Origin of the sequence: Alteriqipengyuania halimionae, assembly GCF_009827575.1 — a bacterium.
GTDB lineage: Bacteria > Pseudomonadota > Alphaproteobacteria > Sphingomonadales > Sphingomonadaceae > Alteriqipengyuania_A > Alteriqipengyuania_A halimionae.
The window spans coordinates 905628-962520 of sequence record NZ_WTYR01000001.1 but is presented as its reverse complement, the minus strand read 5'-3'; the positions used below and the strand labels follow the sequence as shown (position 1 = coordinate 962520).

Here is a 56893-nt window from a genome sequence, read left to right as displayed (position 1 = left end):
GTTGCGCGGCGAAGGACTGACCGAATTCGATCCGGTAAAAGTCGACCGGATCAGCCCTGACGACGCCCTGTCCATCCGCGACGGCGGTACCTCGGAGACGCTACGCGGAACCGAATTCTACAATTTCGGGGCCTTTTTCAGCCGGACCTATCGCGAGAACGATTATCTGTGGGGGCGGCTCCACGGCGCCGAGCGGATGATCGACATCATCAACTCAACGCTCGACGAGCGGCTCGACACCGAAACGATCCGGGATTTCAAACGCGCACTGTTCAATGCCGTGCTCGACGAGGAACAGCCGCGTCTGAAAGCCGATCGTGACTTGGTCGACAGGATACGCGCAGAAGTCGAAGCGCGTATGGGCTAGCCTGCGAACGCATCCTTGAGCCGGTCGAAGAAGCCCTTCGAGTTCGGGCATTCGTCACCGGTCTCGGTTTCGCGGAACTGCTCGAGGATCGCCTTCTGCTCCTTGGAGAGCTTGGTCGGCGTCTCGACCACGATTTCGGCGATCAGGTCGCCGCGACCGCGCGCCTGCAACACCGGCATGCCCGCGCCCCGGCGACGCAATTGCTTGCCCGACTGGATGCCTGCGGGGATGTCGATCGACACTGTCTCACCATCGAGATTGGGGATCGAGATGCAACCGCCAAGCGCTGCCGTGGTGAAACTGATCGGCACTTCGGTAACGAGGTTCGATCCGTCGCGCTCGAACACCTTGTGGTCTTTCACGCGCAGGAAAATGTAGAGATCGCCCGGCGCGGAGCCGAACGGCCCGGCCTCGCCCTTGCCCGAAAGGCGGATACGCGTGCCGGTGTCGACGCCCTTGGGGATGGTGATGTCGAGCGTGGTCGGCTTGTCGACACGACCCTCGCCGCCGCAGGAATGGCACGGCTTTTCGATCACCTGGCCGCGGCCGTGACAATTGGGGCAGGTGCGCTCGACCATGAAGAAACCCTGCTGCGCGCGAACCTGGCCCACACCCTTGCAGAGATTGCAGGTCCGCAAGCCCGTGCCCGGTTCGGCGCCATCGCCTTCGCAGGTCTCGCAGACCTGGCTGGTTTCGATGGTGATCTGGCGTTCGGCGCCGTGGAAGGCCTCAACGAGGGTGACTTCGAGATTGTAGCGCAGATCGGCACCGCGACGCGCCTGCTGGCGACCGCCACCTCCAGCAAATCCGCCGAAGATGGTTTCGAAGATATCGCCCAGATCGGCAAAATCGCCGCCCGGATGGCCGCGTCCACCGCCACCGCCGCTGGCGGCCTGGGTGTAGCGTTCGTGGCCGTATTGGTCGTAGGCCGCACGCTTCTGCGGATCCTTCAGGCAATCATAGGCTTCACTGATTGCCTTGAACTTGCCTTCGCTCTCGTTGCAGCCCGGATTGCGATCCGGGTGGTGCTGCATCGCGAGCTTGCGATAGGCGCTCTTGATCGTGGCGCCATCCGCAGTGCGGGAGACGCCGAGCGTTTCGTAATAATCGATGCTGGTAGCTGGCATAGGTCAGGTCCCGCAAACCTTACCGCCACCGATGCGCGGGGCATCGGTGGCGGTGGTGGTTTGCATCGGGCTTACTTGCTCTCGTCTTCGTCGACTTCGGAGAACTCTGCATCGACGACGTCGTCGTCCTGCGAGGCCTCCTGGGCGGCGGCGTCGGCAGCAGACGCATCGGATGCACCGGCATCCTGCTGCTGCTGGTAGATCGCCTGGCCCATCTTCATCGACAGCTCGGTGAGCTTCTCGGTCTTGGCCTTGATCGCATCGATATCGTCGCCTTCGAGCGCCGTCTTGGTTTCGGCGATCGCGGTTTCGATCTCACCCTTGAGCCCGGCGTCGATCTTGTCGCCGTTCTCTTCGAGCTGCTTCTCGGCCTGGTGGACGAGGCTGTCGCCCTGGTTGCGGACTTCGGCCTGCTCGCGACGCTTCTTGTCCTCTTCGGCGAATTTCTCCGCGTCCTGGACCATCTGCTCGATGTCGTTGTCGTTCAGACCGCCCGAGGCCTGGATCTTGATCTGCTGTTCCTTGCCCGTGCCCTTGTCCTTGGCGGACACGTTGACGATGCCGTTGGCGTCGATGTCGAAGGTGACTTCGATCTGCGGCACGCCGCGCGGTGCGGGCGGTATTCCGACGAGGTCGAACTGGCCGAGCAGCTTGTTGTCCTGCGCCATCTCGCGTTCGCCCTGGAAAACCCGGATCGTCACCGCGTTCTGGTTGTCCTCGGCGGTCGAATAGACCTGCGTCTTCTTGGTCGGGATCGTGGTGTTGCGATCGATCATCTTGGTCATGATGCCGCCCAGCGTCTCGATACCCAGCGACAGCGGGGTCACGTCGAGCAGCAGTACGTCCTTGACGTCGCCCTGCAGCACGCCGGCTTGGATCGCAGCGCCCATGGCAACGACTTCGTCCGGGTTCACACCGGTATGCGGCTTCTGGCCGAAGAATTCTTCGACGACTTCGCGGACCTTCGGCATGCGGGTCATACCGCCGACCAGCACGACTTCATCGACGCCGCCCTTGTCGACACCGGCATCCTTCAGTGCTTTCTTGCACGGTTCGAGGGTGCGCTTGATCAGGTCGCCGACGAGCTTTTCGAGGTCCGAACGGCTGATCGTTTCGACAAGGTGCAGCGGGGTGGACGAGCCACCTTCCATGCGTGCGGTGATGAAGGGCAGGTTGACTTCTGTCGACTGGGCGGAGCTCAGCTCGATCTTGGCTTTCTCGGCCGCTTCCTTCAGGCGCTGGAGAGCAAGCTTGTCGCTCTTCAGGTCCATGTTTTCCTTCTTCTTGAACTGCTCGGCCAGCCATTCGACAATCGCGCTGTCGAAGTCTTCGCCGCCAAGGAAGGTGTCGCCATTGGTCGACTTCACTTCGAACACGCCATCGCCGATCTCGAGGATCGAAACGTCGAACGTACCGCCGCCAAGGTCGTAAACGGCGATCGTCTTGCCGTCGTCCTTGTCCATGCCATAGGCGAGTGCCGCGGCCGTCGGCTCATTGATTATGCGCAGCACTTCGAGGCCGGCGATCTGGCCGGCATCCTTGGTGGCCTGGCGCTGGGCGTCGTTGAAGTAGGCCGGGACGGTGATGACCGCCTGGTTGACGTCTTCACCGAGATAGCTCTCGGCGGTTTCCTTCATCTTCTGGAGGATGAAGGCGGAAATCTGGGAGGGGGAATATTCTTCGCCGCCGGCTTCGACCCAGGCGTCGCCGTTCTTGCCCTTGACGATGTCGTAGGGGACGAGTTCCTTGTCCTTCTTGGTCAGCGGATCGTCGAACCGGCGGCCGATCAGACGCTTGATTGCAAAAAGGGTGTTGTCGGGATTGGTGACCGCCTGGCGCTTGGCCGGCTGACCAATCAGGCGCTCGCCGTCCTTGGTAAAGGCGACAATCGAGGGCGTGGTACGCGCGCCTTCGGAGTTTTCGATAACTTTGGGCTTGCCGCCATCCATCACCGCGACACAGCTGTTGGTGGTGCCGAGGTCGATACCGATAACCTTGCTCATATGTATTCCTGCCTGTTGCTTCGTTGTTGGACGCCGCTTCGTTGGACCCCCGGATGCCCGGCAAGTCCGCTTGGCGGCTCGTGTATTGACGAGGGCGATATAGGTGGGGTTTTTCTTGTCGCAAGGGATTGGCATCGCTAGTCGGGCCACCTGTTTCGACGAAGGACACGACGATATGCGCTGGACTCCCCTTTTCCTCGGCTTGGCCCTGCTTGCCGGGTGCGATAGCGCTACCGAACAGCCCACTGCCGAACCCATCGAAGGCATGGACGCCAAGGCCGGGATCACGGTCAGCGATGCGCGGCTCGTCCTGCCGGTCGTCGACGGACGGCCCGGCGCGATCTATCTCACGCTCGCCAACACGTCCGACAAGGAAACCGAGCTCGCGGCGATCTATCTCGATGGGGCCGATCGGGTCGAGCTGCATGAAAGCAAGATGGACAACGGCGTGATGACCATGGAAACGGTCGACGGTATCGCCATCCCCGCCGGGCAGACGGTTGCGCTCGAGCAAGGCGGGCTACACGCGATGGTATTCGGAATCGATCCCGCCGACGAAAGCGCGACCAGGGAGATCACCCTGACCTTCGCCGATGGCGACAAGACCAGTCTCGATGCCAAGGTGGAGCGCGTGGGCGAGGCGGCCAACTGAGCGAGGCCGCAGCCCCCCTCCCCGCCTGTCCGATCGGCGGGGAACGCACGCTGACCGCGGGTGAGGTCGATCTCGCCCGCTCGATGTTCGGCAGCGCGATCGATTACAGCAAGGTGCGCATCCGGCGCCGCAAATTCATGCCGTTCCAGCCGCGCAAGGTCACGATGGCCCCGCGCGGCCATTTGCATTTCCACCCGATGGGCGAAGCCTATTGCGACGATTTCGCCGCCGTCCCACTGCTGCGGCAGGGGCTGTTCATTCATGAAATGACCCATGTCTGGCAGACCCAGACGCGTGGAGACTGGTACCTGCTCCTCCACCGCCATCCGTTCTGCCGCTACGACTACGCGCTGAAGCCGGGCCAGCCGCTGCATAAATACGGCATAGAGCAGCAAGCCGAGATCGTTAAACACACCTTCTGGCTGCGCAATGGGGCCAAGGTAGCGGGCGTCGCCGACAAGCAGGCCTACGACTTGCTGGTCAGTTTTGCCGGAACCGACGCATGACCGAATTCGAATTCATCTTCGTCCTCTATGCCCTGGTGCTGGGCCTGTCGGTCGTCGAACTGCTGTCGGGTTTCGGTGCCTCGCTCGAAAAACTGTTCAGAAGCGAGGCCGACGACGTCCGTTTCCGGATCGGCTGGCTCACCCCGCTGTTCGCGATCTTCGTGATGCTCGACCTGATGAGCTTCTGGGTCTTCGCTTGGGTCGTGCGCGATCTCATTTCACTGACGCCGGGCACATTGCTCGGGATATTGGCTTTCGCGAGTGCCTATTACCTCGCGGCACGGCTCGTCTTTCCAACGGACCCGGCCGACTTCCACGATCTCGACACGCACTATTTCCGCGTGCGGCGCACAGTGATCGGTATCCTGATCGCGCTCGTCTTCGTCCAATGGGCCTTCTTGATGACGATACCCGCGTTCCGCGAGGTCATCCTGCGCCCCTATTCGATCGCGACGACCGTGGTTCTGCTGGTGCTGATGGGCGCGGCGATGTGGCTGAAATCCGTGCGTGGGAACGCCATTATACTGGCGCTCCTCATCGCACGGTATCTGGTTGTCTATCTGGCCTGATCAGTCGCGCCAGTAGTCGCGATAACCGTCGGTGTAGCGGCAATCGTCGTCGAGATAGCCGCGGCGGTTGTCGTCATAGAAGCCGTCGCAATCATCGTCCTTGTCGGTAAAATACCCTGCAATCGCCCCCGCAGCGGCGCCGGCGGCGGCGTAAGTCGTGATGTCCTGATCGGTGATCGCGGCGACGGCGGCACCGGCCGCGGCGCCCACGGCAGCACCTTCGATCGAATAGTTCTGCGCGCACGCACCGAGCGACAGGGTCGAAAGGGCCAGTGCGGGGGCGGCGATCATCTTGACGTTCATGGCAAGTCTCCGATTGGGTGTCCCGGGAGGGATCGTGATGGGTCGGGAAACCTACGCCGAGCGGGGGTGTAGGTTCCGGCCGGTTTCTCAGCCCTTGAGCGCGAAAATAGTATTTGATACTCGATCACGCGTCCGGGCGGCCCAACCCGCGCCCGGCGGACACCTTACATCATGGAGCTCAAAGACTACGGTTTAAGCCGCGAGCGCGGCTATCTTTCGCAATATGAAATCGATGAAATCTCGCTTCCCGATCGGTTCGCCCCGATCCTCGAGGCTGCGAACAATCTTTCCGCCCTGCTGACCACCGGCCGGGTGAGGCATTTTCTCGATGCGCTGCCCGATCCCGAAATCGGCAACTGGGTACAATCCGCCTCCGAAGAAGACGTCCGCACCGCGATGGTGCATTATTCCTTCCTTGTGCAGGCCTATGTCTGGGGAGAGGACGATCCCCCGGCCCATCTGCCCGCCAAACTGTCGCGCCCGATCTGCGCGCTCGCCGATCGCCTCGGCCAGGCGCCGTTGCTGCCCTATTCGGGTTATGTGCTCGACAATTGGTACCGGCTCGACAAATCGGGCCCGATCTCGCTCGACAATATCGCCGTGCACCAGAATTTCCTCGGAGGTGCCGACGAAAACTGGTTCGTGCTGATCCATGTCGCGATCGAGGCCGAGGCCGGCGTCCTGCTCGACAACGCGGCGCGACTGGTAACCATCGCAAAGGATGGCGACGCCCCCAGAGCAACGCGGCTGCTGCGCGAAATGGACGAGGCGTGGGAGCGCATCTACAGCCACTTCGCGCGCATGCCCGAGCGGTGCGATCCCTACATGTATTTCCACCGTGTGCGGCCTTACATCCATGGCTGGGCCAACAATCCCGCGTTGGACGGCGGCGGGCTCGTTTACGAGGGGATGGACCGCTTCGAAGGCAAGCCGCAGGCTTATCGCGGGCAGACCGGCAGCCAGTCCTCGATCGTCCCGGCGATGGACGCGCTGTTCCAGGTCGGCCACTCCGACGATCCGCTGCGCCAGTTCCTCGACGAGCTGCACCAGTATCGCCCGGTCGAGCATCGCCGGTTCATCGAAGATCTCGCGAGCCAATCGACCTTGCGCGACTTCGTAAGCAACCAAGCCGATCAAGCGCTGAAAGACGCATTCAACGCCTGTCTTGAACAGTCGGCGCGCTTCCGAACGCGGCATCTCGAATATGCGGCGAGCTATATCAACAAGCAGGCGGGCAGCATTGCGGGCAACGATCCCGACGTCGGTACCGGCGGCACGCCATTCATGAAATACCTGAAGAAGCACCGCGACGAAAACCGCGATCAAGTGGTCTGACCTCGTCCCGTCATTGCGAGCGGCGACGCCGTGCAGCAATTCGGTCTCGGCGCTGTCCGCCCCGAGTTGCTTGGCACCGCTCGCAATGGCGGATCTTTATCTCCCGCCCCGCCACCAGCCATGGACGCCTTCGCGTTGAGCCACGCTGGTGATCCGACGATTAGCAAGATTAATCGACAGGCCTCCGCTTTCCTTCAGATAGCGGCGATCTGCCTTCAGCCAGCGCGGCTGGCACGAGCGGGGCAGCCAGCGATCGGCGATGACGATATCGGCCGCGGCGCAGGCGGCCGCAAGATCGCGCTCGGGGACATTGTCGCGACCCAGCGACAGCAGCAGCCGCCATGTGCGCCCGCCGCGCTCCATTGTCGCGGTGCAGAAGTCGCGGTTGCAGTTCGCTTCCGGACTATCGCCGAGAACACGCAGATTGCCATCGAGCCCCGCCTGTTCGGACAGGTTGTCGCGAACGTAATCGGATTTGGTGTCGCGGAGCAGCGCCGCACCGCGTCCGTCTGCATCGACCAGCGCGACATGGCGACCGTCATCGGTCACCAGCACGTCGGGCGGCTGCAGCGTGAGCAATGCGATCGCCCCCACCGCGACAGGCACGAAGCCATACAGCCGCCCTCGCCCATGCCATAGCGCCAGCCACAGGCCGCCCGCGATGAACAGCGCGAAGTGCCAGCGCGCCATGGTTGGCAGTAGCTTCACCGCGCCCGGACGGTCAGCGGTGAAATGGGCGATGGCGAGCAGCAGGTCGAGCGACTTTCCGCACAGCCACCAGAGTGGCGCGCCGAGGCCGAAGAGGTCCGCCAGCAGCGCGAGTGCGATCAGTGGCATTGTGATGAAGGTTGTCAGCGGGATCGCAATGACATTGGCCAGCGCGCCGTAAAGCCCGGAGCGATTGAAGTGGTAGAGCGCGATCGGCATCAGCGCGATCTCGATCACCAGGCCCGTGAGCAGGAGCATGGCGAGCCAGCGTACGATACGCGCCGCTGCGCCTTCCTCCCGCGCGCTCATGAAGCGGCGAACGGCCTCGGTCTCCGAGAGTGCGATGATCGACATGACCGCGGCAAAGCTCATCTGGAAACTCGGGCCGACCACGGATTCCGGCCACAGTAGCATCACGCCTCCGGCGGCGACCGCCAGCATCCGCATCGACAAGGGCTCGCGCCCCAGGGCCAGCGCGAACAGCACCAGCAAGGCGGCAGCGCAGCTGCGCACGGTCGGAACCTCTGCCCCTGTCAGCAGCGTGTATCCTATTCCCGCACCGGCAGCGATCGCAGCCGCGACCACAGGCAGCCGAACGCGCAAGGCAAGCCACGGCCACAGCGCAAGGAGCTTGATCGCGATGAAATATGCCGCCGCCACGACGGCGCTGACATGAACGCCGCTGATCGAGAGAAGATGCGTCAGCCCGGCATCGCGCATTGCATCGTCGTCCGCCTCATCGATCGCGCCGCGATCGCCGCTGGCAAACGCTGCGGCAATAGCCCCCGGCGAACCGCCGAGCTGCGAACGAACATGCGCGGCAAGGCGCCTTTGGGCGCTGGCGATAAAGCCTCCGCCATCACCCGCTTCTTTGAGTTGCGGTTCGCCGATCACCGAACCCGTGGCGCTCAAACCGTTGAACCAGGCCGCGCGCGCAAAATTGTAGCTTCCCGGAAGCATTGGCGGAGCAGGTGGCATCAGGCGTGCGCGCAAGCGCAGGGTCGCGCCTTCGACATAATCGGTTCGGTCGAGATCGAGCGGGAGATTGACCCGGATCGCCTTTGCGTCGCCCGCGTCATCCAGTCTTGTCGCAAATGTCAGTCGCACACGGTTTCGCGCCGGTTGCTCTTCTCGAGCGATAATCCGGCCATCGATCGTGGTGACCAGCGGACGGTCGATTGGCGACGCCCCGATCAGCTCCGATTTGGCCCATACGAGCGCGATACCGAGCAGCGCCACCAGCGAAACAGCCAGCAGAGAACTGCGTAAGAACGGATAATATTCGGCGAGGCGATCGTTCGACCATGAGGCTACCGCGCCTAAGGAACATAGCCCTATCAACGCGACCCACCAGCCGGCACTCGGGAGCACGAACCACGCCGCAATGCCTCCACCCAGCGCCACTGCCAGCCACGGCGCGCGGTCGAAACCGGCGGCGTCGAGACGCGCGTCGATCCATCCCGCCGCGCTGGACAATCGCGTGCGGTTTCGCCATTGGCTTTGCTGCAATGCAGCGTCGGCCTCCGGCTCATGCCCCGGCTCGGCGTCGAGCGGCTCCAATGGTGCTTCCCCTCGCCCCACGGCCGCATAGGACAGGAAGGTTTTTCGAATGGCAAGCGAGACGAACGCGTCTGCGCCCGTAGTCACCCGGTTTGCGCCCTCGCCTACGGGTTTTCTTCATATCGGCGGCGCGCGCACCGCGCTGTTCAACTGGCTCTACGCGCGCCATCATGGCGGCAAGGCGCTGCTCCGGATCGAAGATACCGACAAGAAACGCAGCACGAGCGAAGCGATCGACGCGATCATCGACGGGCTCGACTGGCTGGGCCTCGATTTTGATGAGGAGCCGGTGTTCCAGTCTCAGCGCGCCGAGCGGCATGCCGAAGTCGCACACAAATTGCTCGAGAGCGGCAACGCCTACAAGTGCTTCGCCACGACGGAAGAGCTCGAGGCAATGCGTGCCGAGCAGCGCGCCAACAAGCAACCGATGCGTTACGACGGGCGCTGGCGCGATCGCGAGCCCGGTCCTGAGCAGGAGGGGCAGGCTTACACAATCCGCCTCAAGACCCCGACCGATGGCGAAACCAGCATCGAGGATGCGGTCCAGGGCACGGTCAAGGTCAAGAATGCCGAGCTCGACGATTACATCATCCTGCGCGCCGACGGCACGCCGACCTACATGCTCGCCGTGGTCGTCGACGATCACGACATGGGCGTGACCCATGTGATCCGCGGCGACGACCATCTCAACAACGCCTTCCGCCAGCTGCCGATTTATCGCGCGATGGACTGGCCCGAGCCGATCTATGCCCATGTCCCGCTGATCCACGGATCGGATGGCGCCAAGATGTCCAAGCGACACGGTGCATTGGGGGCCGAAGCCTATCGCGACGAGCATGGTATCTTGCCCGAAGCGCTGTTCAACTACCTGCTTCGCCTGGGTTGGGGCCACGGCGACAAGGAAGAGTTCACCCGCGAGGAAGCGGTCGAGTTGTTCGATCTCGACCATGTCGGCAAGAGCCCCTCGCGCTTCGACCTGAAGAAGTTGCTCAACATGAATGCGCACCACATCCGCGAGGCCGACAATGCCCGTCTCGCCAAACTGGTGTCCGCCCGCATGGACAACCCACCAGCGCTGGAATTGCTCGAAATGGCGATGCCGGTACTCAAGACCCGCGCCAAGAATCTCGACGAGCTAGCGACCGGGGCTGCCTTCCTGACGCGCACCCGTCCGCTCGATGTCGACGAAAAGGCGGCGATCCTACTCGACGACACAGGCCGCGAGCGGCTCAAGCTGCTCCATGAGCGGCTGTCGGCGGAAAAGGACTGGACATTGGACGCGCTGGAGGCCAGCACCAAGGCGCTCGCCGAAGAGCTCCAACTGGGCCTCGGCAAGCTGGCGCAGCCACTGCGCGCCGCGCTGACAGGGACGACCCAGTCTCCCGGAATTTTCGACGTGCTTGTTCTTCTCGGCAGGGAAGAAAGTTTGGCACGGATCGCCGATCAGGCGGTTTAATCTATGACCCTAACTACGGAGGATCGCGCGTGAGCGACCAGGCCAAACTCCAAACCGGCGGCGAAAGCTACGAATTTCCCGAACTTTCGGGAACTTGTGGTCCCGATGTCGTCGACATCCGCAAGCTCTATGCAAAAACGGGCCAGTTCACCTACGATCCCGGCTTCACCTCGACGGCGAGCTGCGAAAGCGGACTGACCTTCATCGATGGCGAAGAAGGCGTGCTGCTGCACCGCGGCTATCCGATCGGTCAGCTGGCTGAAGAATCGTCCTTCATGGAAGTCGCCTATCTCCTGCTCAACAAGGAATTGCCGAACCAGGGCGAGCTCGACGATTTCATCTATACGATTACGCGCCACACCATGGTGCACGATCAGCTGCGCCAGTTCTATCAGGGCTTCCGCCGCGACGCGCACCCGATGGCGATCATGTGCGGCGTTGTTGGCGCGCTTTCGGCCTTCTACCATGACAGCACCGACATTTCGGATCCCGAGCAGCGCAAGATCGCCAGTCATCGCCTGATCGCGAAGATGCCGACGATCGCGGCCATGGCCTACAAATACGCCGTGGGTCAGCCGTTCCTGCAGCCCAAGAACGACCTCTCCTACACTGGCAATTTCCTGCGTATGACCTTCGGCGTCCCGGCCGAGGAATACGAAGTGATCCCGGCGGTCGAAAAGGCGATGGACCGGATCTTCATCCTGCATGCCGATCACGAACAGAACGCCTCGACCTCGACCGTGCGGCTCGCCGGTTCGTCGGGCGCCAACCCGTTCGCTTGCACCGCCGCGGGCATTGCCTGTTTGTGGGGCCCGGCGCATGGCGGCGCCAACGAGGCTGCGCTCAACATGCTTCACGAGATCGGCACGCCCGACAAGATCCCGCACTATATCGAGCGTGCGAAGGACAAGAACGATCCGTTCCGCCTGATGGGCTTCGGCCATCGCGTCTACAAGAACTACGATCCGCGTGCGACCGTCATGCAGAAGACGGTGCGCGAAGTGTTCGAAGCGCTCGACGTCAAGGACCCGGTGTTCGAAACCGCGCTGCAACTGGAAGAGATCGCGCTCAACGATCCGTATTTCCAGGAAAAGAAGCTGTTCCCGAACGTCGATTTCTATTCGGGCATCATCCTGTCGGCGATAGGTTTCCCGACAACGATGTTCACCGCGCTGTTCGCCCTCGCCCGCACCGTGGGTTGGGTCGCACAGTGGAACGAAATGATCTCCGATCCTGGCCAGAAGATCGGCCGTCCGCGCCAGCTCTACACCGGCCCCACCCAGCGCGATTACGTGTCGATCGACAAGCGCTGAGTGTTCACCAGCGCCCGTCGCTTCGGCACAGGCGCTGGATAAACCGGAATGCGAAACAAGACCCGGCCGCAACAGCGCGCCGGGTCTTTTTTTCGTCTGTCTTAGAAAGGCTGCTCGATTTGAGCCTGGCGCATTGCCGCTCAGTCTTCGTCCGGCCCCAAGGGCAACGTCAGCGTGAAGCGTCCGCCCTCTCCCGCCTCGCTGGTTACGGCGAGCTCTCCGCCCATGGCGCGGGCCAGCCTGCGTGAAATATACAGCCCCAGGCCCGATCCACCATCACCCGAACGGCCGAGCCGCTCGAACTTGTCGAAAATCTTCTCGCGTTTTTCGGCGGGAATACCGTCGCCATCGTCGCTTACGTGAACGAACGCGTGGCGGCCGGTCTGTTCGAGTTCGATCGTGATGCGGGAACCTTCGGGTGAATACCGGATCGCGTTGCCGAGCAGATTGAGAAGGATCTGCAGAACGCGGCGGAACTCCGCAGTTGCCGGCACATGGTCGTCTTCCTCGGGTAGCACCAGCTCGATGTCCTTTTCCCGCGCCCGGACGCCCACGATGCCGGCGGCGCGCCGAGCGACGTCTGCAACGTCGATCTTGTCCGGCGCGGTGCGGAAATCGGTCGCCTCGACGACTTCGAGATCGCTCAGATCGTCGAGCAGCGCCATCAAATGCTGCCCGGCAGAGGCGATATCCGCGGCGTAGTCGCTGTATTGATCGGGCAAGGGGCCGGCGAGCCGTGCGCGGATCGTCTCGGCATTCGCGATGATCCGCGCAAGCGGCTGGCGCAGTGCCGGCGCGACATCGCGCGCGATCATGTAATCGACCGCATCGTCAGGATCGTCGTCGCGCGACGTTCGCTCTAGCGGACGATCGGCAGTCAAGGTCAGCTCGAGCCCCGCAAGATCGCCCGAAGGCGTATGGCGGGGAAAAAGGCGGACAAACCATTTGCGCTCCGAACAATCGACTTCGGCATGCGCGCCATCGAGCAAACGCCACGGCATGGTGGAAGCGTCGCCGAGCCCGTCGATATGAACAAACTCGGTCCAGCGCTCGCTTTTGCGGCGCTCCATCGATTTGAGCAGCGGCTTGAGATCGCGCGCCTCGCTTTCCGCCGCGATAATCCGCTGATCGGCATCGAGGATCGCCGTGAAATCGGCAAGCGCCCGTTCGGTGGAGGGTGGGCCGTCGCGCTCGGATGCGTGCTCGGTTTCATCGAGCGGGCGCGACTGCCAGTTCTGCACGTAGATCTCGCATCCATCCTCGAGCGGGGTGAGTTCGATCCAGGCCGAGACTGCCTCGCCATCGTCGCGCGCGGTTATGCTACGTGCAATCTTGAGACCGTAACGACGTGCCTTTCTGACCTCTTCGAGCAATGCGGGGATCGCGATGACACCGGGGATTTCTCCGCCACAGCGCAGCTGGAGACCTGCCAGCGGCTCGTCGGCAGATACCAGACGATCGCGCCGGTCGCTGAAAGCGTGCGCTTCGATCTTTTCAGGAGCGTTCATATCCGCGCGCTCGCTCCGATATCGCCCGCAAGAAGCGATGCGGCCCGGTGCCGGTCCAGGTCGTCGACCCCTTCCGGCAGACTGAATTCGGGATAGAGGGACAGCAGGACGCGTTCGGTCCTGTCTTGATCGCAACCTGCCGCTCGCAACATGACGGCAAACAGCACGGCCTGACCTTCGGTCGTTGCCAAAACAGTCTGCTCCCGCGTTTGCGCGCTTGCCTCCCCCAAGGCCGTCGCGAACAGTGCAATGCCCGCTGCTTCGGGATCGAGAGCCTGCTTACGCAGCGATGCACGGGATACCAGCGCGGCAGCTAGACCGAGCCGCGTCTTCGCTTCATCGTAGGTTTCCTGCACGTGACGGATCGCCAGGTCCGCCGCGCGCCTCGTATCGGGGTGGTTCCCAATCGTCTTTCGCAGGATCGTCAGGCTCGAATGCAACAGATCGGCAGGCAATTCTGACGGATCGACCTGCATTCGTTGAGCTGCCTGAACAAAGCGGGCCTGCGCGGTGAGAAATGCCATCGCCGTTTGCGCCAGATCCGCGTCTTCGGATCCGACCAGTTTTTGCACCAATGGCGACAGCACCCGTTCGATCGAGCGGCGTTCCGACAGACGCTGGGTGAGACGCCATTCGATCGCGAGCGCATGGAGATGCCCCAGCAGCGCCGGCTCATCGCCCAGTGTACGGGTCAGGAGATCCAGGCTGGCAACCGACACCCGTTCTTCCTGCGCCGCTCCCGAAGCGTCGAGAAAATGTCGCAAAAGCCGCTCTGCGAGCGAGTCGAGCATGCCGCGCACCCGGGCAAGGACTTCCTCATGGAAGAGCGTGGTGTCGCTATCCGCGACAAGCTGGCTCAGCACCGGACCAATCGCGCCCAATGTCCGGTCGCAGCGGACCAGCGCGTCGCGCAGGGCATCGGCCGAACCGTTCTTATTACCGCGGGAAAGGCTGCCCTGATCCATCGCAATCCGATAGCAGGTTCGAGGTTAATCGGCGGTTATTTGTGTCGCTCGCGTCCCAAAATGGAGCGCGAGTATGAGGCAGACGACAATCAGCACCTGAACTGTGGGGAGCAATAACCCGATCCCCGCCCCAAGACCGAGCATGGCCGCAGTCACGGGACGATCCGCCAGCGCCGCTCCCCAATCGCGATCGGCGAGTCGTAGCGCCAGTACCAGGGCGGTGGCGAGGAAAATACGATCGGATGCCGCCACCGCACCTTCGTCGAGCGCCATGGCGACGATAGCGGCGAGCAGGACATCAACGAAGATCGCCGGCCAGGCGGCGAAGCGCGGCTTGGCGGTCGTTCCGGGCGCCTTCGACACGCTGCGAAGACGACGATAGGTTTCTCCGCCCAGTGCCGCGACGATGCCTGCACCGAACGAAGCCGCCGCATAGCCGCCCACGGCGAGGCCCGTCGCTGCGAGTGTACCAAGCGCCAGCGTGCCGAGTGCAAAGCCAGAAGCGCGTTCATCGTGAACGCTACGCCGCCCGACCAGATCGGTGAGGGTCCGCGAAAGGCCGCGCCTCGGCCCGCTGCTGGCCGCCCAGTCGCGTTCGAACCAGCCCTTTTCGATCGCGCGGCTGTCTTGCTCGCTCCGGACGATCCGGTAGACGCCACTGCCCTCGCTCGCCATCGGCCGCGTCGGAACACCGGACTGGAGTGCGATTCTCAACAGACTGCCGCCCGGCTCGCAATCGTCGGGGAGCTGCGCGAGTTGCGCGACGAGACTGCCGGGTACGAACATCAGGCCCGCCGCCAACCGCGTCAGGTCGATCCGGTCGAAACCCTGCTCGCCGCCTTCTTGCGCAGGAATTGTCGCAATCGCGTGGCCTTCCTCGACAAAATGCGCGAGCCGGTCTTCATCGATCATCAGCCCGGGAGAAAAGACCAGCAATTCGTCAGCCGGCCCGACAATGCGGGCAAGGCGGTGCAAATCGCCGACGGGCTGGAACCGCGATCCCCTGCCCTCGACCTCTTTCTGCAAGGCCAATGGCGCAGCGATCTCACGCGGGGCCCAACACAACACGCGCTCGCACCCGCAAGCCAGCGCCATCGCCGCCTGCCAGCGATAGATAGCTCTGCCCGATACGCGCAGCGATCCATCGGCTCCATTGGCGGGTTCTTCGAGCGAGATGAGCGCGAAACGCAAGGGTGGCGGTTCCTCCGGTTGAGACACGTAAGACGTGGCATAGAATACACGCCGGTCAAGGTTTTGGTTAAAAGGCTATTTATCCACAGCGTACTGGTGATACATTGTGGAAATCATGGACCGTACGCACCTCAAATCGATCGACAGCGACACGCCCGAGCAGGACGATATCGCCTCCGCCGAAGACCTTGACCTTCACGACGATGAGATCGGCGAGGACCCTGCGGAAGATGTCTATCTCGAATCCTATGAGGAAGAGGAAATTCGCCTGCGCTCGGGTTGGTTGGCGCCTACCCTCGCCCTGCTCGCGATCGCTGGCTGGACGGCGTTTTTCGGCTGGGCCTATCGCGACAGTCTCGCGAGCGTCACACCGCAGGAGGCGATCGCCTTGGTCGGGAGCTGGGCACCACCCGTCGCGCTGATCGCGCTCGGATGGCTGATCGCGCTGCGCACGAGCCGCCGCGAGACGGAGAAATTTGCAGAAGCGGCGCAGGTTCTGCGGGTGGAGAGCGAGCAGCTGGAGGCGCGCCTTCATCGCGTCAATGGGGAGCTCAGCGTGGCACGCGAATTCCTCACCCAGCAATCGCGCGACCTCGATACGCTCGGACGGCTCGCCGCCGATCGCCTCGGTGAACATTCGGGACGGCTGGATGCATTGATTTCGGAGAACGGGCGCGAAGTCGAAAGGTTGTCCGAAGTCTCCGCCAATGCCTTGGAAAATATGGAAAGCCTGCGGGGTAACCTGCCTGTGATCGCAAGCTCGACCAAGGACGTGACGAATACGATTGCGCAGGCTGGACGCACGGCACAGACCCAGCTTGACGAAATGATCGCGGGGCTCAAGCGGGTCAACGAATTCGGCGAAGCCAGCGAAACGCAAGTCGAGAGCCTGCGCGCACGCATCGGCCAGGCATTCGAAGAATTCGCCAAAAGCACGCACGAGACCGGAGAAGGCCTTGCCGATCGCTACAACCGGCTGAGCGAGAATGTCGCTCACGCGCGCGTTCAGTTCGAGCAGGAAGAAATCGAAGCGCTGGCGGCGATGCGGCAGCGCTGGTCGGCAGTCGGAGAACAGATCAAGGAAGCCATCGGGGAACTCGGCGCGCTCGACGGCGACGTTATCGAACCGGCAGCGCAGCGAATTGCCGACATTCGCGCGCATCACACATCGCTGGCAGAAGACAGCGCCCGCCAGGCGGCCGCGTTCGATGACGACATGGCAAGGCGCCGCGAGACGGCGGCCGCCGATCAGGACGCCGCGATCGCGACGTTGCGCGAACGACTCGAAACGCTCGACGGCGAACTCGCTGCGCGCCGCGCTGCGCATGAAGAGCGTGCAGAGGAAGTGGCCGCGCTTGCCGTTACGCTCACCACGCGCCTCGATGATCTTACCGAAACCGCTTCGCGGGCCGCCGCATCGGGCGGGGAAGCGGCAAGCCTGCTCGATGATGCACTGGCCACCACGGGCGAACGGCTTGCGCAAACCGATGCCGGTATCCGCGAAACCGAGAGCTTGCTCACATCGCTGACCGACACCACCGTGCGGCTGCTCGAACTCGTGCGAGCAACGGCCGAGCACGGGGCGGAGGATCTGCCGCGAGCTCTGGGCGAAAGCGAACAGGCCTTGCAGCAGCTCGAGGAACGCGCCGGACGGATCGGAGCGTCGATGGGCGACGCCGGCGAGCGGTCGAAGCAAATCGCGTCCGATCTGGATCGGTCGCAGGACGAACTCGGCACCCTGCTCAATCGCCTCGACGATGGGTCGCATACCCTCGATGCAGGCACGCAGCGGCAGTACAAGCACCTTGCGGGGATCGCCGAGGAACTCCATCGCCTGCACGCCAAGAGCGAAACACTGGCCGAACATGCCCGCGACGAGCTCCGCGCTTCGATCGCCGCCTTGCGCGATGCGAACAGCGCCGCCATCCGCCAGATCGAAACCGATGGCGGGAAGAGTCTCGCGAAATGGGCCAATACGATCGGCGAGGCGAGCGGCGCCGCGATCGATCGCGCGCTTGAAACGCGGATGGAAGAAACGGCGGGGGCACTCGACGAAGCGACCGCCCGGGCCGCCAACCACACCCGCCAGGCCACCACGCAACTGCGCGACCAGCTGGCGAGGATCGACGAGCTCACGCGCAATCTCGAACAGAGGATCGAACAGGCTCGCGAACGCGCCGAGGAGCAGGTCGACAACGATTTCTCGCGCCGCGCGGCGCTCATCACCGAGAGCCTCAATTCCTCGGCGATCGATATCGCCAAGGCCCTATCTGCGGACGTCACAGACACCGCCTGGGCAGCCTATCTGAAGGGCGATCGAGGCATCTTCACCCGGCGCGCGGTGCGGCTGCTCGACAACAGCGACCTGCGTGAAATCGGCGAACTGTACGAGAACGACGACAGCTTCCGCGAGGACGTGAGCCGTTACATTCACGATTTCGAGGCGATGCTGCGACAATTGCTTTCGACCCGCGACGGCAATTCACTCGGCGTGACCGTCCTCAGTTCCGATATGGGCAAGCTCTATGTTGCGCTCGCCCAAGGGATCGAGCGCCTGCGCAGCTAGTTATCGAGCACGAGGCGACTGATGTCCACGTCACGCGCCGTGATCCATCCATTGACGTAGTTCACATAGAACAAAGCGCACAGCACGATTGCGAGGATTGTACCCCGCAAAAGCACCTTCCAAGGGCGGAAATGGCGCGGTGCGCTTTCAGCCTGTCCTTCGACGAAATCGGGATCGTCACGCGGAACCGGCTCGAAACCGAAGGGCAGAATCAGGAAGCAGCCCAGAATCCAGAACAGGAAGAAGATCGCCAGGACCGAAGTGATTGCCATGGCTAGAGCAGAACCTCGACTTGGGGTTTCTTGCCCGACCAGCGCTTGGCGGCACGACGAGCGGCGAGGCGTGCGGCTTCGCGGCGCTGTTCCGGGTCGCGGGCGCGGCTGCCTTTGAGTTTGCGCAATGCCGTCATGACATCACGGCGCGCCTCCTCGAGAAAATCCTCGAGGTCCTCTTCGAGCGGCAGTCCCACGGCGCTGACCCGGGCATCGTTCTTGTCGAGCGCAACGATTACGACGCCCGACTGTGCAAGACGCCGGCGCATGGTGATCCCCTCGCCGTCCGCCGGTGCGATGATATCTCCGTCGAGGACGTAGCGGTCGGTCCTTTCTTCGCCAATCTTGCCTGGCGCGCCGGGTGCGAGGCGGATCAAATCGCCGTTCGATTGCACGATCTGGCGGGGGATGCCGACTTCTTTGCCCAGCTTTGCCTGCTCGGTCATGTGACGCATTTCGCCATGGACGGGCACAAGAATCTCGGGCGCGATCCATTCATAGAGCGCTTCGAGTTCAGGCCTGCCCGGATGTCCGGAGACATGGATGTCGGCCTGTCGGGCGGTGACCATCTCGATGCCGTCTGCGGCCAGTCGGTTCATCACGGCGCCGATGGAAATTTCGTTGCCCGGAATCTGCCGGCTCGAAAACAGCACGACATCGCCCTTGTCGAGCGAAATCGGGTGGTTGCCTTCGGAGATGCGCGACAGCGCAGCGCGTGGTTCGCCCTGCCCGCCGGTCGCGATGATCATCACCTCGCCGCGAGGAAGGCCCATCGCGGTGTCCCAATCGACCGTCGGCGGAAAATCCTTGAGGTAGCCGCTCGCTTGAGCGACCCGCGCGATCCGGTCGAGCGAACGGCCCGCGACGCACAATTGCCTTCCGGTGTCGCGCGCAACCTCGCCCAGTGTCTGCATTCGGGCAACGTTCGACGCGAAGGTGGTGACCACCACGCGCTTGCCCTTATGGCGCCCGATCTCTTCATCGAGCGCGCGACGGACGTCGCCTTCGGAACCCGAAGCCTTGGGGTCGAACACGTTCGTCGAATCGCAGACCAGTGCGAGCACGCCTTCTTCGCCGATCGCGCGAAGTTCTTCCTCGCTGGTCGGCGTGCCGACGATTGGCTCGTCATCGAGCTTCCAGTCGCCGGTGTGAAAAATGCGGCCGTGCGGCGTATCGATCAGCAGCGCATTACCTTCGGCGATCGAATGCGCGAGCGGCACATATCGCACACCGAACGGACCGAGTTCAAAGCGCTCGAGATCGTCGACGACGTTCAGTTCGATGTCGCCGACCAGCCCCGCTTCCTCGAGCTTTTCGTGAATCAGCCGCGCGGTGAACGGTGTGGCATAGAGCGGCACACCGAGTTCGTCGGCAAAATAGGGGATCGCCCCGATGTGATCCTCATGCCCATGGGTGAGCACGATGCCGACCAGATCCTTGCGTCGTTCCTCGATGAATTCGAGATCGGCGAAGACGAGGTCGACACCCGGATATTGATCGCCGGCAAAGGTCATCCCGAGATCGACCATCAGCCACTTGCCATCGGTCCCGTAAAGATTGACGTTCATGCCGATCTCGCCCGACCCACCGAGCGCGAGGAACAGGAGCTCGTCCTTTTTCGGCTTCATGCGCTGCGCGCCTTCTCGGCGAGGATGGCAAGGCCATCGAGCGTCAGGATCGTATCGACGGCGTCGAACAGGTCGGTTGCCTCATCGAACAGGACGGCGAGCCCGCCGGTCGCGATCACCTTGGCCGGGCGGCCGATCTCATTTTTCATCCGTGCGACTAGTCCTTCCATCATCGCGACATAACCCCAGAACACGCCGATCAGCATCTGGTCTTCGGTATTGCGGCCGATCACGCTCTTCGTATCGGGATTGCGGATCGCGATCCGCGGCAATTTGGCGGTGTTGCCGACCAGCGCATCGAGCGACAGATTGATGCCCGGCGCAATGATGCCGCCCTTGTAGGCCCCGTTGAAGTCGACCGCATCGAAGGTCGTCGCGGTGCCGAAATCGATCACCACCAGATCGCCTTTATAGCGGTCGTGAGCGGCGATCGCGTTGAGCGCGCGATCGGCACCCAGGCTCTTGGGCTGGTCGACATCGATATCGAAACCGTATTCGGCCGCGCCTTCGCCGGCGATCAGGGGTTCGATACCGAGATATTTCTGCGCCAGCACGGTGATGTTGTGGACTGCGCGCGGTACGACGGTGCCGACGATCATCGTGTCGATTTCCGACTTGTCGATCCCTTCGAGCGCGAGGAGCTGCATCAGCCAGACCGCGTATTCGTCCCCGGTCCGGCGGGCGTCGGTCGCGATCCGCCAGCGGGTAAGCTGTTCGCGCCCGTTATAAAGCGCGAAAACAGCGTTGGTATTCCCGACATCGATGGCAAGCAGCATGGGCGTGTTCCTCAGGCGAAGGCCAGTTCGCCGGCGTGGATGACACGTACGTCGCCATTATCCAAGCGCAGCCGCGCCGCGCCGTCTTCGGTCAGGCCGTCGAAGGCACCGGGTATGCGCCCCTCGCCCGCCACTTCGGCGAACAGTTTCGTGCCCTTCGGATGGGCTGCGGCTTCCCACCGGGCGATGAGCGGGCTCAAGCCATAGGTGCGCCAACGCGCGAGGTCTTCCTCCCATTGTGCGGCCAGCGTGGAGGCAAAGGCATCACGATCGGGCGTCGGTGCGAAGGCGGACAGCGCGATCGTGTCGCGATCGGGCAGATCGGCGGCCTGCGCTAGGTTTACGCCGATGCCGACTACGACGGCGTCACCAGACCCTTCGAGCAGGATGCCCGAGAGCTTTGCACCACCGATCAGAACGTCGTTGGGCCATTTGAGCTGGGGTCGTGCGGGCGGCGGAACGTATTGCGCGACCACTTCATGCAGCGCCACGCCCGCGAGCAGTGCCAGCGTGCTACGAGGCGGGTCGTTCGGGGCGGGATAGACCACGGTCGAGCCCATGAAATTGCCCGCGCCATCGTTCCATTTGCGCCCTTGGCGACCGCGCCCGGAGTTCTGCCTGTCGGCCACGAGCCAGTGGTGTTCGGGCACGCGCTCGCTTGTGGCAAGGCGGGCGGCAAGATCGGAATTGGTCGAGCCGGTTTCGGCAGTCGTTTCGATCAAGGGTCAGCCGACCGAAAGGAGCGCGGCTGCGGCACTGTCGGCCAGATCGCCCAGCGGGATGGTCAGCAGATAGCCAAGCGGCGATACGATCAGCGCACAGATCGCGAGGATCGCCCCGTGGCTGGTATCGCTCTTGCCGGTCACGACATTGGCCGGCTCGTCGAAATACATCAGCTTGACGATCTTGAGGTAGTAGAACGCGCCTACCACGCTGGCAGCGATACCGATCGCGGCAAGCACGATCAGATTGGCCTGCACAGCAGCCTGGAACACCACGAACTTGCCCCAGAAGCCGAACAGCGGCGGAATACCCGCCAGGCTGAACATCATCGCGGCGAGCGCCAGGGCGATCATCGGACGTGTTGTCGACAGACCCTTGATCGCATCGAGATCCTCTACCCCGTTGCCATCGGCATCGGTGAGCATCTGAACCGCGACGAACGAACCAGCCACCATGGCAACATAGATCGCCAGATAGACCAGCATCGCCGAGACGCCCGCCATCGTACCTGCGGCAAGGCCGATCAGCAGGAAGCCGACATTGTTGATCGAGGAATAGGCCAGCAGGCGCTTGATATTGGTCTGCCCGATCGCGCCGAACGCGCCCCACAAAATGGAGAGCAGCGCGGCGGTGATGATGATCGGCTGCCATGCCGGAAGCTGGCTGCCGAAGGCCTCCATCGTGATCCGGGCGAGGATCGCAACCGCCGCCATTTTGGGCGCAGTGGCGAAGAAACCGGTAACCGGGGTCGGCGCGCCTTCGTAGACGTCGGGGGTCCACATATGGAACGGCACAGCCGAAATCTTGAACGCCAGGCCCACAAGCACGAAGGTCAGGCCGAACACATATCCGGTCGAAGCGCCATCGAGGCCCACGAGGCGAATCGCATCGAAGGATGTGCCGCCGGCAAAGCCGTAGAGCAGGCTCATCCCGAACAGCAGGATCCCGGACGCCAGCGCGCCGAGTACGAAATACTTCACCCCCGCCTCGACCGAGCGTTCGTCGTCACGCAGGAACGAGGCCAGCACATAGGCGGCCAGGCTGTTGAGCTCGAGACCGATATAGAAGGCCAGCAGATCGCGGGCAGAAACCATGATCGCCATGCCGAGCACGGAGAACACGACCAGCACCGGGAATTCCGGGCGCATCTTGCCCGCGCGCTGGAAGAAGGACGGCGCCACGATCAGTGTCACGATGGCGGCGAGGATCGCGAGAATCTTGGAAAATCCGGCGAACGCATCGGCACGGATCTGACCGTCGAAGGCACTGGCGCCAAGGCCGTCGGACGTCAGCTGCGGCACGGTGAGCGCCGCCGCACCGACTAGCGCGGCAACCGCGAGGATCGATACCAGACGGCTCGATTTCTCACCGCCCCAGCCTGCGATCAGCAGGAGAACGAGGCCGGACACCGCCATCAGGATTTCAGCCAGCACGAGCATGAGGGAAGCTTGCAGGTTCATCAGTGTGCCTCCCCTTCGGACGTGTCGTGGGCGCCGGTCTCATGACCTTCGCCTTCATGGGCAAGCGCATTGGCGGCCGCACGGCCTTCCCCTGCGCTCGCGTCGCTATCGTAATCCGGGGCCACGCGTTCCAGACGCGCATCAAGCGAGGCGATATCCTGCCGGATCGGCGCGAGGAAGCTCTCCGGGTAAACACCCATCCAAAGCGTCGCTGCGGCGATCGGGGCGAGCGCGATCCATTCGCGCGCATTCAGATCGGGCATCGCGGCGGCATCGGCGTTGCGCTGCACACCGAAGGCAACCCGACGATAAAGGTAAAGCATGTAGGCCGCGCCCAGAATGATGCCGGTGGTGCAGGCCGCGGTGACGAAGGTCGAAACCTGCCAGATGCCTGCGAGCGAGAGGAATTCGGCGACGAATCCGCTCGTTCCCGGAAGGCCGATGCTGGCCATGGTGAAGAACAGGAAGAAAATCGCGTATTTGGGCATGTTGATCGCCAGCCCGCCATAACGATCGATTTCGCGCGTATGCAGCCGGTCGTAGATTACGCCGACACACAGGAACAGCGCGCCCGAAACCAGACCGTGGCTGAGCATCATGATCACGGCGCCTTCGAGCCCCTGCGTGTTGAACGCAAACAGACCGACGGTGACAATCGCCATATGCGCGACCGAGGAGTAGGCGATCAGCTTCTTCATGTCCTGCTGCACCAGCGCGATCAGCGAGGTGATGATCACGGCAACGACCGAAAGGACGTAGATCAGCGTCGCGAATTGCGCGCTCGCATCGGGGAACATCGGCAGACTGAAGCGGATGAAGCCGTAGCCGCCCATCTTCAGCAGCACGCCCGCCAGAATCACCGAACCCGCCGTCGGTGCTTGAACGTGCGCATCGGGCAGCCAGGTGTGGACGGGCCACATCGGCATCTTCACCGCAAAGCTGGCGAAGAAGGCGAGCCACAGCCAGGTCTGTGCATTGGCGGCGAAATCGTACTGCATCAGCGTCGGGATGTCGGTCGTCCCGGCAGCGTTGGCCATCCACAGCATTGCGATCAGCATAACCACCGAACCAAGCAGCGTGTAGAGGAAGAACTTGTAGCTGGCGTAGATCCGGTTGGTACCGCCCCACACGCCGATGATTAGATACATCGGGATCAGGCCGGCTTCGAAGAAGATGTAGAACAGGAAAAGATCCTGCGCGGCGAACACGCCGATCATCAGCAGTTCCATGATCAGGAACGCTGCCATGTATTCGCCCACGCGGGTCTTGATCGAATCCCAGCTCGCCAGGATGCAGATCGGCATCAGGAATACGCTCAGCGCAATCAGCACCAGCGCGATCCCGTCGATCCCGAGCGCGTAATTGAAGCCTGCGAAAAGCGCGTGCTTCTCGGTAAACTGCCACTGCGCGCCGCCGATATCGAAACTGAGCCACAGCACCACGCCCAGAGCGAGGTCGATCAGCGTGGCCACGAGCGCGATCGTGCGCGCCAGCTTGGCCTCGACGAGAAGGCAGGCGATGGCCGCAACGAGCGGCACGAGAAGCATCAGCGAAAGGATGGGAAAGCCGTCCATGTCAGCGCACCATGATCCAGCTGATCGCGGCGACGAGGCCGGCCAGCATCACGAGGGCATAAGTGTTGAGAAAACCGGATTGCACGCGCTTGGCCACGGTGCTTCCACGCATCACCGCCCAGGCCGCACCATTGGGGCCGAAGCGATCGATGATCCCTTCATCACCCACCTTCCAGAACTTGCGGCCAAGCCAGAAGGCCGGGCGAACGAAGATCGTGTTGTAGAGCTCGTCGAAATACCATTTGTTGAACAGGAAGGCGTGCAACAGGCCGAACTGCTTGACGAAGGTGCCCGGAATGCTCGTGTCCTTGAGATAGGCGAGCCAGGCGAAGAACAGGCCGATCAGCATGACGACGCTGGCCGAGAGCTTCACCCACAGCGGCACCTCGTGCATCTCGTGGATCAGCGCCTCGTTGTAATAGATCGATTCACCCCAGAAACCGGGCTGGTTCAGGAAAGGCTCTGCAAAGACGTAACCGGCGAAGACGGCGCCGAGCGAAAGCACGCCGAGGGGGATCAGCATGGTCAGCCCGCTCTCGTGCGGGCGATAGCCGCCCGTGCCCGCGCCATAGGCCGGCGACGGTACCTGGTGCGTGACATCGTCGCCCGCATCTTCCTGTTTGGCCGGATTGTGGTCTTCCGGTTCGTCGTGACCGTCGTGGACGGCGTGCGCAATATGCTCGGACGCGGCCCAGCGCGGCTTGCCCCAGAAGGTCAGGAACATCAGGCGCCAGCTGTAGAAGCTGGTCAGCAGCGCAGCGAAGGCACCGAGGAAGAAGGCCACCTGGCTGAGCTCGGTCCCGCGCGCGAAGGCGACTTCGAGGATCGCATCCTTCGAGTGGAACCCGGCGAACCCGGCATGGAGCCAGTAGATCCCGACACCCGTGATCGCGAGCGTGCCCGCCATCATCGCCCAGAAGGTGAACGGGATTTCCTTACGCAGGCCGCCGTAATAGCGCATGTCCTGTTCGTGGTGCATCGAGTGGATCACCGAGCCCGCGCCGAGGAACAGCAGCGCCTTGAAGAAGGCATGCGTGAAGAGGTGGAACATCGCCACGCCATAGGCGCCGACGCCCGCCGCGAAGAACATGTAGCCGAGCTGCGAACAGGTCGAGTAGGCAATCACCCGCTTGATGTCCCACTGCGTCGTGCCGATCGTGGCGGCGAAGATACAGGTCGCTGCGCCGATGAAGGTGACGAGTGCCAGCGCGGTGGGCGCGGCTTCGAACATCGGCGACAGGCGGCAGACCATGAACACGCCGGCGGTCACCATGGTGGCGGCGTGGATCAGTGCCGAGACCGGCGTCGGACCTTCCATCGCGTCGGGCAGCCAGGTGTGGAGGCCCAGCTGCGCGGATTTGCCCATCGCGCCGATGAATAGGAGGATGCAGAGCAGGTCCATCGTGTCGACCCGCATGCCGAAGAACCCGACCGTGCTGCCCGCCATGCCCGGCGCGGCCGCGAGGATTTCGGGGATCGAGACGGTGCCGAAAACCATGAAGGTGCCGAAGATGCCGAGCATGAAACCGAGGTCGCCCACGCGGTTGACCACAAAGGCCTTGATCGCGGCAGCATTGGCCGAGGGCTTCTTGAACCAGAAACCGATGAGGAGATACGAAGCGAGGCCGACCCCTTCCCATCCGAAGAACATCTGGACCAGATTGTCGGCGGTCACCAGCATCAGCATGGCGAAGGTGAACAGGCAGAGATAGGCGAAGAAGCGCGGCTGATCCGGGTCTTCGTCCATATAGCCCCAGCTATAGAGGTGGACGAGCGCCGAAACGGTGGTGATCACCACCAGCATGACCGCGGTGAGCGTATCCACCCGCAGCGCCCAGTCGAACGCCATGTCGCCCGAGCGGACCCATTGCAGCACGTCGACAACGCCCGCTTCGCCGGCCCCCCCTACGAACGACAGGAAGATCGGCCAGCTAAGCGCGCACGAGATGAACAGGGCGCCGGTCGTGATCGACTTGGCGACCGTGTTCCCGAGGGCGCGATTGCCCAGCCCGGCGACAATCGCCGCGAGCAGCGGCAGGAAAACGATGATCAGGATCGAGGACAATTTCCTATCCCTGCAATTGGCTGACGCTGTCGACGGCAATCGTGCCGCGGCGGCGGAAGAAGATGACGAGGATCGCGAGCCCGATGGCCGCCTCTGCAGCGGCGACGGTGAGCACGAACATCGCGAAGATCTGGCCCGTCAGGTCGCCAAGGAAGGCGCTGAACGCGACGAAGTTCAAATTGACCGCAAGCAGCATGAGCTCGATCGACATCAGGATGACGATCACGTTCTTGCGGTTGATGAAGATGCCCAGGACACCGAGCACGAACAGGATCGATGCCAGGACGACATAATGTTCGACGCCGATCATAGTTCGATCCCCTTGCCGATTTCGGGCGTGGTGTTGCGCGTCGCGTCTTCGGGGCGACGGCGGTTCTGGCGGCCGATGTCCTGCTGCCCACGACCGGCAATGTTCTGCCGGTGGGTCAGCACGATTGCGCCGATCATCGCGACCAGCAGGATGATGCCGGCCGCTTCGAACAGGAAGATGTAGCGCGTGTAGAGCAGCGCACCGATGGCTTCGCCGTTGGTCGTGCCGATTGGCGCCACGGCCGTCCCGTCGGGCGTCCCGAGCGCAATCGCGCCGGCCTGCAACGCTCCCATGCCGAACACGATCTCGGCCAGCAGCACGAGGGCGATCAGCAGGCCCAACGGCATGTTGCGCATGAAGCCGGCCCGCAATTCGGCGTAATCGATGTCGAGCATCATCACCACGAACAGGAACAGCACCGCAACCGCGCCGACATAGACGATGACGAGCAGCATCGCGATGAATTCAGCACCCACAAGCACCATCAGGCCGGCGGCGTTGAAGAACGCCAGGATCAGCCACATCACCGAATGCACGGGATTGCGCGAGAAGATCACCATCACCGCCGAAGCGATGACGAGTGCGGCGAACAGGTAGAAGGCGATTACTTGGATCATTTAGGTCCCGATCGGTCTGTGCGCGCGCCTAGCGATACGGCGCATCGGCTTCAAGGTTCGCGGCGATCGCACGCTCCCACTTGTCCCCGTTCGCCAGCAATTTCGCCTTGTCGTAGAGCAGTTCCTCGCGCGTTTCGGTCGCGTATTCGAAGTTCGGCCCCTCGACCACCGCATCCACCGGGCAGGCTTCCTGGCAGAAGCCGCAATAGATGCACTTGGTCATGTCGATATCGTAGCGCGTGGTGCGGCGGCTGCCGTCCTCGCGCGGCTCGCTCTCGATCGTGATTGCCTGCGCGGGGCATACGGCCTCGCACAATTTGCACGCAATGCAGCGCTCCTCGCCATTGGGATAGCGACGCAGCGCATGCTCACCCCGAAATCGCGGAGAGATCGGGTTCTTCTCGTACGGGTAGTTGATCGTCACCTTCGGCTTGAAGAAGTACTTCAGCGTGAGGGCATGCGCCTTCACGAACTCCCACAGGGTGAAGGATTTGATGAGATGCGTGAGCGTGCTCATGAATAGTGACCCGTAAAGACGAGATAGCCGGAAATGACCGCGACGAACAGCAGCGAGAGCGGCAGGAAGACTTTCCAGCCCAGGCGCATGAGCTGGTCGTAGCGATAGCGCGGTACGGTCGCCATCACCCAGCTGAAGCAGACGAAGAAGAAGAATATCTTGCCGAAGAACCAGATCCAGCCCGGGATCAGGTACAGCGGTGCCCAGTCAAACGGGGGCAGCCAGCCACCGAAGAACAAGATGCTGGTCAGCGCGCACATCAACAGGATGTTGGCATATTCACCGAGCCAGAACAGTGCGAAGCTCATCGACGAGTATTCGGTCTGGTAGCCGGCCACCAGCTCGCTTTCCGCCTCGGTAAGGTCGAACGGAACGCGCTGCGTTTCCGCCAGGGCCGAGATGAAGAACATGATGAACAGCGGGAACAGCAGCGGGTTGAATGCGAACCCGTTGATGAAGCCGAGCACATGGCCGCGCTGCATTGCGATGATCTCGTTGAGATTGAAGCTATCAGCCCACAGCACCACGCAGACGATGATGAAGCCGATCGAGACTTCGTAGGAAATCATCTGTGCCGCGGCGCGCATCGAGGAGAAGAACGGGTATTTCGAGTTCGACGCCCAGCCCGAGATCACCACGCCGTACACGCCCAGCGAACTGACCGCGAAGATGTAGAGCAGGCCGACATTGATATCGGCCAGCACCGCGCCCGAATTGAAGGGGATCACCGCCCAGGCGAGCAGCGCCACCGTGAAGGTGATGATCGGCGCAAGCAGGAACATCCCCTTGTTCGAGGCGCTGGGGATGATCGTTTCCTGGAGGAACACCTTCAACCCGTCGGCAAAGCTCTGCAGCAGGCCGAACGGGCCGACCACGTTGGGCCCGCGACGCAGATTGACCGCGGCCCAGACCTTGCGGTCGACATAGATGATCATCGCAACCGCCAGCATCAGCGGCAGCGCGATCAGCAGGATACCGGCGATGGTCGCGACGAACCACGCCCAGTCGTGACTCATGCCGAGGTTTTGGAAGAATTCGGTCATTCCGCGGCCTCCCGGAGGTCTTCGCCGTGGACCAGTTCGGCCGAGCAGCGCTGCATCGTGGTCGATGCGCGGGCGATTGCGTTGGTGAGATAGAAATCGGCGATCGGATAAGAGATCGTGCCATCGGCCTTTACGGCCTTGCCGGGCTTGGGCAGCGCGCCGTATTCAACGAGGCCTTCATCGGCCAGTGCAGGCACCGCTTCGACCATCGCCGCGCGCAATTGGGCGAAATTGTCGAACCCGACCTTGAGTTTCAACGCATCGGCCAGCGCGCGCAGGATCGTCCAGTCCTCGCGTGCATCGCCGGGCGCAAACACCGCCTTGTCGGCGAATTGCACGCGGCCTTCGGTGTTCACATAGGTACCCGGCTTCTCGGCATAGGAGGCTGCGGGCAGGATGATATCCGCCGCATGCGCACCCTTGTCGCCGTGATGGCCGATATAGACCTTGAGGCTGTCGGCGAACGGCTCCCAATTCACTTCGTCGGCACCCAGCGCAAGGACCACTTTCGGCTTGGCGGCAGCGATATCGGCGATACCGCCATCCTGCGCGAATCCGAGCATCAGCGCGCCCATCCGCGCGGCGGCGGTGTGGACGACGTTGAAGCCGTTCCAGCCATCCTTCACGAGGCCGAGCTTGCTCACCAGCCCCAGCGCGCTGTCGAACGCACCCGCGGCCAGGCCGCCCGCGCCGAGGATCAGCGCCGGACGCTCGGCATCCTTGAACGCATCGACCACCGGCTTCGACATCTTGCCGAGCACGGCGATATCGTCACCCAGGAATTCGGCCGGATAGGTCGTGTCCCATTCGGGACCGACGATATAAACCTTGGCCCCGCGCTTGATCGCCTTGCGGATGCGGACATTCAGCAGCGGCGCTTCGGTGCGAAGATTGCTGCCGACGATCAGGATGCGATCGGCTGTCTCGATCCCGGCAAAGCCCGAGTTGAAATTGACGGCGGCGAGATTGCCGACCGGGTAATCCATACCGGTCTGGCGGCTCTCGATCAGGTCGGAGCCTGCCGCCTCCAGTAACGCCTTGGCTGCGAACATGGTTTCGCAATCGACAAGGTCGCCCGCGATCGCGGCGATGCTCTTGCCCGGCTTGGCTTTCGCGATCGCCTTGAACGCTTCGTCCCAGCTGCCTTCGACCAGCTTCCCACGCTTGCGCAGGAAGACCTTGTCGAGGCGACGGCGCTGGAGGCCATCGACCTGATAACGTGCCTTGTCCGAGATCCACTCTTCGTTGACCTCGTCATTGATCCGCGGAAGCACGCGCAGCACTTCGCGACCGCGCGAGCACAGCGTGATGTTCGATCCCATCGCGTCCGACACGTCGATCGAGAGCGTCTTCTTCAACTCCCACGGACGCGCTTCGTATGCATAGGGACGCGAGGTCAACGCGCCGACCGGGCACAGATCGATCACGTTGGCCGAAAGCTCGTGCTCGGCCGCTTGCTCCAGATACGTCGTGATCTGCATGTTCTCGCCGCGATAGAGCGCGCCGATCTCGTCCACGCCGGCGATCTCTTCGGAGAAGCGCACGCAGCGGGTGCAGTGAATGCAGCGAGTCATGATCGTCTTGATCAGCGGGCCCATGTATTTCTCGGTGACGGCGCGCTTGTTCTCGTCATAGCGCGTATAGCCGCGACCATAGGCCATCGCCTGGTCCTGCAAGTCGCATTCGCCGCCCTGGTCGCAGATCGGGCAATCGAGCGGATGGTTGATGAGCAGGAATTCCATCACCCCTTCGCGCGCTTTCTTGACCATCTCGCTGTCGGTGCGGATTTCCTGGCCGTCGGTCGCGGGCAGCGCGCAGCTCGCCTGCGGCTTGGGCGGGCCGGGCTTCACCTCGACCAGGCACATGCGGCAATTGCCGGCGATGCTCAGCCGCTCATGGTAGCAGAAGCGCGGGATTTCCTTGCCGGCCAGCTCGCACGCCTGGAGGACGGTCGCGCCTTCCGGGACTTCGATTTCGGTTCCGTCGACGGTGACGTTAGGCATTATTCGGCACTCGCACTGGCTGTCTCGTCGATTGTCGCGGCCCAGATCAGACGCTCGGCAATCGCTCCGCGGAATTGCACGCGTTTGCGGTACCATTCATCCGCGCCGATTTCACATGCGGTAAAGGCGTCGTCGAGCGCTTCGATTGCCAAGCGTTCTTCCCTTGTGCGGATGCGCGCTCCAACAAGCGTGGTGGCTTTTTGCCGATCCTGGGTCACCACGCAATCGGCGGCCCTGGCGATATAGAGAAATTCGCGCCAGTTCCCCTCGTCGGGAAAGGTCTCTCCCTCGGGCCTTGTCGGGAGTGCGCCTAAGGCAATACCGAAGGAGGGAGCCTTATTGTCTACGGAACGCAAACGATACAGCGCCTCGAACAACACGAAGCGCAGGGTCACATCCTCGATCGCCAAGCCACCGTCGATATAGCCTTGGCAGCCACCGCTCGATACCAGCAGATCTTCCGCTTCGTAATAGAACGCCTTGTTGGTGGGGAACATTAAAAGAAAATCATGGACCTCGGTTGAGCCGGCCTTGTCCTGTTTCTCGATCAAGCACTCTGCAAATCGTACCAAATTCTGCTGGCTTCGTGGAAGCACCATAGCCTGCGCAATCACTGCAGTATTCGCAAAAATGGACCCTGCGGCGACAGCGCTGCACGCAATACGCATAGCGGATTTGCGCGGCGCTGAGAGCTTGGCAAGCATCTTAATCGCCGCTCGAACGATGCGATTGTGGAAGACCGTTTCGTCCTCCACAACCTCGACTCCGGTACCGTTTACGGTGATGTTAGGCATTATTCCGCTGCCTCCTTGGCGTATTCGGCGTGTTCGTCGATCCGACGCTCGAGTTCGGGACGGAAATGGCGCAGCAGGCCCTGGATCGGCCACGCGGCAGCATCGCCGAGCGCGCAGATGGTGTGACCCTCGACCTGCTTGGTCACTTCGTAGAGCATGTCGATTTCTTCGCGGCTGCTTTCGCCGACGCGCAGGCGTTCCATCACGCGCCACATCCAGCCCGTGCCTTCGCGGCAGGGCGTGCACTGGCCGCAGCTCTCATGCTTGTAGAAATAGCTGATCCGGCTGATCGCGCGGACGATGTCGGTCGACTTGTCCATCACGATGACGGCGGCAGTGCCGAGGCCCGAGCCGACTTCCTTGAGCCCGTCGAAATCCATCGGGCAGTCCATGATCTGCTCGGCCGGAACCAGCGGAACCGAGGAACCGCCAGGGATCACCGCAAGCAGGTTGTCCCACCCGCCGCGGATGCCGCCGCAGTGCTTTTCGATGAGATCCTTGAACGGAATGCTCATCTCTTCCTCGACCACGCAGGGCTTGTCGACATGCCCGCTGATCTGGAACAGCTTGGTGCCTGCATTGCCTTCGCGTCCGAAGCCGGCGAACCAGCTGCCGCCGCGCCGCAGGATGGTGGGCACAACCGCAATCGATTCGACATTGTTGACCGTGGTCGGGCAGCCATAGAGGCCGGCACCCGCCGGGAATGGCGGCTTGAGGCGAGGCTGGCCCTTCTTGCCTTCGAGGCTTTCGATCATCGCGGTCTCTTCGCCGCAGATATAGGCCCCTGCCCCGCGATGGAGGAAGACGTCGAAATCGTAGCCGGACTTGGCCGCGTTCTTGCCGATCAGCTTGGCTTCGTAAGCCTCGTCGATCGCCTTCTGCAGCACTTCGGCTTCGCGGATATATTCGCCGCGAATGTAGATATAGGCTGCGCGCGCGCGCATCGCATAACCGGCAACGAGCGCGCCTTCGATCAGCTTGTGCGGATCGTGGCGGATGATCTCGCGGTCCTTGCACGAACCGGGTTCGGATTCGTCGGCGTTGATCACAAGGAAGCTCGGACGGCCGTCCTTCGATTCCTTCGGCATGAACGACCATTTCAGGCCGGTCGGGAAGCCCGCTCCGCCACGGCCGCGCAGTCCGCTCGCCTTCATCTCGTCGATGATGGCATCGTGACCGCGCGCGATCAGCGATTTGGTATCGTCCCAGTCGCCACGCTTCTGCGCCGCCTTCAGGCCCCAATCCTGAAAGCCATAAAGGTTCGTGAAGATGCGATCCTTGTCGGCGAGGCTCATACTGCCCCTCCCTGCGTCAGGAAATAGATGGCGCCGAGGATGACGGCAGCGATCAGGCCGAACTTGATCAGGCCGGTCAGCAGCTTCCACGCTATGAAAATAACGATCGCGGCGATGATGATGGTGCCGATTTCCATTACCATTCGCTCCGGTAATCGTGGTTTTCGGAGACCATGTCCTTCAGCGTGGTCGGACCGCCCGAAGGCTCCGACGTGTGCCGCCCGGGCTCCTGCGTGCCTTCCTTCGGCGTTTCACCGGCGGCGAGCGCATCGAGCACGGCGTCGAGCCGCTCGGGCGTCAGATCTTCGTAATTCCCGTCATTGATCTGGACCATCGGCGCAGTGGCGCAATTGCCCATGCATTCGACTTCGGTAAGCGTCCAAAGACCATCCTCGGAGGTGTGACCCTTGACCATGCCGCGTTTGTAGCAGGCCGCGAGGATATCGTCCGACCCGCGCAGCATGCACGGCGTGGTCCCGCAGACCTGCACGTGGAAGCGGCCCACCGGCGCGAGGTTATACATGGTGTAGAACGTCGCGACCTCGAGCACGCGGATCACCGGCATGTCGAGATATTCGGCGATGTATTCGATCACCGGCAGCGGCAGCCAGCCCTGCGTATTCTCTTCCGCGCCGACCTGCCGCTGGGCAAGGTCGAGCAGCGGCATCACCGCCGATTTCTGGCGTCCTTCGGGATAGCGCGACACGAAAGTGCGCGCCTTCTCGGCGTTCTCGTCGGTCCAGACGAAGCCACCCCACCGCTCGCGCAGTTCGGGCGTATCGGGAGCAGGTGCGCGCTCAGCCATTGGTCTTGTCCTGGCTCAATTCGTGAGCTTTCTTCAGTTTCTCGATCCGCGGACGGACGAAGCCCCACCAGCCCACATTGTAGACCGTGCCGAGCGTCGCGATCTGCTGATCGGTGAGGAAGGGAATGTCCGGAAGAGTGATCCAGCGCGCCCAGATGGCGATGCTGAACCACAGCCACGCGAGCGCAATGGCGGAGAACAACACGGAATGCCGCGCCGCCATGCGCGCGAACCGCGCATAAAGATCACCCTCGACCCGCGTGGGATGTTCGAGTTGATCGTGGATGGTCTTGTCGCCCGTCACCGGTCGCACTCTCCGAACACCACATCGATCGCGCCGAGGATGGCGGTCGCGTCGGGCAGCATGTGGCCGCGGCTCATGAAATCCATTGCCTGAAGGTGGCTGAACGCGGTCGGGCGAATCTTGCAGCGATAGGGTTTGTTCGACCCGTCGCTGACCAGGTACACGCCGAATTCGCCCTTGGGGCTTTCGGTGGCGACATAGACTTCGCCCGCAGGCACGTGGAAGCCTTCGGTATACAGTTTGAAGTGGTGGATCAGCGCTTCCATCGACTGTTTCATCTCGCCGCGCTTGGGCGGGGAAACTTTGCGATCGAGGCTGGCGACCGGCCCCTCGGGCATGTCGGCGATGCACTGCTTGATGATCTTCGCAGACTCGTAGACTTCCTTCACGCGAACCATGAAGCGGTCGTAGCAGTCCGAATTCGTTCCGACGGGAATTTCGAAATCCATCCGGTCGTAGACGTCGTAGGGCTGCGCCTTGCGCAAATCCCAAGGCAGTCCGGCGGCACGGATCAGCGGGCCCGAGAAGCCCCATTTGATCGCGTCGTCTTTGGACACCACGGCGATATCGACATTGCGCTGCTTGAAGATGCGGTTGTCCATGACGAGGCTCATCGCATCGCCGAACAGTTCGGGCAGGCGGTTGTCGATCCACTCGCCGATATCGACAAGCAGCTTTTCAGGCACATCCTGGTGCACCCCGCCGGGGCGGAACCAGGCGGCATGCATGCGCGCACCCGAGGCGCGCTCGAAGAAATTCATGCAGTCTTCGCGAAGCTCGAACACCCACAGGTTCGGCGTCATCGCGCCGACATCCATCACATGCGCACCGATATTGAGCAAGTGGTTGCAGATGCGGGTGAGCTCGGCAAACAGCACGCGCAGATACTGGCCGCGCTCGGGCACCTCGACATTGAGGAGCTTCTCGATCGCGAGGACGTAGCTGTATTCCTGCGCCAGCGGTGAGCAGTAATCGAGCCGGTCGAAATAGGGCAGCGCCTGCAGGTAGGTCTTGTGCTCGATCAGCTTTTCGGTGCCGCGATGCAGCAGGCCGACATGCGGATCGATCCGCTCGATGATCTCGCCATCGAGCTCCATGACCATGCGCAGCACGCCATGTGCCGCCGGGTGCTGGGGCCCGAAATTGATCGTGTAATTGGTGATGACATCGTCGCCGGTGGTGGGCGACTCTTCGACGACCATCGCGGTCATGCCCTGTCTCCCTTGTCCTTCGGCTCGGTTGCCTTTGCGGTGTCGGCGGACTTGCCCTTGCGCTTGGGCTCGTCGGGGCGATCCTCGGTCGGGGCGGGAGCGCCCGTTTCCTCGGTATCGGTATCCTCTTCGGCAGGCGCGCCAGCGCTCTGCTTTTCAGCAGCGTTCTTGTCGGTCGCCTTGCCGGCACCGGTCTGCTTCGGGCTCTCGGTGGTCTTGGGCTCGTCGACCTTTGGCGCACCCGGCGAACCGGCACCGCCTTCGGCCTTCTCGTCGCCCGGCAGCACGTAATCTGCGCCTTCCCAGGGCGACATGAAATCGAATTGCCGCAGGTCCTGCGCCAGTTCGACCGGCTCGTAGACGACGCGCTGATCCTCTTCGGAATAGCGCAGCTCGACATAGCCGGTCAGCGGGAAATCCTTGCGGAAGGGATGTCCTTCGAAGCCGTAATCGGTGAGGATGCGGCGCAGGTCAGGATTGCCGGAGAAAACGACGCCGTACATGTCGAAAACCTCACGCTCGAGCCATCCGGCCACCGGCCAGATATCGGTCACGGTCGGCACCGGAGCGTCTTCGTCGGTCGAGACCTTGACGATGATGCGGTGGTTCTTCGTCAGGCTCAGCAGCATGTAGACGACTTCAAACCGCTCATCGCGCGACGGGTAGTCCGCGCCAGCGATTTCCATCAGCTGCTGGTATTCGTGATCGTCGCGCAGCAGCGTGAGCGCATACGCGACGCTCTCGCGCATGACCGTGAAGATCAGCTCGCCATGCTCCTCGCGGGCATCCAGGAGCATGTCGCCAAGCGCCTTGCCCAGCGTATCGAACATGTCGCCATTGGCAGCGTATTTCGGAGCGGAGTGAAGAACAGCCATCTTAGCGCTCGATCGTTCCTTCGCGGCGGATCTTCCGCTGGAGCTGCATCACGCCGTAAAGCAGCGCTTCAGCCGTGGGCGGGCACCCGGGAATGTAGATGTCGACCGGCACGATGCGGTCGCAACCGCGCACGACCGAATAGCTGTAGTGGTAATAGCCGCCGCCATTGGCACAGCTGCCCATCGAGATGACGTATTTCGGCTCCGACATCTGGTCGTAGACCTTGCGCAGCGCGGGGGCCATCTTGTTGCACAGCGTGCCGGCCACGATCATCACGTCCGACTGGCGCGGCGAGGCGCGCGGGGCGACGCCGAAACGCTCCATATCGTAGCGCGGCATGTTAACGTGGATCATCTCGACCGCGCAGCAGGCGAGGCCAAACGTCATCCACCACAGTGAGCCGGTACGAGCCCACTGGAAAAGATCCTCGGTGCTGGTGACAAGGAAACCCTTGTCGTTCACTTCGGATTGCAGCGCTTCGAAATAATCCTGATCCGGCGTGCGGATGTCGCCCGGCTGCGCCGTGGGCTGGATCAGCGGGTCGCGTCCCGCAGGTGTGTTCGTGATGGTGCTCATTGCCAGTCCAGCGCCCCCATCTTCCATTCATAGGCAAGGCCGATTGCGAGGATGCCGAGGAAGATCATCATCGCGGACCATCCGACGACCCCGGTGAATTCCAGGCTGACCGCCCACGGAAACAGGAACGAGGCTTCGAGGTCGAACAGCAGGAAGCTGATCGCGACGAGATAGAACTTCACGTCGAACTTGCTGCGCGGATCCTCGAATGCAGGAAAGCCGCATTCGTATTCGCTGAGCTTTTCGGCATCGGGCTTATGCGCCCCGGTCAGCCGCGCCACGCCCATCGGCAGGAAGACGAAGGCGGTAGACAGCACCACGGCGATACCGAGAAACAGCGCAATCGGAAGGTATTGGGATAAGTCGACCAAGATAGCGATTCCGTAAGGGGTTCGGATATGGCCCCGCCTCTAGGCGTCCGTCCGGCTCGGTGCAAGGGTGGGACTCGGGGCTTTTTCCCGTTTGCGTCAGTCCTTCGCGGGCGGAAGCGGTAGCGATCTCAGCTGCGTCGGGAGCGGCGGCGCATCGAGTTTCGCCGTGCCACCCGCGCCATACCGACGCCACTGGCCGCTGGCATTATAATAGAAGATCCCGCCTACGACCGTCCCGCCGATTGGCTCGATCCAGTCGGGATGTCCGCTTTCGAGGACATCGAAAGCGGTGACGCTGCGCACATGCTTGTCGAACGAGAGAAGCACGAGGCGCTGCGGAGAAAAGCCGTTCTGCACCGCGACGATACGGTTTCCATGCGCCCACATGCCGTCGATTCCATCGAGCGCGACTGGAAGATCGGTCGCCACAAGGTCGATTTCGCCGCTGCGCAGATTGACCGTTGCAAGGCCATAGCGATAGTCGCTGACCAGCAGCTTTCGCCCGCCATCGACCGGGACGAGCCCTTGTGGCGAGCGGAACGTGCCGGCGCCGACCAGCGTGCGCATCCGCTCGTCGCCAGGACTGGCGGAATAGATCGCGCCGTTGAGCGGATCGGAGGCATAGAGCGTGCCGTCGTCCGTGGTCACTAGATCGGACGGCGTGGCATCGGCCGGAGCGGCGATATTTTGGATCGAACCGGTACGCGGGTTCCATCCGATCAGCCCGCGAAAGACTGTGTCCGGCATCGGCGTCTGGGCGTATACGCCCGATGCGGTCCACACCGTCTCGCCGTCGGGGGCGACCACGATCCCGGCGAGGCTGCCCGCGCCTGGCAGCTCCTTCCGCATCCATCCGCCCTGCCCCTGCCGGATATAGAGTGTGCGATCGACAATGCTTGTCGCCGCCCAATCATCGGCCCCAAACTTCGCAATTCCCTCGATCAATCGCGCTCCGGCGGGGATCGTGGCGAATGGCGTGCTGCGTGCAAGGACCGATACGGGGCGCACGAGGCGCTGCTCGAGCGACGGGTCAAAGTCTTCGAAGAATGCGAGCAAGGTCGCCTGTGCCGCAGGAGAAAACGCGTAGCCGCGATCGAGCAGCCAGTGGATTTGCTCGAGCGCCAATGGCCGGTCGCCCTCGCGGATATAGGCGGTCGCAAGGCGCAAACGCACTGATGCGCTGTCAGGAAAATCGCGCGAGAGCTGTTCAAGGCCCGCAATGTCGATGATCCGGCCAGTTGTCGCGTCGACCTTGCGCCAAGTCTCCACGCCACGCTCTTCGGGGGCCGCGGCGGCAGCGCCAGCAACCGTTCCCAGAGCGGCCAGCGCGCATCCGGATAGCAGCGACAGCGCGACCAGCGCACTCGCCGCCTTCACCCGGACAGGAACGTTGCCGCTAGAGAAGCTTCTTGATCGCCTTGTCGGTCTTTTCGCCATAGGGCGGTTTGAGACCGGCAAGGCCAGCCACGTCAACCTTGGTCTGATGAAAGACCGAACGCGCATGGCTGAATTCGCGGAAGCCTTCGGCCCCGTGATACGAGCCGATCCCCGACGGGCCGACGCCACCGAACGGCAGGTCTTCCATCGAGACATGGAACACGACGTCGTTGACGGTGACACCGCCAGAAATCGTACGGTCTAGCACCTGCTCGCGCTCGTCGCTGTCGCTGCCGAAATAATAGAGGCCTAGCGGGCGGTCGTTGCGGTTGATGTAGTCGATCGCCTCGGTCGTTTCGCCATAGGTCTTGATCGGCAGCACCGGGCCGAAGATTTCCTCCTGCATCGCCTCCATCTCGTCGGTGACGTTGCGCAGAAGTGTCAGCGGCATCTTGCGTGCGTTGGTGTTGGAGAAGTCCTCGCCGGCGGGATTGACCTCGATTACCTCGGCGCCCTTGTCGCGCGCATCCGAGACGAGGCCCTGCAAGCGCTCGAAATGCTTGTCGGTGACGATCGAGGCGTAATCGTCATTGTCGAGCACCGAAGGATACATTGCGCTCGCGGCCTTGGTCAGGCCTTCGATCGCTTCGCCTTCGCGCTCTTCGGGTACATAGAGGTAGTCGGGTGCCAGGCAGATCTGGCCGGCATTGAGCATTTTGCCCATCGCGATCCGCTCGCCCGCCTTTTCGAAATCCGCGCTACGGCCGAGCACGACCGGCGACTTGCCGCCGAGTTCCAGCGTCACCGGCACGAGATTCTCGGCCGCCGCCTGCATCACCTTGCGGCCCGTCGCGGTCGATCCGGTGAACACCAGGTGATCGAACGGCAACGACGAAAACTCATGCGCGACGTCGGGTCCCCCGGTCACCACCGCCAGCTCCTCAGGCGCGAAATATTTTTCGGCCAGCTGTCGCATGGCCTCGCTGGTCAATTCGGTGAACTCGCTCGGCTTGATCATCGCGCGATTGCCCGCTGCAAACACCTGCATCAGCGGACCGAAGCTGAGATTGACTGGGAAATTCCACGGACTGAGTATCCCGATCACGCCCTTGGGCTCATAGCGAACCTCGCCCTTCGCGCCCAGCAGACCTAGCGGAAACTGGATGTGACGCTTGTCGCGCTTGGCCCAGCTGTCGAGATGCTTGAGGCAGTATTTTCCGAAATTCACCGTGCCCGCGATATCGGTGATCATCGACTGCTTGGGAGAGCGATTGCCGAAATCCTCGTTCATCGCATCGTTGAGCACGTCGGCGTGATCGGTCAGCAGCGCCATAGCGCGCTTGATCCGGTCGCGTCGCAACGAGAGCGGCTCCGGCCGCGAGGCCGCGAAGGCCGCGCGTTGTTTATCAAGGATATCCTGAAGCCCGTTATTGCTCGCCATGGTCACTCTCCCCAGTGTTCGGTTTCGTTCTGCTACGAATGTCCACCATCCTCGGTTCCGAAGCAAGCGATAGGCCGCGATTTGCCATTGCCGCATCGCAACATTACATCGCCTCCCACATATCAATCGAGCTCGAAAGGCTTCTCCCAATGTCCCAGTTCTCCGCCAACGATCCGGTCGTCATCCTCTCCTATGCGCGCACGCCGATGGGCGGCATGCAGGGTGCACTTTCCGACGTTTCGGCGACCGAGCTTGGCGCGACGGCGGTGAAAGCTGCGGTCGAACGCGCGGGTGTCGATGGCGATGCGATCGACCGGATCTATATGGGTTGCGTGCTGCCCGCTGGCCTTGGCCAGGCCCCGGCGCGCCAGGCCGCACTGAAAGCAGGCCTGCCTAAATCGGTGCAGGCCACCACCGTCAACAAGGTTTGCGGGTCGGGCATGCAGACCGTCATCATGGCGTCCGAGGCGCTGGCCGGCGGCACGATGGATGTCGCGATTGCTGGCGGCATGGAAAGCATGACCAACGCGCCGTACCTGCTCAAGAAGCACCGTTCGGGCGCGCGGCTCGGCCACGACACAGCCTACGACCACATGTTCCTCGACGGACTTGAAGACGCCTATGAGGAAGGCCGCGCCATGGGCACTTTCGCGCAGGAAACGGCCAACGATTACCAGATGACCCGCGATGAAATGGACGACTATTCGATCGAGTCGCTCCGCCGCGCCAATGCCGCGATCGAAAGCGGCGCTTTTGCCGACGAAGTCGTCCCGGTCACCTTCTCGACCCGCAAGGGTGATGTGACCGTCGACACCGACGAACAGCCCGGTAAGGGACGCCCGGACAAGATCCCGAGCCTGCGTCCTGCTTTCGCCAAGGACGGCACGATCACCGCCGCGACATCGTCCTCGATCTCCGACGGTGCCGCAGCACTGGTGCTGACGCGTGAAAGCGTCGCCAAGGAAAACGGCCAGACACCGGTCGCCAGGATCGTCGCCATGGCCGCCCATGCGCAGGAACCGTCCAAATTCACGACCGCCCCGATCGGCGCGATCGAGAAAGTCCTCGCAAATGCGGGATGGGACAAGGACGAGGTCGAATTGTGGGAAGTGAACGAGGCGTTCGCCTGCGTTGCTATGTTTGCCATGCGCGACATCGGCATCCCGCATGACAAGATCAACGTCAATGGCGGCGGCACCGCGCTGGGCCACCCGATCGGCGCCAGCGGTACCCGCATCATCGTGACCCTGCTCAACGCGCTGAAGCAGCAGGGCAAAACCAAGGGCGTCGCGTCGCTCTGCATCGGTGGCGGCGAAGCCACCGCCGTCGCGGTCGAGATGCTCTAATTCGGAAACGATTGGCGCGCGGGGCGTTGCCTGCACAGCGCACCCTGCGCCACAAACGGGAGATCATCCGATGAAAAAGTTCCTTCTTCTTGCCGCCTGCGCGAGCCTCGCCGCCTGCGGTGGCAACGACACCGACGAAACTGCCACTATCGAACCTGCGGAACCGGTTGCCGAGGCTCCGGCTCCGGTCGATCCGGCTGTCGCCGATGCGGCCGGCACGTTCGAAATGACCGCCGAAGACGGCACGGTCATGATGCGGACCGTCAATGCCGACGGCACCTACACGTCCACAGTGAATGGCGAAGCCGGCGAAGCGGGCACCGTCCGCATGTCGGGCAATGACATGTGCTACGACCCTGAAGGTCCCGACGCTGAAACCTGCTGGACGGCCGGCGACACCGGTGCAAACGGCACCTTCACCGCGACTGGTCCAGATGGCGAGACACTGACCGTTCGTCGCACGAACTAACCGTTTGGAAAATCTTATTAAAAAGGGCGGCCCTTCGCGGTCGCCCTTTTTCTATGGCGCGCCGTCGCCCCAGATATGCTCGGCCTGGACCCAGCCCTGCTTTTCATCCACGCGGAATTCGCACCAGTCGTTCGCGCATTTGCCGAGGTGCCCGATCACGCCAGGTTGCGCCCGCCACAGCAATCGCGCCCCGGTCGAAGCTTCGGCATAGATCGGAGCATAGCCATCGTTGATGGCCACCGCATAGCGATCAAGGCTGAGAAAGCGGCCCAAGATCCAGCCTCGCGAGCCGTCCTGATCCTCGACCAGGCGCCATCCGCCGGATTTGCGCACAACCTTGAGCGGCAGGCCCTCGCGGACATAGACCCAGTCGATCGGATAGGAGCGATCCGGCCCGACGCGCATGTTCGCGCGGTCGACCTTTAGCGAGGCCCAATAAGGCGGCTCGTTGTCCTGCGCATAGGCAGGTGCAGGCATCGCCTGGAGCCACAGCAGCGCACCCGCCATTACTGCAAGAAAGACCGATCTCATGGAGCGGGCGGATAAAACACCGGAATGAACCGCACAAGCACCTCTTGATTACTGTGCCATCAGAGGCCATCCGCTGGTCATGGGCAACGATCAATCAGGCCGCAGGATCGAAGGGCGGGCACGCGTTCATGTGACGCGCAAGCTGATGCCGTCGGTCGAAGCACGGATGGAAGAGCTGTTCGACGTCACGCTGAACGATGCGGATCAAGCGTATGATCGGGACGCTTTAGGCGCAGCAATGCAGTACTGCGATGTGCTGGTGCCGACCGTCACCGATCGCATTGACGCCAAACTGATCGAAAGCGCGGGCGACGAGTTGGGTTTGATCGCCAATTTCGGTGCCGGCGTCGAACATATCGATCTGGCCGCCGCTCGTAAGCGCGGCATCATCGTAACCAACACGCCCGGCGTCTTCACTGACGATACGGCCGACATGGCGATGGGCCTTATCATCGGTGTCCCGCGCCGCATGCGCGAAGGCGTCGAACTGGTGCGCAGCGGTCAATGGAGCGGCTGGGCGCCCTGCTCGATGCTCGGCAATCGCCTCGGCGGTAAATGCCTCGGCATCGTCGGCATGGGGCGGATCGGACAGGCGGTCGCGCACCGTGCCCGCGCGTTCGGCCTCGAGATCGCCTATCACAACCGCAAGCGACTGCCCGACGCACTCGAGAACATGCTGGGCGCGCGCTATGTCGACACTCTCGACGACCTCATGCGCTGCGCCGATATCCTCACCCTGCACGCGCCGGGCGGCGAAGACAGCCACGGCATGATCGATGCGCGTCGCCTCGCGCTGATGAAGCCGGGCAGTTCGATCATCAACACCGCCCGCGGCGAGTTGATCGACCAAGACGCGCTGGTCGAGGCGCTGGCCTCGGGCCATCTCGCCGGCGCAGGTCTCGATGTCTATCCCGACGAGCCGACGGTAGACCCGCGCCTGCTTGCCTCGCCGAACGTGCTTACCCTCCCCCATCTCGGCAGTGCCACCGCCGAGGGACGCGAGGCCTCTGGCGAGAGAGTGATCGCCAATATCCGCTTCTGGGCCGACGGGCACCGTCCGCCCGATCAGGTGATCGAAGGCCTGCTCTAACGCGCTAAGCCGCCGATTGAGCCGGGCATAAGCGCGAAATTCGCGCGAAGGGCCTTGCCGCAGCGCAGCACTGCGCGTTAGCTTTCCCCCATTGGACGGATCGAGGGGGATTCATGCGTTACCTGACTGCTGCCATTGCCATGGGAGCCGCACTGCTTCCGCAAGCTCTCGCCGCGCAGCCGCAACTCGCGGTAACGGTCGATGTCGCCGATAGCGGCGATACCGCCTGGATCCTGACCGCGTCGGCGCTGGTCCTGATGATGGCAGTCCCCGGTCTCGCGCTATTCTATGGCGGGCTGGTGCGGGCCAAGAACGCGATGTCGGTCTATCTCCAGGTCGGCGCGATCGTCGCGATCTGCTCACTGCTGTGGATCGTGGTCGGCTACACCCTCGCATTCGGCGGCGTCGAAGGTGGCTGGATCGGCGATGGCAGCAAATGGATGATGCTGCGGCTCGATGCCTGGCGGGTCGATACGAGCTTGCCCGAAAGCGCGTTCGCCCTGTTCCAGCTTACCTTCTTCGCGATCACCCCGGCGCTGATGGTCGGCGCGTGGGTCGAACGCGCGCGCTTCGGCTGGGTGATCGCATTCTGCGCGATCTGGAGCCTGCTGGTCTACGCGCCGGTCGCGCACTGGATATGGGGCGGCGGATGGCTCGCCCAGAGGGGTGTGTTCGATTTCGCCGGCGGTCTCGTCGTCCACACCACAGCGGGCGTCTCGGCACTCGTGGTCGCAATCCTGCTCGGACGGCGCAGCGGCTTCCCGACCAAGGTTATGCTTCCCCACAGCCCCAGCTTCGTGATGGTGGGCGCGGCGCTACTCTGGGTCGGCTGGTTCGGCTTCAACGGCGGCTCTGCCCTCGCCGCGACCGACGACGCGGCGACCGCGATTATCAACACCCATGTCGCAGCCGCGACCGCCGCGCTGGTTTGGATCGCGGTCGAGAAGATCGCGTTCGGCAAATCGACCGGCATCGGATTCGCGACCGGTGCGATTGCGGGGCTCGCCACGGTGACACCCGCCGCCGGAGCGATCGGCCCCGGGGCGGCGATCATCTTCGGATTCCTCGCAGCACCGATCTGTTATTTCGCGATCCGCTTCGTGAAGGGCAAGCTCAAGATCGACGATTCGCTCGATGTGTTCGCGGTCCACGGCGTGGGCGGGATACTCGGCACCCTGCTTTTCTCGGTCTTCGGCATGGCGGTTTTCGGGGGCACGATTGCGACTGAAGGATCGGTTGCGGCCCAAGTCGGCGGCCAGTTCGTCGACCAGTTGATCGGTGTGCTGGCGGTGGCGGGATATTCGGCGGTGGCTACCGCTGTGATCGCGCTGGGGGTTTCGCTGTTCCTGCCGATGCGCGTGGGCGAAGACAGCGAACGGGACGGGCTCGATACGGCAACCCATGGCGAACATGCGTGGAAACTCGACTAGCGGGTCGAGAGCCTGCTTGCGCCGGGCGCTTGATCCGTTAAGTCGCCCGAACGATGGACCAATTTATCGCCCGGATCGAAACGCTCGAACATCAGCTGATGCGCGCCTGGATGGTACGTGATCGCAAGGCCATGCGCGGCCTGCTATCGCGTGATTTCATCTTCCATCTCGCAGGCGGAAAAGGCGCAATTCTCGATCGGCCGAGTTGGCTCGATGCCGCCTCGGGCCGCTTCAAGCTCGAGGCCTATCGCTTCGGCGACGTCTATGCCCGCCAGCTCGGCCGCACGGCGGTGTTCGTCGCCCCGATCGCGTTGGAGATGAAAATGGGGCCGCTCGAATGGACAGGCGAATTTCGCCTGACCGACGTCTGGCAGAAAGGCCGCGTGCGGCGCTCCTGGAACCTCGTCGAGCGTGTCCTTGCGCGCCCGGAATCCGACGAAGACATGCCCGCCGCAATCCGCGACCTGCAGCTCTGGCGCTAGAGCACCTTTTCGTAGAACAGATTGAACTCGCTATCGGCATAGCCGCCGAAGGGCCCTCGGCGCGTGAAGCCGTTGAGGATGTAAAACCGGTTGGCCGGTTCGAAGAAATCTCCGGTGCCGGTTTCCAGCATCAACTTGCCATAGCCGCGTTCGCGCGCGAGTTGCTCGATATACGATAGCAGCGCCTGCCCTGCGCCCCGGCGCAGCGCCTTGTCCGCTGTCCGCATCGATTTGACCTCGCCGCTCTGGGCGTCAAGCTCGCGCATGGCCCCGACCGCGAGCAATTCTCCATCATCACGCAGTGAAAGAACGGTCACCCCGGGCCGCTCGAGCCCACTCAGATCGAGCGCAAACGAGGTGCCCGGCGGAGAATTGTCGTACATCTCCTGCTGGTGCCGGGTGATCAGGTCGCGAATGTCGGCAGCGGCGAGATCCGCGACCCCGATCTTCATCTCAGTCGCCCGTCAGAATCCGCTCGACCAGTTCTTTCACAGTCGGCGTGAAATTGTTCGAATAGAACGGGTCCTGCTTGAAACGGTAGGCCGCGTGACCTGCGAAGGCGAGGTTCTCGTCCGGGTCGCCACCATGGGCAATGTCCTGCAACGTCTTCTGAATGCAGAAGCTTCGCGGATCGGCAAGGCGACCGGTGGTGTTGTTGTCGTGATCCTTCCAGCTCGAAAACTGGCAGTGCGAGAGGCAGCCCATGCAATTCTGCTGGTCTTCGCGAATCTGTGCGGCGCTTTCGGGCGTGGTGAAGATCACCGTGTCGTCGGGGGTCTTGAGTGCCTCGCTGAAGCCCTCGTGCATCCAGGCCTGCGCCTTGCGCTGGTCGCCCGGGTGGACGAAGAAATACTTCGCCTTGCCGTGGTCCATCAGCGGGATCGTACCGTCTTCGGTGTCGCGCTTGAAGATCGGGATCTGACGCTCCGAACGGTGCATCAGGTCGTAGAGGAACGGCGTTTTCACCGCGCTCGAATAGAACCCGGTGGGCGAGAATTTGTGCAGCAGCACATCGCCGGGCTCGACCGTGCGCAACATGTCTTTCCAGATCTGCGGGATCGGGCTTTCATGCGTCAGCAGCGGGCGCGTGCCGAACTGGAAGGCGATCTTGCCGAGCTCGGGATTGTCGATCCAGTCTTCCCACTCGCGCAGGAACCACACGCCGCCTGCCATGACGATGGCGGTCTCTTCCGATACGCCTTCCTTGCGCATCGTGTCGCGCAGCGCCTTCACGCGCGGATAGGGGTCTTCGGGCTTGGTCGGATCTTCGGCGTTGGACAGACCGTTGTGTCCGCCCGCCAGCCACGGATCTTCGTAGACCACGGCCGCAAGCAGATCGGGCACTTTCGAATAGCTGCGCTTCCACAGTGCGCGGAAAGCGCGAGCCGAGGATACGATGGGCAGGTAGTGCACGTTATAATGCTGGGCGATTTCGGCCAGCTTGTAGGGCATGCCAGCACCGCAAGTGACGCCGGTGATTTTGTCTGCGCAGTTATCCAGCACGCCTTCGAGCACGCGCTGCGCGCCGCCCTGTTCCCACAAGACGTTAATGTTGATCGCGCCATTGCCATCGGCGATCTCATAGGCACGATTGACCTGCTCGGTCGCACCGTCGATGGCGTAGCGCACCAGTTGTTCGAACCGCTCCTTGCGGGTCGCCTGCGGATAGACTTGCGGGATCGCATTGCCGTCCTCGTCATAGCTGTCGGCATTGACCGCGCTGACGGTGCCGATGCCGCCCGCCGCTGCCCACGCACCGGAGCTCGCATGGTTGGTCGCGGACACGCCCTTTCCGCCTTCGATCAGCGGCCAGACTTCGCGCCCGCCATAGGTAATCGGCTGCAACCCCTTGAACGACATGTATCAGTTATCCCTTGTATTGATCCCCGCAACCTTCGTGGGTTGCGGCTTGCAGGGCACGATCTCCGCCGCGGCGGGTCGGTCGCCCTCGAGTTCGAACTGGGCGTAATACCCTCTGATCTCCGGCTTACGGATGAATTCGACGAGACGATACCCCACACTGCGCATTTCGCAGAAAAGCAGCGCCGGAGGCATTCCGTGTTCCTGCGGCGGACGATCGACATCGACCACGATCACCTGTCCGCCCTCGCGCAAAGCCGGTCGCAGCCGCCAGAGAAACGAATAGGGCTCGATGATCTCGTGGTACATGTGGATCATGAACACGCGGTCGAAGCTGCTCTCGGGCAGGCGGGGATCGTCTTCGTTGCCGAGATTGATCGAGACATTGTCGAGCCGCTCGCGTTCGACCCGGGTACCGAGCCGGCGCAGTGCATCACGGTCGATATCCTGCGCAAGCACGCGGCCCTTGCGACCGACGCGCTCGGCAAGGCGAACCGTGTAATACCCCTCGCCCGCACCGATATCCGCCACCGTGGTTCCCTGGTCGATATCGGCCAGGTCCATCACCAATTGCGCTTCGCCGCGTTCGTCGCGCTTCATTTCCGGACCGACCGAGTTGCCGCCGAAATTGGAAACAGGACGATGCGCCCGCGGAAATTCGCGCGAGGTCTCGGGCCGATCCGCATCGGGATCGACCTCGTTGCAGCCCGCCAGGGCCAGCGCGGTACAGCCCGCGAGCGCGATCCGTAGTGCGAAGTTCATGCAGGTCCTCTAGCGCCACGCGGGCCGGACAGGCAATCGCAGCCTATTCGACATCCTCGACATCGACGGTCTCGCCGGTCACTTTCTGCGCCAACGCGGCCGAGATATACTGGTCGAGCGCACCGTCGAGCACGTCGTCTGGAGAGGTCGAGGTCACGCCGGTGCGCAGGTCCTTGACCATCTGGTAGGGCTGCAGGACGTAGGACCGGATCTGGTGCCCCCACCCGATATCGGTCTTGCTCTCATATTCGGTGCCCGCTGCCGCTTCGCGTTCGGCCATTTCGCGCTCGAACAGGCGTGCCTTGAGCATGCTCATCGCGGTGGCGCGGTTCTTGTGTTGGCTGCGGTCGTTCTGGCTGGCGACTACGATGCCGGTGGGCTGGTGGGTGATACGAACGGCGGAATCGGTCGTGTTGACGTGCTGCCCGCCGGCTCCGCTCGCGCGGTAGGTATCGATCTTGAGATCGCTTTCATTGATCTCGATCTCGAAATCTTCGTCGATCACCGGGTAAACCCAGACCGAGCTGAACGAGGTGTGCCGCCGCGCCGAGCTGTCGTAGGGGCTGATCCGCACGAGGCGGTGCACACCGCTCTCGGTCTTGGCATAGCCATAGGCGTTCTCGCCCTTGATCAGCAGCGTGGCCGATTTGATGCCCGCCTGTTCGCCAGCCTGGTATTCGACCGTTTCGACCTTGAACCCACGGCGTTCGGCCCAGCGCGCATACATGCGCAGCAGCATTTCGGCCCAGTCCTGGCTTTCGGTACCGCCCGCCCCGGCGTGTATTTCGAGATAGGTATCGTTGCCGTCGGCCTCGCCGGAAAGGAGCGCCTGCACCTTGTCGGCATCGGCGCGATCGGCGAGCTTTTCCAGGCTGGCATAGCCCTCGTTGGCGACATCGTCGTCGCCTTCGGCTTCGCCCATTTCGATGAATTCAACCGCGTCGTTCTTTTCCGCTTCGATCTCGCGCACGGTGTTGATCGCGGTTTCGAGGCGCTTCTGTTCCTGGGTGATCGCCTGCGCCTGCTTGGGATCGTCCCACAGGGTCGGATCCTGCACGCGCGCGTCGAGTTCATCGAGGCGGCGCAGCGCGCTTTCCCAGTCCAAAGACTTCCTCACCAGCGCCAGCGCGGCGGCGATACGGTCGATATGGGCCTGCCCTTCGGCACGCATTGCAAATTCTCCAATGGCTTGCGACGCGCGCTTAGGCGAGGCGGCGCGCTTTAGCTAGGGGGACAGCGCCCGAGGCCGTGCAAAGCGGCTCGACAGTGCGCCCCGTGCTGGCCTATGCGCCTGCTTAACCGACCGATTAATTCCGGAGAGACATCCCATGCCCATTCCTGCCCCGTTCGACCGCTTGCGCCTGCCGATCATCGCTTCGCCGATGTTCATCGTTTCCGGTCCGGAGCTGGTTATCGCCCAGTGCAAGGCGGGGATCGTCGGTAGCTTCCCGGCGCTCAATGCGCGCCCCTCGAGCGTGCTCGACGAATGGATGCACCAGATCACCGAGGAGCTGGCCGCGCATAATCGCGACAATCCCGATCATCCGGCTGCACCGTTCGCCGTCAACCAGATCGTCCACCGCACCAATGGCCGGCTCGAGGAAGACATGCAGGTGTGCGAGAAGTGGCAGGTGCCGATGATCATCACCTCGCTCGGCGCGCGCGAGGAACTGAACCAAGCGGTCCACAACTGGGGCGGGATCACGATGCATGACGTGATCAACAATCGCTTCGCCCACAAGGCGATCGAAAAGGGTGCCGACGGGTTGATCCCGGTCGCCGCCGGTGCGGGAGGCCATGCGGGCACCGTTTCGCCATTCGCGCTGATGCAGGAGATCCGCGAATGGTTCGACGGCCCGATCGCACTGTCGGGCTCGATCGCCAATGGCGCGGCAGTGCTGGGCGCGCAGACGCTCGGCGCCGACTTCGCCTATATCGGCTCGCCCTGGATCGCGACCGTCGAAGCCAATGCCGAACAGGGATACAAGGACGAGATCGTAAAGAGCGGCGCGGACGACATCGTCTACACCAACCTCTTCACCGGCGTGCACGGCAATTACCTCAAAGGCTCGATCGAGCAGGCCGGGCTCGATCCCGACGCTCTGCCCGAAAGCGACCCGAGCAAGATGAATTTCGGCTCGGGCGGCAATTCCAAGGCGAAGGCATGGAAGGATATCTGGGGTTCGGGTCAAGGCGTCGGCGCGGTGAAGAAGGTCGAAATCGTCGCCGACCGGGTCGACCGGCTCGAAGCCGAATATCGCGCAGCCCGCGAGCGCCTGATCGAAGCGAGCGCGCCTTTCGCGGGCTAAGCGGATTGCAAGCGCTCGCTAGACTTCGGTAGCCGCCCACCAGGTTTCGGCCATCCGGTCGATCTTGGAGAAATCGCGCGCCTGGCCCAGCGGGTCTCGCGCGTGGAGCGCGAGCGGTCGCTTCTGCGAAAGCAAACGACGGCGCAGCGCGCGTTGCAGCAAGCCAAGCCGCATCACCGCATGTTCGCGCGGGGGATGCGAGCGACGTTCGGCGAGCTGCGAGAACTCGCGCTCGATCTGCCCTACGCGCTGCCAGACCAGTTCCGAATAGCGCGGATGCGGCCCTCGATGGAGCGGCAGGCCAAGCCGCAGCACGGTTCGCTCGCGACACGGAAGCAGAAGGCCGTTGGCGCGAAAATCGTCCAACCCGTCAGCTTGGCAGTCCAAATGATCGAAGAATCGCTTGAGCGACGGTCTGCGCAACAGGCCGACCGGAAGCAGGTGGTGCTTTTGCAGTCCCGGGTCGTGGCCCGGCGTCCCGCGCCGGTTGACCTGGCGAAACGATAAGCGTGGCCGATCCATGGTCGAGCGCCCCACGCGTCACGCTTCCGCCGAAACAATCACGAAGCGACGATTTTGCGAAACGCTCAGCCGGACGCGTTCACCTGTTTCAAGCGCGAGCACCGATTCACCATCGAACGGGTCCGCCTCGACCAGTCGATCGATCACTCGCGCGCCGATCTTGAGTGCTTCGGGCCCGCGCGCTGCAAGGTCCGGCGCGATACGCACTTCCTGTCCGGTGAAGAAAGCGAGGCCGCTGCTGTGCAGTCCGCCATCGGGGGCCTTGCCAAACGCAGTGAGGCCCAGAGCCGGAAAGGCGCCACCATCGAGCCATGCCGCAATCGTGTCGCGGAAATAGCCGGGGTCCATCGCGCTGGCGAGCGGTCGCCAGACGACCGCCGCCGGGTTTCCTAAACGGGATAGCCGGGCGGCGATCGCGGCGCCGGCACGGATGATCGGCAAGGTTCGTGCAGCCGATCCGATATGTGGGCTTGGCTCGATAGTAAGGCCGCTGCGAAACGGCAGGGTCGCGACATCGACACCGAATCCATGCTCGATCTCGCATGCAGGATCGTTATGTGCGATCGGAACGAGGTCGAACGAGAGCCCGGAAACCACGCATTCGAGCGCCTCAGCCGTGTTTCCGAAAGAGGTAATCGGCTGCGTCGAGACGATCATCTCGGTCCCACCGACGGGCCCGTCGGCGATGGCCGTTTCGATCTCGGTCAACGAGGGCGCGTCGCGGCGGAGGTACAATACCGCCAAGCCTGATGCCCTCGCTCCGTTGCGATCGCTCACCCGTACCCCTCCCCGCTGACCCATGTCATGGCGCGGACTATCTCGCTCGTCGAGTACTACAATCCGAGACGTATCCGTTTCGGATTAGTCCCTAGAAAATACCCAGCTCCAGTCCTTCTGCGAAAGCCTCCCCCAATTCGCGGGCTTCGCTGAGCCGATCGTCCGGCACGGTTTTCTGCGCCAGGATCGCCTCGGGCGTTTGTGCATCCATGATGACGATCATGTGCGGCGCAGCCCGTTTAAGTCGCCAGCCCTTCGCTATCCGGTCGATCTGCGCCTGCGCACCTTCGCCGTCCGATCCGGCGGCGATGATGGTCGCGAATGGGCGGCCCTCGATCTTACCGAGCAGCGGGTAATAGCAGGTGTCGAACATCTCCTTCATCGCCCCGCTCATGCTGGCGAGATTTTCCGGACAGACGAACAAATAGCCGTCCGCATCGAGCAGATCGTCGGGGGACGCCTCCGTTGCCGCGAGCATCCGCGCCCTTTCGCTGGCGCCCTCCTGCGCTGCACAAGCGAGCGCTTCGGCGGTTCCGGTGCGTGAATGCCAGAGGATTGCAAGCATGGGTGCAGACCTAGAGCACAGGGGACATTGCCGCCAACCCCCTTCCCCGCACCGGGCCACTCGGATAGCCTCGACGCATGCCTACGACATCCCCATCGCTCACCGATCTCGGACGTTCACTCACCGGGCGGCGCTGGAGCTGGCGCGGCGGTGCCGTCAACGAGATCGTCAGCGGCAGCGACCTGGTGACGCAATTGCTGCTCGCGCGCGGAGTGGCCCCGTCCGACCTCGCCCGTGAGCGCACGCCGAGCCTGCGTGGGTTCCTGCCCGATCCTGCCATCTTCCAGGATATGGAGACCGCCGCCGAACGGCTCGCGCAGGCGATCCTCTCGCGCGAGGCGGTGACGATATACGGCGATTACGATGTCGACGGGGCCACCAGCGCGGCGCTGCTGATCCGCCTGCTGCGCATGCTGGGGCACAATGCAGGCCACTATATCCCCGATCGACTGCTCGAAGGGTACGGCCCCTCCGGTGACGCGCTGCTCAAGATTGCCGAGGAAGGATCGAGCCTGATCGTCACGGTCGATTGCGGTGCGATGGCACATGAGGCTCTCGGCGCCGCGCATGACGCGGGGATCGACGTGATCGTGGTCGATCACCACAAATGCTCGCCCGAGCTTCCCAAGGCGGTGGCGATGGTCAATCCCAACCGGCTCGACGAACGCGAAGATGCCGCTGCGCATGGACATCTCGCTGCAGTCGGAGTCGCCTTCTTGCTCGCCGTGGCGACGGTGCGCACATTGCGCAAGCAAGGCTACTTCGACGAGCGTGAAGAGCCCGACCTGCTGAGCCTGCTCGATATCGTCGCGCTAGGCACGGTGGCGGATGTGGCGGCGCTGCGCGGGCTCAACCGGGCCTTTGTTGCGCAAGGGCTCAAGGTCATGCGGCGGCGCGAGAACACCGGGCTCGCGGCACTGCTCGATGCAAGCCGGCTCCAGCGCGCGCCTGTGTGCAGCGATCTCGGCTTCGCGCTCGGCCCGCGAATCAATGCTGGTGGCCGTGTGGGCGAAGCGACGCTCGGCGTACGGCTGCTGACAACAGAGGATACCGCCGAAGCCGCCGACATCGCGCGCCGCCTGTCCGAATTGAACGACGATCGCCGACAGATCGAAAGCGAAGTGCAGGAAGAGGCCGAGGCCCAGCTCGCAGGCCAGGGGAATCGCGCGGTGCAATTGCTCCATGGCGCGGGCTGGCACCAGGGCGTGATCGGCATCGTCGCCGGGCGGATCAAGGAAAAGACAGGACGTCCCGCGCTCGTGATCGCACGCGGCGCCAACGCAGAACCGAGCAAGGGCTCGGGCCGCTCGATCGCAGGAGTAGATTTGGGCGCGGCGATCATCGCGGCGCGCGAGGCGGGTCTGCTGCTGGCGGGCGGAGGCCATGCGATGGCAGCCGGACTCACGGTCGACCACGACAAGATCGATGCGCTCGCGGAATTCCTCGACGATCGCCTCGCAAAGGACGTTGCGGCGGCGCAGGAGAATCAGGAATTCAAGCTCGACCTTATGTTGGCCCCTGGGGGACTGACGCCCGATCTGGTCGATGCGATGGAAGAAGCAGGGCCCTATGGCATGGGCTGGCCGGGGCCGCGCGTGGCGGTGGGCCCGGTCCACGCGATCAAATGCGATGTGGTCGGCACGAATCACGTTCGGATGATCGTGCGCGGCGAAGACGGTGCGCGTTTCAAGGCGATCGCCTTTCGTGCCGCTGAATCGGAGATGGGTCAGGCTCTACTGCAAAACCGCGGTTCACGGCGATTCTGGCTCGCCGGAAGGCCCAAGGTGGATGATTGGTCAGGGCGGCGCGAGGCGGAGTTGATTGTGGATGATGCAGTTTGGGCCGATTAAAGGCTTGACCCCTACCGCTCGGCTTCGTAATGGCGCGCCTCACCGCACGGAGGCCCCTTCGTCTAGCGGTTAGGACGCGGCCCTTTCACGGCTGAAACACGGGTTCGATTCCCGTAGGGGTCACCATGCGGTGGTTTTTCCAGACATTCAGCGGCAAGCGCTCCATCCCATCCGGCCACCGGCCTGATCGAGATGGAAGTGGTCGGCATGCGCGCGGTTGTAATCGGGCGACAGCGTGGTCGAGAAGACGTCGCATGCGCCATCGCGCACCGCCCGCAGGAATGCCGCTTCCTGCCCCTCTCCCGGCCAGTCGCGCAGCACACTCACCGTGCGTCCGTCTTCGAGGCGGAACGCGGCGATGTCGATCGCATTGCCGGTTGCATGCTCACTCCACCGTCCGCTGTCGCCACCGCCGATTCGTCGGCAATTGGCGGTCCCGAGGTGATCGATCGCGACAACGGGCGACCCGAGCAATTCTTCGGCCGCCGGTTGCACGACCTTGTCCATCCAGACCACCATGGCGGCGCCCACCGCGCAGGTTGCGGCAGGGGTTGCGGGTCGGAATGCCAGGCCGCGAGCGGGCATGGGTGAGAGAACCGTACGGTCGGCGCGGCGGCACTCCGCTGCCCCCACGGGATCGAGCACACGGAAATCGATGGCGCTGCGTTCGAGCACCGCGCGACAAAGTGCGGGATCGTCGCGCAGCGCTACGAGCTTGCGCTCGGTCGCCCAGCCCACCGGATCGTTGAGATCGAGCGGGGCCCACGGATCATGCTGCGGATGCGCGGCCAGCCATGTCCAAGCGAATACCCCGACGGTCAGGACCAGCAGCAGCGCCAGCGCCCAGCCATCATAGCGGGACAATCGCCCGCTCGGGGTTCGGTCGGAAGGAAGGTTCAGGCCGAGGAATGCGATCGGGAAAACGCCTTTGCGGTGAATGTGGGGTGCGAATCGAACGCTGCGTCAATTCGCCAGTTCCGCAAGCCGCGCCTTTACCGCAGCGAGATCGGCGTCGAACATTCTCGCCTGTTCCTCGCGCGCTGCGCCATCTAGACGCAGGAGGTAGGACGGATGCGCAGTGACCCACAACTCGCTTCCATCGGAAAGCATGATCGGCGCACCGCGCGCCTTTGTGATGCTCACCGTCTTGCCTAACATCGCGCGCGCCGCGCTCGCACCCATGGTCAGGATCAGCTTGGGCTGCACTATCGAACGTTCGGCCTCCAACCACCAGCGACAGGTATCGATCTCTTTCGCTGCGGGCGACTGGTGGATGCGCCGCTTCCCGCGCTGGACGTATTTGAAGTGCTTTACCGCATTGGTGACATAGGCCGAGCTGCGGTCGATCCCGACGCGTTCCAGATGCAGGTCGAGCAATTGCCCGGCCGGTCCCACGAACGGCCGCCCCGCAAGGTCCTCCTGATCGCCCGGTTGTTCGCCGACGATCATCAGCCCGGAGAACTTTTGGGCACCACGCGGCCCCTCGCCCATGACCGACGAATTCTCCAGCTCTCCGATCGGACACTTGCGACAGGCATGAAGCGCCGTCTCGATCGCGCCGAGCGTCTCGGGGCGCGCATCGAATTCCAGCGATCCAGCGGCAACCATCTGCGATTCGCGCCCCTGCGCACCGGCGACCAGCTCGGGAATGAGCGAGGCTTCAGGCATGTTCTTCCAGTATTTCCGCGGCATCTCGCGCATCATCGCGCCGACCTTCAGCCGAGCAGGGTTGAAGATCGAGGCGTAATATTTGCGCCAAAGATCTTCGGTCGGGTCGCCGCTTGGCGCGTCGCTGCGCTGCGCGGGTGGTCCCTCCACCAGCGCTTCGCCATCCCAGTGCAGCGATTCCTGCGGGGTGAGGATCGACCAGCGCATATTGGCGAAGCGGCGGACGAAGAAGCCGGCATTGGCGCGCAGGATATGATGCTCGGGTTCGAACCAAGCGACATAATGTTCGGGGCCGTCCTCTTCGGTCTCGACCAATCGGAAGCGGACGAAGGCGTGCATCTTATGACTGTCGCGCCGCACATTCTTATCAAGTTCTTCGATCCGCCGGACATCGGGATCGGCCTTGTCCTCCATCACCTGCGGATTGCCCTGCAAGCGCCATAGGAGGCGATAGAGCAGCGCAAAACGGTCGGGGTCCGAATGGAGGATCGCGTTCTTTGCGAGCCGGACGAAGCGCTTGCTCGCGCGCACCGGCGCTGCGCCATCGGACCGAACCGGGAGCTGTCGTTCGCCATCAGCGAACAGATCGCCGCTCCCGCCCGGTTCGATCCAGGTCACCCGATCGGGAGGCACATCGCATTGCACCAGCGCGCGCGCCCGCTCTCGCCAGGCATCGAAATCGTCCGGTTCGAGCAAATGGATCGCGTAGTGCGTATGGTGTTCGACTGGCTGGAGAGCGTTCACGCCGAGAACAATTCCAGCTGCTCACGCTTGGGCGCGAGGAGCGCGCGCAAATCGGCGCGGTCTGTCAGCATGACCGGACGCCAGTCGAGCGCGCAGATGAAGGGACGGACTTTGGTGATCGACACCGTCAGACGCGCCACATCGTCGAGCCGCAAGGTGCGGTGGCGGCGCGAAGCCACGATCTGGTTCACCGCCTTCACCCCCAGCCCCGGCACTCGCAGCAAATCCTCGCGGCTCGCGCGATTCACGTCGACCGGAAAGCGCTCGCGAAACTTGAGCGCCCAAGCGAGCTTAGGGTCGATATCGAGCGGCAGATTGCCA

At 63.0% G+C, this 56893-nt stretch carries 56 protein-coding genes and 1 tRNA gene (2 of these 57 only partly in view); 16 read left to right on the top strand and 41 right to left on the bottom strand.

What is annotated here, in order from left to right:
* Positions 1-367, top strand: the 3' end of a protein-coding gene (locus tag GRI68_RS04660) for a patatin-like protein (protein ID WP_160616158.1). It extends 1946 nt beyond the left edge of the window; the window shows 367 of its 2313 coding nt (coding positions 1947-2313); its start codon lies off the left edge, out of view; the stop codon is at positions 365-367.
* Here GRI68_RS04660 and dnaJ read toward each other — a convergent pair.
* Together dnaJ and dnaK are read right to left on the bottom strand one after the other, a co-directional pair.
* Positions 364-1494: a molecular chaperone DnaJ gene (gene dnaJ / locus GRI68_RS04655; protein WP_160616157.1), complete on the bottom strand. Its 1131-nt coding sequence runs from the start codon at positions 1492-1494 to the stop codon at positions 364-366. The genes GRI68_RS04660 and dnaJ overlap by 4 nt on opposite strands.
* 71 nt (positions 1495-1565) lie before the next feature.
* Positions 1566-3497 carry a molecular chaperone DnaK gene (dnaK, locus tag GRI68_RS04650; RefSeq protein ID WP_160616156.1) on the bottom strand — a complete coding sequence of 644 codons (1932 nt, stop codon included), beginning with the start codon at positions 3495-3497 and terminating at the stop codon, positions 1566-1568.
* 175 nt (positions 3498-3672) lie between these two features.
* Between dnaK and GRI68_RS04645 the strand changes: the two genes are divergently transcribed.
* The 3 genes from GRI68_RS04645 (at position 3673) to GRI68_RS04635 (ending at position 5224) form a co-directional block, all read left to right on the top strand.
* On the top strand, positions 3673-4149 hold the full coding sequence (locus GRI68_RS04645) for a copper chaperone PCu(A)C (RefSeq protein ID WP_160616155.1): 477 nt from the start codon (positions 3673-3675) through the stop codon (positions 4147-4149).
* 83 nt (positions 4150-4232) lie between these two features.
* Positions 4233-4655: a vgr related protein gene (locus GRI68_RS04640; protein ID WP_160616154.1), complete on the top strand. Its 423-nt coding sequence runs from the start codon at positions 4233-4235 to the stop codon at positions 4653-4655.
* On the top strand, positions 4652-5224 hold the full coding sequence (locus GRI68_RS04635) for a hypothetical protein (RefSeq protein WP_160616153.1): 573 nt from the start codon (positions 4652-4654) through the stop codon (positions 5222-5224). The genes GRI68_RS04640 and GRI68_RS04635 overlap by 4 nt, the downstream gene beginning before the upstream one ends.
* On the opposite strand, the gene GRI68_RS04630 is transcribed toward GRI68_RS04635, so the two are convergent.
* Complete coding sequence (locus GRI68_RS04630; protein ID WP_160616152.1) at positions 5225-5527, bottom strand: glycine zipper domain-containing protein; 303 nt, start codon at positions 5525-5527, stop codon at positions 5225-5227.
* A 171-nt stretch (positions 5528-5698) separates the two neighbouring features.
* Here GRI68_RS04630 and GRI68_RS04625 point away from each other — a divergent pair, with 171 nt between their 5' ends.
* Positions 5699-6862, top strand: coding sequence for a PrnB family protein (locus GRI68_RS04625; protein WP_160616151.1), 1164 nt, complete (start codon positions 5699-5701; stop codon positions 6860-6862).
* Between the two features lie 96 nt (positions 6863-6958).
* Here the strand turns inward: GRI68_RS04625 and GRI68_RS04620 are convergent, their stop codons facing one another.
* A complete protein-coding gene (locus GRI68_RS04620) occupies positions 6959-9151 on the bottom strand; it encodes a ComEC/Rec2 family competence protein (protein ID WP_325063760.1) in 2193 nt (730 codons plus the stop codon).
* Between the two features lie 28 nt (positions 9152-9179).
* Between GRI68_RS04620 and gltX the strand changes: the two genes are divergently transcribed.
* Positions 9180-10586 carry a glutamate--tRNA ligase gene (gltX, locus tag GRI68_RS04615; RefSeq protein ID WP_160616150.1) on the top strand — a complete coding sequence of 469 codons (1407 nt, stop codon included), beginning with the start codon at positions 9180-9182 and terminating at the stop codon, positions 10584-10586.
* A gap of 29 nt (positions 10587-10615) precedes the next feature.
* Complete coding sequence (locus GRI68_RS04610) at positions 10616-11899, top strand: citrate synthase (protein WP_160616149.1); 1284 nt, start codon at positions 10616-10618, stop codon at positions 11897-11899.
* A 140-nt stretch (positions 11900-12039) separates the two neighbouring features.
* Here GRI68_RS04610 and GRI68_RS04605 read toward each other — a convergent pair whose 3' ends face one another.
* The 3 genes from GRI68_RS04605 to GRI68_RS04595 are packed head-to-tail and all read right to left on the bottom strand — an operon-like array spanning position 12040 to position 15563.
* Positions 12040-13407, bottom strand: coding sequence for a sensor histidine kinase (locus GRI68_RS04605; RefSeq protein ID WP_160616148.1), 1368 nt, complete (start codon positions 13405-13407; stop codon positions 12040-12042).
* Entirely contained in the window at positions 13404-14372 is a 969-nt protein-coding gene (locus GRI68_RS04600) for a hypothetical protein (RefSeq protein ID WP_160616147.1), read from the bottom strand. Before GRI68_RS04600 ends, GRI68_RS04605 begins: the two co-directional genes overlap by 4 nt.
* Positions 14373-14396: 24 nt before the next feature.
* The gene (locus GRI68_RS04595) at positions 14397-15563 is read right to left on the bottom strand and encodes a hypothetical protein (protein ID WP_160616146.1); all 1167 of its coding nucleotides are present in this window, start codon (positions 15561-15563) and stop codon (positions 14397-14399) included.
* A gap of 115 nt (positions 15564-15678) precedes the next feature.
* On the opposite strand from GRI68_RS04595, the gene GRI68_RS04590 reads away from it, so the two are divergent.
* Positions 15679-18129 carry a coiled-coil domain-containing protein gene (locus tag GRI68_RS04590; RefSeq protein WP_160616145.1) on the top strand — a complete coding sequence of 817 codons (2451 nt, stop codon included), beginning with the start codon at positions 15679-15681 and terminating at the stop codon, positions 18127-18129.
* On the opposite strand, the gene GRI68_RS04585 is transcribed toward GRI68_RS04590, so the two are convergent.
* From GRI68_RS04585 to GRI68_RS04475, 23 genes are all read right to left on the bottom strand, one after another.
* The gene (locus tag GRI68_RS04585; RefSeq protein WP_160616144.1) at positions 18126-18401 is read right to left on the bottom strand and encodes a DUF1467 family protein; all 276 of its coding nucleotides are present in this window, start codon (positions 18399-18401) and stop codon (positions 18126-18128) included. The two genes, GRI68_RS04590 and GRI68_RS04585, sit on opposite strands and share 4 nt — an antisense overlap.
* A 2-nt stretch (positions 18402-18403) precedes the next feature.
* A complete protein-coding gene (locus GRI68_RS04580; protein ID WP_160616143.1) occupies positions 18404-20029 on the bottom strand; it encodes a ribonuclease J in 1626 nt (541 codons plus the stop codon).
* A complete protein-coding gene (locus tag GRI68_RS04575; protein ID WP_160616142.1) occupies positions 20026-20805 on the bottom strand; it encodes a type III pantothenate kinase in 780 nt (259 codons plus the stop codon). Before GRI68_RS04575 ends, GRI68_RS04580 begins: the two co-directional genes overlap by 4 nt.
* A gap of 11 nt (positions 20806-20816) precedes the next feature.
* Complete coding sequence (locus GRI68_RS04570; protein WP_160616141.1) at positions 20817-21527, bottom strand: biotin--[acetyl-CoA-carboxylase] ligase; 711 nt, start codon at positions 21525-21527, stop codon at positions 20817-20819.
* A 3-nt stretch (positions 21528-21530) separates the two neighbouring features.
* Positions 21531-22988, bottom strand: a complete 1458-nt coding sequence (gene nuoN / locus GRI68_RS04565) for an NADH-quinone oxidoreductase subunit NuoN (protein ID WP_160616140.1) — start codon at positions 22986-22988, stop codon at positions 21531-21533.
* Positions 22988-24562, bottom strand: a complete 1575-nt coding sequence (locus tag GRI68_RS04560) for an NADH-quinone oxidoreductase subunit M (RefSeq protein ID WP_160616139.1) — start codon at positions 24560-24562, stop codon at positions 22988-22990. Before GRI68_RS04560 ends, nuoN begins: the two co-directional genes overlap by 1 nt.
* Position 24563: 1 nt before the next feature.
* Positions 24564-26627, bottom strand: a complete 2064-nt coding sequence (gene nuoL / locus GRI68_RS04555) for an NADH-quinone oxidoreductase subunit L (protein ID WP_160616138.1) — start codon at positions 26625-26627, stop codon at positions 24564-24566.
* Positions 26628-26631: 4 nt separating this feature from the next.
* Positions 26632-26937 carry an NADH-quinone oxidoreductase subunit NuoK gene (gene nuoK, locus GRI68_RS04550; protein WP_160616137.1) on the bottom strand — a complete coding sequence of 102 codons (306 nt, stop codon included), beginning with the start codon at positions 26935-26937 and terminating at the stop codon, positions 26632-26634.
* A complete protein-coding gene (locus GRI68_RS04545; protein WP_160616136.1) occupies positions 26934-27554 on the bottom strand; it encodes an NADH-quinone oxidoreductase subunit J in 621 nt (206 codons plus the stop codon). The genes nuoK and GRI68_RS04545 overlap by 4 nt, the downstream gene beginning before the upstream one ends.
* A gap of 28 nt (positions 27555-27582) precedes the next feature.
* The gene (gene nuoI, locus GRI68_RS04540; RefSeq protein ID WP_160616135.1) at positions 27583-28071 is read right to left on the bottom strand and encodes an NADH-quinone oxidoreductase subunit NuoI; all 489 of its coding nucleotides are present in this window, start codon (positions 28069-28071) and stop codon (positions 27583-27585) included.
* Positions 28068-29114, bottom strand: a complete 1047-nt coding sequence (gene nuoH / locus GRI68_RS04535) for an NADH-quinone oxidoreductase subunit NuoH (protein ID WP_160616134.1) — start codon at positions 29112-29114, stop codon at positions 28068-28070. Before nuoH ends, nuoI begins: the two co-directional genes overlap by 4 nt.
* The gene (gene nuoG, locus GRI68_RS04530) at positions 29111-31117 is read right to left on the bottom strand and encodes an NADH-quinone oxidoreductase subunit NuoG (protein WP_160616133.1); all 2007 of its coding nucleotides are present in this window, start codon (positions 31115-31117) and stop codon (positions 29111-29113) included. Before nuoG ends, nuoH begins: the two co-directional genes overlap by 4 nt.
* The gene (locus GRI68_RS04525; RefSeq protein ID WP_160616132.1) at positions 31117-31911 is read right to left on the bottom strand and encodes a hypothetical protein; all 795 of its coding nucleotides are present in this window, start codon (positions 31909-31911) and stop codon (positions 31117-31119) included. Before GRI68_RS04525 ends, nuoG begins: the two co-directional genes overlap by 1 nt.
* Positions 31911-33206, bottom strand: coding sequence for an NADH-quinone oxidoreductase subunit NuoF (gene nuoF / locus GRI68_RS04520; protein ID WP_160616131.1), 1296 nt, complete (start codon positions 33204-33206; stop codon positions 31911-31913). The genes GRI68_RS04525 and nuoF overlap by 1 nt, the downstream gene beginning before the upstream one ends.
* Positions 33203-33343: a hypothetical protein gene (locus GRI68_RS04515; protein ID WP_160616130.1), complete on the bottom strand. Its 141-nt coding sequence runs from the start codon at positions 33341-33343 to the stop codon at positions 33203-33205. The genes nuoF and GRI68_RS04515 overlap by 4 nt, the downstream gene beginning before the upstream one ends.
* Complete coding sequence (locus tag GRI68_RS04510) at positions 33343-34011, bottom strand: complex I 24 kDa subunit family protein (protein ID WP_160616129.1); 669 nt, start codon at positions 34009-34011, stop codon at positions 33343-33345. The genes GRI68_RS04515 and GRI68_RS04510 overlap by 1 nt, the downstream gene beginning before the upstream one ends.
* The gene (locus GRI68_RS04505) at positions 34004-34315 is read right to left on the bottom strand and encodes a hypothetical protein (protein WP_160616128.1); all 312 of its coding nucleotides are present in this window, start codon (positions 34313-34315) and stop codon (positions 34004-34006) included. The genes GRI68_RS04510 and GRI68_RS04505 overlap by 8 nt, the downstream gene beginning before the upstream one ends.
* Positions 34312-35526 carry an NADH-quinone oxidoreductase subunit D gene (locus GRI68_RS04500; RefSeq protein WP_160616127.1) on the bottom strand — a complete coding sequence of 405 codons (1215 nt, stop codon included), beginning with the start codon at positions 35524-35526 and terminating at the stop codon, positions 34312-34314. Before GRI68_RS04500 ends, GRI68_RS04505 begins: the two co-directional genes overlap by 4 nt.
* On the bottom strand, positions 35523-36401 hold the full coding sequence (locus tag GRI68_RS04495; protein ID WP_160616126.1) for an NADH-quinone oxidoreductase subunit C: 879 nt from the start codon (positions 36399-36401) through the stop codon (positions 35523-35525). Before GRI68_RS04495 ends, GRI68_RS04500 begins: the two co-directional genes overlap by 4 nt.
* Position 36402: 1 nt before the next feature.
* Complete coding sequence (locus GRI68_RS04490; protein WP_160616125.1) at positions 36403-36978, bottom strand: NuoB/complex I 20 kDa subunit family protein; 576 nt, start codon at positions 36976-36978, stop codon at positions 36403-36405.
* Entirely contained in the window at positions 36975-37349 is a 375-nt protein-coding gene (gene ndhC, locus GRI68_RS04485) for an NADH-quinone oxidoreductase subunit A (protein WP_160616124.1), read from the bottom strand. The genes GRI68_RS04490 and ndhC overlap by 4 nt, the downstream gene beginning before the upstream one ends.
* Before the next feature lie 96 nt (positions 37350-37445).
* On the bottom strand, positions 37446-38726 hold the full coding sequence (locus GRI68_RS04480; RefSeq protein WP_160616123.1) for an NHL repeat-containing protein: 1281 nt from the start codon (positions 38724-38726) through the stop codon (positions 37446-37448).
* Positions 38727-38745: 19 nt separating this feature from the next.
* Positions 38746-40263, bottom strand: a complete 1518-nt coding sequence (locus GRI68_RS04475) for a coniferyl aldehyde dehydrogenase (protein ID WP_160616122.1) — start codon at positions 40261-40263, stop codon at positions 38746-38748.
* 53 nt (positions 40264-40316) lie between these two features.
* On the opposite strand from GRI68_RS04475, the gene GRI68_RS04470 reads away from it, so the two are divergent.
* Both GRI68_RS04470 and GRI68_RS04465 read left to right on the top strand, forming a co-directional pair.
* Positions 40317-41513: a thiolase family protein gene (locus tag GRI68_RS04470; protein ID WP_160616121.1), complete on the top strand. Its 1197-nt coding sequence runs from the start codon at positions 40317-40319 to the stop codon at positions 41511-41513.
* A gap of 70 nt (positions 41514-41583) precedes the next feature.
* A complete protein-coding gene (locus GRI68_RS04465; RefSeq protein WP_160616120.1) occupies positions 41584-41982 on the top strand; it encodes a hypothetical protein in 399 nt (132 codons plus the stop codon).
* Positions 41983-42033: 51 nt separating this feature from the next.
* On the opposite strand, the gene GRI68_RS04460 is transcribed toward GRI68_RS04465, so the two are convergent.
* The gene (locus tag GRI68_RS04460; protein WP_234028713.1) at positions 42034-42513 is read right to left on the bottom strand and encodes an SH3 domain-containing protein; all 480 of its coding nucleotides are present in this window, start codon (positions 42511-42513) and stop codon (positions 42034-42036) included.
* A gap of 79 nt (positions 42514-42592) precedes the next feature.
* Between GRI68_RS04460 and GRI68_RS04455 the strand changes: the two genes are divergently transcribed.
* The 3 genes from GRI68_RS04455 (at position 42593) to GRI68_RS04445 (ending at position 45515) form a co-directional block, all read left to right on the top strand.
* Positions 42593-43603 carry a 2-hydroxyacid dehydrogenase gene (locus tag GRI68_RS04455; protein WP_160616119.1) on the top strand — a complete coding sequence of 337 codons (1011 nt, stop codon included), beginning with the start codon at positions 42593-42595 and terminating at the stop codon, positions 43601-43603.
* 113 nt (positions 43604-43716) lie between these two features.
* Positions 43717-45033 (top strand): ammonium transporter, encoded by a 1317-nt coding sequence (locus GRI68_RS04450; RefSeq protein WP_199799711.1) that lies wholly within the window; start codon positions 43717-43719, stop codon positions 45031-45033.
* A 53-nt stretch (positions 45034-45086) separates the two neighbouring features.
* Positions 45087-45515 carry a nuclear transport factor 2 family protein gene (locus GRI68_RS04445; protein WP_160616118.1) on the top strand — a complete coding sequence of 143 codons (429 nt, stop codon included), beginning with the start codon at positions 45087-45089 and terminating at the stop codon, positions 45513-45515.
* On the opposite strand, the gene GRI68_RS04440 is transcribed toward GRI68_RS04445, so the two are convergent.
* From GRI68_RS04440 to prfB, 4 genes are read right to left on the bottom strand one after another with little or no spacing between them, the layout of a single operon-like run.
* Positions 45512-45967, bottom strand: a complete 456-nt coding sequence (locus GRI68_RS04440) for a GNAT family N-acetyltransferase (protein WP_160616117.1) — start codon at positions 45965-45967, stop codon at positions 45512-45514. The two genes, GRI68_RS04445 and GRI68_RS04440, sit on opposite strands and share 4 nt — an antisense overlap.
* 1 nt (position 45968) lies before the next feature.
* Complete coding sequence (locus GRI68_RS04435) at positions 45969-47375, bottom strand: NAD(P)H-dependent flavin oxidoreductase (RefSeq protein WP_160616116.1); 1407 nt, start codon at positions 47373-47375, stop codon at positions 45969-45971.
* A 3-nt stretch (positions 47376-47378) separates the two neighbouring features.
* Positions 47379-48137, bottom strand: a complete 759-nt coding sequence (locus GRI68_RS04430; RefSeq protein WP_160616115.1) for a class I SAM-dependent methyltransferase — start codon at positions 48135-48137, stop codon at positions 47379-47381.
* Positions 48138-48180: 43 nt separating this feature from the next.
* The gene (gene prfB, locus GRI68_RS04425) at positions 48181-49308 is read right to left on the bottom strand and encodes a peptide chain release factor 2 (protein ID WP_160616114.1); all 1128 of its coding nucleotides are present in this window, start codon (positions 49306-49308) and stop codon (positions 48181-48183) included.
* Between the two features lie 157 nt (positions 49309-49465).
* Between prfB and GRI68_RS04420 the strand changes: the two genes are divergently transcribed.
* A complete protein-coding gene (locus GRI68_RS04420; protein WP_160616113.1) occupies positions 49466-50446 on the top strand; it encodes an NAD(P)H-dependent flavin oxidoreductase in 981 nt (326 codons plus the stop codon).
* A gap of 18 nt (positions 50447-50464) precedes the next feature.
* Here the strand turns inward: GRI68_RS04420 and GRI68_RS04415 are convergent, their stop codons facing one another.
* The 3 genes from GRI68_RS04415 to GRI68_RS04405 all read right to left on the bottom strand — a co-directional run bounded on the left by GRI68_RS04415 (position 50465) and on the right by GRI68_RS04405 (position 52310).
* Positions 50465-50968, bottom strand: coding sequence for an AHH domain-containing protein (locus GRI68_RS04415; RefSeq protein WP_160616112.1), 504 nt, complete (start codon positions 50966-50968; stop codon positions 50465-50467).
* An 18-nt stretch (positions 50969-50986) separates the two neighbouring features.
* Entirely contained in the window at positions 50987-51676 is a 690-nt protein-coding gene (locus tag GRI68_RS04410; RefSeq protein WP_160616111.1) for a hypothetical protein, read from the bottom strand.
* Between the two features lie 160 nt (positions 51677-51836).
* Positions 51837-52310, bottom strand: a complete 474-nt coding sequence (locus GRI68_RS04405) for a flavodoxin family protein (protein ID WP_160616110.1) — start codon at positions 52308-52310, stop codon at positions 51837-51839.
* A gap of 77 nt (positions 52311-52387) precedes the next feature.
* Here GRI68_RS04405 and recJ point away from each other — a divergent pair, with 77 nt between their 5' ends.
* Positions 52388-54160 (top strand): single-stranded-DNA-specific exonuclease RecJ, encoded by a 1773-nt coding sequence (gene recJ, locus GRI68_RS04400; protein ID WP_160616109.1) that lies wholly within the window; start codon positions 52388-52390, stop codon positions 54158-54160.
* A gap of 51 nt (positions 54161-54211) precedes the next feature.
* A tRNA-Glu gene (locus GRI68_RS04395) sits at positions 54212-54286 on the top strand.
* A gap of 21 nt (positions 54287-54307) precedes the next feature.
* Here GRI68_RS04395 and GRI68_RS04390 read toward each other — a convergent pair.
* The 3 genes from GRI68_RS04390 to GRI68_RS04380 all read right to left on the bottom strand — a co-directional run.
* Entirely contained in the window at positions 54308-55024 is a 717-nt protein-coding gene (locus GRI68_RS04390; RefSeq protein ID WP_160616108.1) for an extensin-like domain-containing protein, read from the bottom strand.
* A 99-nt stretch (positions 55025-55123) separates the two neighbouring features.
* On the bottom strand, positions 55124-56572 hold the full coding sequence (locus tag GRI68_RS04385) for a UdgX family uracil-DNA binding protein (RefSeq protein WP_160616107.1): 1449 nt from the start codon (positions 56570-56572) through the stop codon (positions 55124-55126).
* Positions 56569-56893 carry the 3' end of a putative DNA modification/repair radical SAM protein gene (locus tag GRI68_RS04380; protein WP_160616106.1) on the bottom strand. Its footprint extends 920 nt past the window's final position, so 325 of the gene's 1245 nt are visible here — the last part of the coding sequence; the start codon falls outside the window, past its right edge — the gene reads right to left on this strand; the stop codon is at positions 56569-56571. Before GRI68_RS04380 ends, GRI68_RS04385 begins: the two co-directional genes overlap by 4 nt.

Excerpts from the sequence above, each read along its gene's own strand:
- GRI68_RS04445 (WP_160616118.1), top strand. The coding sequence starts at position 45,087 with ATGGACCAATTTATCGCCCGGATCGAAACGCTCGAACATCAGCTGATG.
- GRI68_RS04525 (WP_160616132.1), bottom strand. The coding sequence starts at position 31,911 with ATGCCTAACATCACCGTAAACGGTACCGGAGTCGAGGTTGTGGAGGAC.
- GRI68_RS04640 (WP_160616154.1), top strand. The coding sequence starts at position 4,233 with ATGTTCGGCAGCGCGATCGATTACAGCAAGGTGCGCATCCGGCGCCGC.
- GRI68_RS04490 (WP_160616125.1), bottom strand. The coding sequence starts at position 36,978 with ATGAGCACCATCACGAACACACCTGCGGGACGCGACCCGCTGATCCAG.
- GRI68_RS04605 (WP_160616148.1), bottom strand. The coding sequence starts at position 13,407 with ATGAACGCTCCTGAAAAGATCGAAGCGCACGCTTTCAGCGACCGGCGC.
- dnaJ (WP_160616157.1), bottom strand. The coding sequence starts at position 1,494 with ATGCCAGCTACCAGCATCGATTATTACGAAACGCTCGGCGTCTCCCGC.
- GRI68_RS04470 (WP_160616121.1), top strand. The coding sequence starts at position 40,317 with ATGTCCCAGTTCTCCGCCAACGATCCGGTCGTCATCCTCTCCTATGCG.
- GRI68_RS04420 (WP_160616113.1), top strand. The coding sequence starts at position 49,466 with ATGCCCATTCCTGCCCCGTTCGACCGCTTGCGCCTGCCGATCATCGCT.
- GRI68_RS04495 (WP_160616126.1), bottom strand. The coding sequence starts at position 36,401 with ATGGCTGTTCTTCACTCCGCTCCGAAATACGCTGCCAATGGCGACATG.
- GRI68_RS04580 (WP_160616143.1), bottom strand. The coding sequence starts at position 20,029 with ATGAAGCCGAAAAAGGACGAGCTCCTGTTCCTCGCGCTCGGTGGGTCG.
- GRI68_RS04625 (WP_160616151.1), top strand. The coding sequence starts at position 5,699 with ATGGAGCTCAAAGACTACGGTTTAAGCCGCGAGCGCGGCTATCTTTCG.
- GRI68_RS04450 (WP_199799711.1), top strand. The coding sequence starts at position 43,717 with ATGCGTTACCTGACTGCTGCCATTGCCATGGGAGCCGCACTGCTTCCG.
- GRI68_RS04415 (WP_160616112.1), bottom strand. The coding sequence starts at position 50,968 with ATGGATCGGCCACGCTTATCGTTTCGCCAGGTCAACCGGCGCGGGACG.
- nuoK (WP_160616137.1), bottom strand. The coding sequence starts at position 26,937 with ATGATCGGCGTCGAACATTATGTCGTCCTGGCATCGATCCTGTTCGTG.
- GRI68_RS04600 (WP_160616147.1), bottom strand. The coding sequence starts at position 14,372 with ATGGATCAGGGCAGCCTTTCCCGCGGTAATAAGAACGGTTCGGCCGAT.
- GRI68_RS04515 (WP_160616130.1), bottom strand. The coding sequence starts at position 33,343 with ATGGAAATCGGCACCATCATCATCGCCGCGATCGTTATTTTCATAGCG.
- GRI68_RS04585 (WP_160616144.1), bottom strand. The coding sequence starts at position 18,401 with ATGGCAATCACTTCGGTCCTGGCGATCTTCTTCCTGTTCTGGATTCTG.
- nuoH (WP_160616134.1), bottom strand. The coding sequence starts at position 29,114 with ATGACCGAATTCTTCCAAAACCTCGGCATGAGTCACGACTGGGCGTGG.
- GRI68_RS04405 (WP_160616110.1), bottom strand. The coding sequence starts at position 52,310 with ATGCTTGCAATCCTCTGGCATTCACGCACCGGAACCGCCGAAGCGCTC.
- GRI68_RS04630 (WP_160616152.1), bottom strand. The coding sequence starts at position 5,527 with ATGAACGTCAAGATGATCGCCGCCCCCGCACTGGCCCTTTCGACCCTG.
- GRI68_RS04460 (WP_234028713.1), bottom strand. The coding sequence starts at position 42,513 with ATGAGATCGGTCTTTCTTGCAGTAATGGCGGGTGCGCTGCTGTGGCTC.
- nuoF (WP_160616131.1), bottom strand. The coding sequence starts at position 33,206 with ATGAGCCTCGCCGACAAGGATCGCATCTTCACGAACCTTTATGGCTTT.
- nuoN (WP_160616140.1), bottom strand. The coding sequence starts at position 22,988 with ATGAACCTGCAAGCTTCCCTCATGCTCGTGCTGGCTGAAATCCTGATG.
- GRI68_RS04430 (WP_160616115.1), bottom strand. The coding sequence starts at position 48,137 with ATGAACTTCGCACTACGGATCGCGCTCGCGGGCTGTACCGCGCTGGCC.
- GRI68_RS04455 (WP_160616119.1), top strand. The coding sequence starts at position 42,593 with ATGGGCAACGATCAATCAGGCCGCAGGATCGAAGGGCGGGCACGCGTT.
- GRI68_RS04465 (WP_160616120.1), top strand. The coding sequence starts at position 41,584 with ATGAAAAAGTTCCTTCTTCTTGCCGCCTGCGCGAGCCTCGCCGCCTGC.
- gltX (WP_160616150.1), top strand. The coding sequence starts at position 9,180 with ATGGCAAGCGAGACGAACGCGTCTGCGCCCGTAGTCACCCGGTTTGCG.
- GRI68_RS04475 (WP_160616122.1), bottom strand. The coding sequence starts at position 40,263 with ATGCGGCAATGGCAAATCGCGGCCTATCGCTTGCTTCGGAACCGAGGA.
- prfB (WP_160616114.1), bottom strand. The coding sequence starts at position 49,308 with ATGCGTGCCGAAGGGCAGGCCCATATCGACCGTATCGCCGCCGCGCTG.
- nuoI (WP_160616135.1), bottom strand. The coding sequence starts at position 28,071 with ATGAGCACGCTCACGCATCTCATCAAATCCTTCACCCTGTGGGAGTTC.
- GRI68_RS04575 (WP_160616142.1), bottom strand. The coding sequence starts at position 20,805 with ATGCTGCTTGCCATCGATGTCGGGAATACCAACGCTGTTTTCGCGCTT.
- GRI68_RS04635 (WP_160616153.1), top strand. The coding sequence starts at position 4,652 with ATGACCGAATTCGAATTCATCTTCGTCCTCTATGCCCTGGTGCTGGGC.
- GRI68_RS04500 (WP_160616127.1), bottom strand. The coding sequence starts at position 35,526 with ATGACCGCGATGGTCGTCGAAGAGTCGCCCACCACCGGCGACGATGTC.
- GRI68_RS04590 (WP_160616145.1), top strand. The coding sequence starts at position 15,679 with ATGGACCGTACGCACCTCAAATCGATCGACAGCGACACGCCCGAGCAG.
- GRI68_RS04545 (WP_160616136.1), bottom strand. The coding sequence starts at position 27,554 with ATGATCCAAGTAATCGCCTTCTACCTGTTCGCCGCACTCGTCATCGCT.
- GRI68_RS04645 (WP_160616155.1), top strand. The coding sequence starts at position 3,673 with ATGCGCTGGACTCCCCTTTTCCTCGGCTTGGCCCTGCTTGCCGGGTGC.
- GRI68_RS04440 (WP_160616117.1), bottom strand. The coding sequence starts at position 45,967 with ATGAAGATCGGGGTCGCGGATCTCGCCGCTGCCGACATTCGCGACCTG.
- dnaK (WP_160616156.1), bottom strand. The coding sequence starts at position 3,497 with ATGAGCAAGGTTATCGGTATCGACCTCGGCACCACCAACAGCTGTGTC.
- nuoG (WP_160616133.1), bottom strand. The coding sequence starts at position 31,117 with ATGCCTAACGTCACCGTCGACGGAACCGAAATCGAAGTCCCGGAAGGC.
- GRI68_RS04560 (WP_160616139.1), bottom strand. The coding sequence starts at position 24,562 with ATGGACGGCTTTCCCATCCTTTCGCTGATGCTTCTCGTGCCGCTCGTT.
- recJ (WP_160616109.1), top strand. The coding sequence starts at position 52,388 with ATGCCTACGACATCCCCATCGCTCACCGATCTCGGACGTTCACTCACC.
- GRI68_RS04435 (WP_160616116.1), bottom strand. The coding sequence starts at position 47,375 with ATGTCGTTCAAGGGGTTGCAGCCGATTACCTATGGCGGGCGCGAAGTC.
- GRI68_RS04510 (WP_160616129.1), bottom strand. The coding sequence starts at position 34,011 with ATGGCTGAGCGCGCACCTGCTCCCGATACGCCCGAACTGCGCGAGCGG.